Below are 56,692 nucleotides of genomic sequence, written 5' to 3'. Positions count from 1 at the left end.
GCAGAACCCCGGCCTCGCCAAGCTGCTGTTCGGCGCGGTCTTTCCGGTCGGCTTCATTGCCGTGGTACTGACCGGCGCCGATCTGTTCACCTCCAACTGCGCCACGCAAATGGTGCCGTGGTTCAGGCGGCGCATCGCCGGGCGGGAGGTCTTGCGCGTGTGGGCGCTATCCTACGCCGGCAACTTGCTTGGCGCGCTGTTTACGGCGTATTGCTTTGCCCACCTCACCGGGCTGCTCGACGCCAGCCAGCCCGCAGCCGTTTTTGTGCAAAAGCTGGCGGCACACAAGCTGGATCAGCCCTTCATGGTGGTTTTCATGAAGGGCGTGCTGGCCAATATGCTGGTCTGCATCGCCGCCTGGCAGGGCTATTCGGCCAAGGACACACTGGGACGCATGGCGGGCATCTGGCTGCCAGTGATGGCCTTCGTCGCACTGGGCATGGAGCACAGTATCGCCAACCTGTTCTTCGTGCCTGCGGCCATGCTGGCCGGCCTTGATGTAACAACTGGCGACTTCATCATCCACAACCTCATTCCAGCCACCTTGGGCAATATTGTCGGCGGTGCAATCATGGTTGGCCTGCCGTATGCTTGGCTGTACAGCGCACCTGCAGCGGTGGCCACGGTTAACGTGGATCGCGCCACCAACCGGCAGGACAAGCAATTTGCACATCAACCAGAGACGCTGCGCGAAAGCAACCCTTTGCAGGAGGAGATTCTTGGGTGTGAATTTGATGGTGATTCTGGATCACGGGCTATCAGATGATGAGCTCCTGCGACTAGACGCACTGCTGAATAGAGACATCAGTGCGCCGCCCAGGCTTGCAATCAGCGATTTGCCCTCCCCACACAAGCAAGAGGCCACTGCGGAGATCACTTCTACAACCTGGACCTTTGCAGTTGGTGGCAATCGGAACGAGGGACTGCTGATCCTGCAGGGCGCAGATGAAGCACATCCGAATCTGGAATTAGACGCGTCAACAGCTGGCTGGCCTACTCTGTATTCACTTCACGCAAACCGTGGCGCCTTGATGATAGGTACGCCGGTTCGGCTTCAATGGGCTGCAGAGCGGCCGGCAGTGCATCGCCAGCTTCGACAGTGGCTGCTGCAGCTAGCTCCTCTTGCTCGCTCCACGACTGCGATCTATCTCGGCGACAATGCCACGCGAGCCTCTGGGGCAACTGAAATGATCTGGGAGGGTGAAAGCTACCAAACGGTATGCCAATACCTGAGTGAATATTGTGGACCACCGTGGATTACGTTCAGCAATCTGTCCCGCATTATCACCGAGGTTCAACGGCGGGCAGAGATTGAGGCTCTGCCGTCGCAAGGCCGTGCACGTGCGCTTGAGTATGAATCTCGTTGGCGTACGAACTATCCGCCGGAGATGGAATTTTCCAGTTGCGAAGGCTATTTCGTCGAGAGACTTATTCAGTAATTTGGTGTTGAGTATTCGCCACAAGCGTGCCGCATGTGGCCCATGCGCTTGACGCCATCGCCTCCGGCCCCCGACGATGGCACGATTCCCCTGTTGCCCCGCCACGGTATTGCCATGAAGCCCATCCTGACCGCCACCCTGCTTGCCCTCGCCTTCTGTAGCAGCGGCTATGCCCAGACCGCCAAGCCACCGGCGATCAAGGTGCAGTGCAAGACCACCAAGGGCGATCTCGACATCACCATCGAGCCGACCTGGGCGCCACTGGGTGCCGCGCGCTTCGCGCAGATGGTCGATGACGGATTCTTCAAGGATGTGCCGCTGTTCCGCTGTGTGAACGGCTTCCTGTGCCAGTTCGGCACCGTACCGCCGAGCAAGGACGCCAAGAGCTACGTGCCGCTGGCCGACGACCCGCTGCAGCCGGCACGGCGCAGCTTCAAGCGCGGTTATATCAGCTTTGCCGGCAGTGGCCCCGGCAGTCGCACCAATCACCTGTTCTTCACACTGGGCGAAAAAGTCGATTCACTCGGCACCCAGCCGTGGGAAGCACCGATCGGCTATGTGAGCGGCCCGTCGCTGGACAAGGTCTTGGGCCAGTTCAACACCGGCTATGGCGACATGCCGCCTTGGGGCCACGGGCCGGACCCGCAGAAAATCGCTGCAGCCGATGGTGCAGCCTATCTGCAGAAAAACTTTCCGCAACTGGATTATCTGCGTAGCTGCAAACGCAAATAGCCTGCCGGTACCGGGCTGCGGCGGGTTGCTTGGCGACAAAAGCGGTCGTTGTCCCTGTCACGCAGCCGGGTGCAGTCCAAGGCGACTCCCACCCCACACAGCCCCCTGACCAAGCCAGCCACCGCGCCAGCCCAAAAAACCTTGATGATCAAGCAGGTAGCGGCATGCTGGGGTGGCTACCATCACGCGGGTACGCGTCCGGGATTGGTTTATCGCGGCACTCGACAGGCAACGCAATGGCCCGGCCGGCATGATACGGGCCGTTTGTCGCAAAAAGACAAATTTGTCCGCACTAAAACTATCCATTCCATCAGCATTTCCTTACAATCGCCCGCACAGCCCGCACCACCATAAAAACCGGGCGACAATACCAAACCAAGGAAGATGGACGAGATGAAGCATTATCTGAGCGTGGCCCTGCTGGCCACGGCGGCAAGCCATGCCTATGCCGCCTATCCCGCCTGGCAGGAAGGCAGCACCTACACCGCTGGGACGATCGTTTCCTATCTGGGTCACGACTACAAGTGCCAGGCAACACACACCGCCTACACCGGCGCGGGCTGGTATCCGAGCACCACGCCGACGCTGTGGCAGGATCTGGGCGCCAGCGCCGGCGCCACACCGGCCCCGACAGCAACGCCAAAGCCGACCGCCACACCAGCACCCACAGCAACACCGACTGCGACGCTTGCCCCTGCCGCTACGCCGACCCCCAAGCCAACAGCGACGCCTATACCCGCAGCAACCGCCACACCGCTGCCGACGGCAACACCGACCAGCGCGCCGACCGCGACCGCAACACCCGGCACCACCGGCTGCAGCGCGGCAGAATGGAATGCCGCGACCGCCTACCTGAGCGGCAGCAAGGTCAGCCGGAATGGACACACTTATCAGGCCAACTGGTGGACGCAGGGCAACGACCCGGCCACCAATTCAGGCCCTACCGGCAGCGGCAAACCGTGGACCGATCTGGGCGCCTGCTCGGCGACTACATCTGCGCCGACACCGACCGCGACCGTTGCCCCTAGCGCAACACCCAAGCCAACAGCCACGCCTGCGCCAACGGCAACACCACTACCCAGTGCTACGCCGACACCAGTAGCCACGGCAACGCCCAAGCCCACCGCAACACCCCAGCCGACAGCAACGCCTGCGCCGATGGCCACACCTACGCCTGCGGCAACCGCTACGCCCAAACCTACAGCCACCCCGGTGCCAACAGCGACACCGACCGCCACACCTGCACCGGCTGCGACGCCAGTCCCTACTGCAACACCGACACCGGCACCAAGCAGCGGTACGCTGTGGATCAACGAGGTCTCCAGCGACCCGAGCGGTACCGGCAGCTGGTTCGAAATCTACAACCCCACCGATGCAGCGGTATCGCTCAGCGGCGTGAATGCACGCGTGCGTACATCCAGCAGCAGCACGCCGAGCGACTTTGCGCTGAGCGGCAGCGTACCGGCCAAGGGCTTCATGGTGGTCGCAGCCAAATCGAGCAGCGGCACCGGCCAAGCCAATACCAGCCAGATTCAATACGTGACCGGCAGCAGCGGTGCGCCGTACTGGACCAGCAGCGCCGGTGCAATCGAGTTGACCCGCAACGGCCAGACCGTCGATTTCGTGCGCTTCGGCAGCAGCAGCGCCGCCCCGCTGACCACCGGCGCCTGGACCGGCAACAGCGCCAGCGCCATTCCGGCCGTCTATGGCAAGTCGCTGGTACGCTACTACACGCAAGCCAGCAACACGCACAGCGCGGCAGACTGGATCGTCGCACCGTTCTCGACCCCGGGTGGCCGCAACGACGTGCCAGCCGATGCGCGCGATGACGACGACGACGGCATTCCCGACACCGCCGAAGTAGCAGGCGGTACCTATGGCGGCCTCGATTTGTACAGCATCGGCGTGCGTGCCGGCCACCCGGACATCCTGATCCAGGTGGATTACATGCAAAGCACCGATGAAGGCATCAAGCCACAGCGCGAAGCGCTGCAGGCTGTGACGGCTGCGTTTGCCAAGCGCGGCTACGGCGTGTTCTTCGACGTGGGCAATCTGTACAGCAGCAGCTTCAGTCCGGCCGACTTCAACCTCGGTGGCGGCAAGCAGGTGACCTACGCCAGCTGCGTCGACCTCAGCCCGCCCAGCGGTTGTGTGGCATTGGCCGACTACAAGGCCAGCAGCATGGATATCCGCCGCCGGCAGATTTTCCACTACCTGCTGGTGGGCAGCAGCCGCAATGCCGATGGCAGCGCCGGTTCGTCCGGCGTGGCGGAAATCGGCGGCAATGACGTGCTTGTGGCCTTGGGAAAATGGGGCCTGAACAGCTCGACCAGCAGCAGCCGCTACAAGCTGATCAACTATCAGGCCGGCACCATCATGCACGAGCTGGGCCACAACCTTGGCCTGCGCCACGGCGGCAACGAGAACACCAACTACAAGCCCAACTACTACAGCATCATGAACTACCTGTATCAGTTACAGGGCCTGGGCAGTGATCCGACCTCGGAGAGCGCGATTCAGCGTTACTACTACAACAAGGGCTACCACAACCTGAGCAGTTGCGGCCTGGAAGGTGGTCCGTGCGGTGCCAGCTATCGCATCGACTACTCGGACGGCAGTGGCAAGGCGTTGAACGAAAATGCCCTGCTGGAGTCCGACCTGATCGGGCGTGGCGCGCAAAGCGGCGTGTATGCCGACTGGAACAACAGCCTTTCGCTGAACGCCGGCAGCTATGCGCTGGACCTGAATGCAGACAGCACTTTGGGTACGCTGAACGACTTCAATGATTGGGCCAACCTGCAGCTGAGCTTTGCCGATACGGCCTCCGGCTCGACCGGTGACAGCCAGTTGCGCAGCCTGCGTCAGTGGCGCAACAAGGGCGACATGAAGACGGTGCGTACGCGCTCCTTCATGCACGACAAGCACGAGGAATCGGATGAAGACGTACCGCACAAGCACTTCTTCGACGAACTGCGCCGCGATAACCCGCGTGCCCAGCAAGACGACTAAACGGCTTGGACTGGCGCTGCTGCTGACCGCAGCGCCGGTTTTTGCCGGGCCGCTGCAACTGGATGGCGACATCGCCAGCCCGTTCAGCGCCGCGCTCAGCTCGGCACAGTTGCAGGCTGGCAGCCTGCAACTGCAGGCAGAGGGACGCACCATCCACATTGCACCATGGGCAAGCGGCCCTGTGCCGGCCGGCAGTGTGATGACGCTGCAACGGCTGGATCACCCCGCCGGGCCGGCAACCCGGCTGGACATCAAGCAGAATGGCCGTCTCTGGGCCGCAGCCATCAAGGCAGCGAAACCCGAGATGCTGTTGCTGCCCGGCGTGCGCTTTGTCTGGCGCGATGGGGCAAAACTGGACGTCGGCAAGGGCCGGCTGCTGGCGCCGCTGGTCGCACAAGCGCTGCGATTGCCCGGCACCGCGCTCTGCGTGCAGCTGGTGGATGTACGCACACCGCGCCCTGCCAGCCCGGACGTAGCCGATGAAGACGTACCGCAAGCAGACTGGCTGATCGGGCAACTGCGGCACGGCCGTTGCCCGGTATCGCCTTAGGTTCAGGCCAGCGCGCGCTGCAGATTGGCGCGCGCTGTCGCCTCCAGCCTGGAAAAGAAATAATCGGTGCTGAAAATGCGCGGGCGGCTGGCAAACGAGGCTAGCACTTCGCGCCGCTTGAGCCGGTACAACAGCCCCGGCACCCAGCGGTATTCACGGCGGATTTGCTGCTCGTACTCGGCAAAGCGCGCCTCATCTGCCCCCAGAATGGCCAGATCGATATCAACCAGCAATTGCGCATCCGGCGCTTGCGGCGTGGCGCGATGGCAAGTGGCCATGATCAGCGCATGGATACGCTCCGCTGCGGCAGCATCCACACCGGCAGCCAGGACCACCGCCCGCGCCCAATCGGCACTTTGCTGCTCGTTGTCCTGCCCGCGTACCGCATAGACCGCATCGTGAAACCAGAGCGCCAGCGCCACCTCACCCGGTCGTTGCGCCAGATCACGTGTGGCGGCGAAATGGCTCAGGCATTCGGCCAGATGTTGTTGCGTGTGGTAGTGGCGCTGCGGTTCGGCATAACGCTGTAATAGCGTGTCGCGCAGCGCAGCATCAGGCGTAGGCACACTCAGGTCGGCCCAGGCCTGCTGCCATGCACCTTGCCAGTCTAACCCTGCGCTTGCATCGTTCATCATCCCGCCCTGCCTCAACCTGCGGCGTGATCCCCATCCGGCCGGTGCCACGGATCGACATGGGTCATCAGGTTGAGCACTCTATGCCGTGCCATCACTCGTCGCCTCGCCTCCACGGCGATATCGTGCCCGGCTTCGACACTGATGGTGGCGTCGACCTCGATATGCGCATCCACCACGATCATGTCGCCCATCTTGCGCGTGCGTACATCGTGCACACCCTGCACGCCGGGCGTTTCGCACAGCGTGGCGTGGATGGCAGCCACTTCTTCATCGTCGGCAGCGCGATCCATCAGGTCGTTCAACGCATCCCACGCAAACGACCAGCCCATTTTGCCGACCATGCCGCCAACCACCAGCGCGGCAATCGGGTCGAGGATGGGGTAGCCGGCCAGATTGCCCACCAGCCCTGCACCGACCACCAGTGACGACAAGGCATCAGAGCGGGCATGCCAGGCATTGGCAACGAGCATGCTGGATTTGACCCGCCGCGCCACCGCCAGCATGTAGCGGAACAGCGATTCCTTGGCGACCAGCGCCGCGCCGGCCACCCACAGCGCCACCGGGTGCACTTGCTGCACCAGCTCCGGGTACTCCAGCTTGCGCACCGCCGTCCACACCATGCCCACGCCAACGGCAAGCAGCAAGCCACCCAGCGCCAGCGACGCCGCGTTCTCGAAGCGCTGATGGCCATACGGGTGATCTTGATCGGCATCCTTGCGCGCATGGTGGCTGGCCAGCAGCACCACAAAATCCGAAATCAGGTCAGACAGCGAGTGGATGCCATCGGCCACCAGACCCTGTGACTTGGCCAACAGGCCGACCACGATCTGCGCGATGGTCAGCACCACGTTGACGATCACACTCACCCATGTGCTGCGCGATGCAGCGGCAGCGCGCTCGGCCAGCGACAGCGGGCTGTCTTCCGGGTCATCGTCAGAAACAAAGTTCACATCAGCTCCTCAAATCAGGCTTGCGTCGGCGTGCAGTGCCAACATCTTTGCGTAGGCATCCTCAAGCTGGCGGGTAAAGCGCACGCTGTCGAACAAGGGCGCCGATGTACGCGCAGCGGCCAGCTGCCCGCGCAAGGCCAGCCTGCGGGCCGGATCACGCGCCAGATCGAGCGCCAGCGCCTGATACCCAGCCAGTGTGGTGGTGGCCAGCTCGGGCACACCCATGGCACGCAGCAGGCTGCCCGCCACGCGCGAGGCAAAGGCCGCACCGCTGCAGCTCACTACCGGCACGCCCACCCACAGCGCGTCGCTGCAGCTCGTGTGCGCGTTGACCGGCAGGGAATCCAGAAACAGATCAGCGCATTGCAGCCGCGCCAGATGCTCGGCATGCGGCAAGGCGGGGGCAAAAATCAGGCGGCCAGCGTCAACACCAAGCTTCTCTGCCTCGCGCTGCAGATTGGCAACAGCTGCATCATTACTGGCCAGCAGCCACAGCACGCTGCCCGGTACCTCGCGCAACAGTCCACACCAGATATCGAAAATACCGGGGGTGATCTTGTAGGTGTGGTTGAAACTGCAGAACACCACGCCATCATCGGGCAGACCGCAATCGCTGCGTTGCCGCGCTTGCGGCAAGGCACGCTGCCTGTCATTGGGCTGGTAGCAAGCCGGCAGGCGGATGACCTGCTCGCTGTACAGCGCATCCGCATCCGGTGGAACGATGTATTCGTCAGCCAGCAGATAGTCGATGAAGGGTGCGCCCATGGTGCCGGGATAGGCCAGATAGTTGACCTGTATCGGCGCCGGCCTATGGGCCAGGATGGCCGGCCGGCCGTTTTCGGTATAGCCCTTGAGGTCGATCAGGATGTCGATGCCGCGCTCGCGTATCTTGCGCGCGGCATCGACAAAGGCATCGTCGCGGACATCGGTAAACGTATCGAAGGCACGCTGCAGGCGCTGGCGCATCGCATCGCTGGTATCCGGCCCGCAGGAAAACGCATGCACCTCGAAGCGCTCGCGGTCGTGCAGCTCGAATACCTCGGCCATCAGTTGCGCCGTGGCGTGATCGTGGAAATCGGCCGACAGATAGCCCAAGCGTATCTTGCTGCCGGCAACCCGGGCAGGCGCGGCAGACAACGGGGCAATTCCGGCATAGCGATTGTGCGCCCAGCGCTCGGCACAAAGGCGGTGCTCGGCGGCCGTCGTTTCCGGCAGCACCAGAAACGAAAACGGCGAGAACAGATTGCGCGGGGTCACCGGCTGCGTGAGCGATTGGCGCAGCGGTGCGATATGCGTCGCCAGCTCGTCCCATTGACAGCGTTGCTGCAGCAAATGCGCCAGCTGCATGCGTGCATCGGCGTCAGCAGGGTCCAGCGCGATGGCCTTGCGCCAGCAGTCGAGCGCCTCGTCCGGTTTTTTCAGCGCTTGCAGCACACCGCCCAGACTGCTCCAAACCACGGCATCGGCCATGCCCAGTTCAAGCGTGCGGCGGTATGCCGTTTCGGCCTCGGCCAGCTCGCCCAGCTCCCAGCACACATTGGCCAGATTGAACTGGAATACCGGTTGCGACGGTTCGTTGGCCGCGGCGGCACGGCAGCAAGGCAGTGCTGCACGCACATTGCCGGCATCCTTGTACAGGCTGCCCAGATTGTTATGCACTGCTGCCATGTCGGGCCGCAGCACCAGAATATGCTGATAGGCGTCAATCAGCTCATCGTGCCGACCTAAAGCAGCCAGCAGCTGGCTTAACTCAAGCCAGGCATCCAAAAGATCCGGTTGCAACTGCAGGGCAGTGCGATAGGCAGCAATCGCAGCCTCATGCTGCCCCAGCTGCACCTGTGCCTCCCCCAGCAAGGCATACAGCATCGAACCCGCAGTCATGGCAGCAATTGTGCGTTGGGCCAACCGTACCGCCTCGCCAGGCTGGCCGCATTGCAGCGCCAGACGGCCAAGCAGATAGTTCGCGTCGGGGTGATGAGGCAGCACGGCAAGAATCTGCCGGTAAATGGCTTCGGCCTGGGCTAGTTGGCCATTGCGATGGTGATGCAGTGCAATTTGCAATGCATCGGGTTGCTGCTGGTTGATTATGGACATGCTGTTGTGAACCGGGCGGTCAACTGGAACCAGATGCTATCACGGCACCGCGGCGGCCAAGCTGCGCAAGCGATATCAACCCGCGGTATACAACCTGAAGCGCTCGTTCTGGTCGCCAATACGTGTCCCGCTCCAGATCGGCAACCAGCTGCCATCCGGGGTCTGGATCGGATCACGGTAAGTATCCTCGATCAGCAGGTAGCGACATTCACCCAAGGCATCATGTTGCAGCTCCACCCTTTTGGTGATCGTGCGGCCAAAATAGTGCAGCATGGAACGCTCGGATTCACCCAGGCCAAGACTGGCCACGCAACCGGGATTGTCAGCCATTGCGGTCCGGATATCCACCATCACCTGGCGATAACTCTTGGCTTCATCCAGCCAAGGCAACCATAGCGTCATGGCCAGCGTCCACAAAAGCATCAAACCGGCTGTCCAGCTCATCAGACCGCTGGCAAAGCAACCACGAGTAAACACTGCCGCAGCAACCCACAATGCGGCAGCAACCAGCGCTACAACGCAAGCCAGCGGCTGCAGTGGTGGCTGGTGACTGGAGGGCAGCATACGTACCAGCCACTCCCATTCCGGCATATGGCCAACAAGCAACCCATAACCCCAAACAACCGCAACAAAAATCGCCAGTGCACCAAACAGTATCAGGCTCAGATAGCGGATGATGCGGTCAACACGGCCGCCGTGATCAATCACGGCCGGAAAGGCCAGCATGGCCAGCGGAGCCAACAGCGGCAATGCATACAGCGCCCGGGCTGATGCCGACATCGACAAGGTAAAGAAAATCACCGAGGCAAACAGACCCGGCACAAGGATACGCGGGGTGTTCCATTGCCTGCGCGACACCCACAGCGACCACAACGCCAGCGGTAAAACCGGAAAAGCAAAGCTGGGCACCGAACGCAGGAAATAAGCGGGCTCGGTTGCCGCACCGAGGATGGGTACGGCAAAACCCAGGAAGCGGCCGATGTTGTTCAGCCAGAACCAGTCATAAAAAAGTTGCGGCGAGCGCAGATACAGCAGGGTCGGCCAGATGGCCCCCAAGGGGATAGCAATGGCCAGCGCCATGAGCCAGTGGCGCAGATATTGTTTGTTGCGCCATTGGCGGGACAGTGCAGCCAGGCCCATGCCGGTAATCACGGTCACCCCTGGGATCAACAACCCCTTGGTTAGCAGGGTTACAAGCAAACCCAGTCCCAGTAAAGCGCCTTGCACCCTGCCCGGCTCATGCGCGCGCAGCAGGCCGGCCAGTACCAGCGTGGTACCGAAGAACTGTGCCGTATCGGTAATCATGCAATGACCATGCAGCATCAGCGACGGGCACGCGGCGAGTGCAAGACAGCAGACCACCGCCCCCTGCCGCCCCCAGGCGCGCCACATCGATTCACCCAGCACGGCAAATGCGGCCACCATATAGGCACCACTGGTCAGCCGGGCCGCATCATGCAAGGGCAAGACGCCGGAAAGCAGCTTGGCCAGCAAGGCCGCACTCCAGTAATACAGGGGCGGTTTTTCCATGAAGGGCTCGCCGGCCACGTGCATGACCACCCAGTCACGCCCCTGCAGCAGGTTCAGTATCATACTGAACGTGTAAGTTTCATCCTGCTTCCAGGGGTCGCGCCCCACCAGCCCGGGCATGAAATAGTAGAGCGCCCCCAGCAGGAGCAAGCCCAAGGTCCAGTGCATCTGTGCACTGTTTTTAAAAGAGAATCCCAATAATTCCGGTTGTTTGATATGCATGAAAAAGCAAGGCTGCAGCAGAGCTGCCGGTGTTGGGAAGGCGGCAAAGTGTAGCTTGTTTTTTACAAATTACAATAAACATGCTTACCAAAAAAGGTGCATATCCTTATGCCAATTGGAAATTTGAATAAGATTTCCGCAAAGATAATTGTACTTCCGGATTGTTGCAGGACCTTTACACAATTCGTACATTCCCGCGCACTCGGCCGCTGCGGTATGCGCTAGGCTGGCGCATCTTTACCCGACGAGTGGCGCAATGGAACACCATTCCTTCGCTTTTTCCTTTTTCGTCATGCTGCTGCTGGCAGGCGCCGTGATTGGCGTTTCCGTCGCGATGGCGTGGCTGATCATTCGTCACCTGCACCGCAACCATGGCTAGCCCGCCGCACACCCTGCAGGGCAAGCTGCGAACCATCCTCAGGCAGCATCGCTGGCTATGGCTTGCCGCGTGTTGTGGCCTGATCGGGATCGGGCTGTCGCCGGGGCCATTGCTGACACGCAGCCTGCTGGGCTGGAATATCGGCGCCTGGCTGTACCTGGCACTGGAATGGCATACGATGCTGGGCGCGAGCGTGGAGCGCATCCGCCAGGTTGCGCACGAACAGGATGAAAGTGCCGGAACGGTGCTGGCAGTCGTCACGCTGGGCTGTCTGGCCTGCCTGCTGGCGATCTGTTTCGAGCTGGCGGGCAACAAGGGCCACGCGTTGACCGCAGGTTCATTGGCACTGACCGGGGCGACGCTGCTGAGCACCTGGCTGCTGCTGCCTACCGTCTTTGCCGTGCACTACGCCCACCTGTTTTACCAGCACAACGCGCAGGCACGCCCGCTACAGTTTCCCGATACCGGGTGCGAGCCGGTTTACTGGGACTTCCTCTACGTCAGCTTCACGATTGCCCTGGCGGCGCAAACCGCCGACGTAGCCATCACGTCCACCCGTGCCAGACGGCTGGTGCTGGCCCAGTCCATGCTCGCCTTCGTATTCAACATGAGCATACTGGGCTTGTCGATCAATGTCGGCGCCAGCCTGCTGGCCTGAACCGACATCCGCCAGGCATTGCGTCATACCGTCCGGACCGCCGGCAAAAACCATGACGCAATGCAGGCAAGGCTTACGGCGAGTGAGGTTGCTCAGCGGGGCCGTGTGGCCCGCTCAATAGCCTACCCACGGCCCGTTGCCTTGCAGCGAGCTGCGCTGTTCAAAGCCGTACCACACTCGTTTACCCAGGAAAAACGGCAGCCCCCAGTCAAATGCGCCACTGGCAAAAGAGATCGGGGCGCCGATGTTGCCGTAGACAAAGCTGCTGCTGTTCAGCGTCGACCAGTTTGCCACCGAAAAGGGGGTTGGCCAGGCACGGTTGTCACCCCCCACGTTGGTTGCTGACGTATTAAGCACGCCCGCTGATGGCGCATACTCCCCGTTGCCGTCCACCGGCAGACTGCCATCCCGAAAATAGTATTCCTGGGAGCCCGTATCGAAAAAGCTGCGGACGTAGCTGCTCCCGCCATACACCGTGGTGAAGAAACCGGTTCCCTCCGATACACGCACCAGCTGCGTGGCCGCGCTGCTTGCGTTGTTGGCCTGAGTGTCCAGCCCGAAGACAAGCTGCCCCCCGATGCTGGATGCCCCCGCATAAGGCGGTGCATCCAGCTTCAGGATCAGCCCGTTGTTATCAGTGGCAAAGGCAAACACCGGGTTTTGCAGCTGGCTGGCAAGCGCCATGCTGGTTGCGGTGCAGGAACTGGCGCCCGATGGACACTGGTAATACGTGGCGGGATAAGCCGTATTGGCACACAGGCTGCCACAGTCGTAGGGCGAGTTGGCCACCCCGAGTATTCCGTTACCCCCCAGCGCCGCCACTGTGCCGCTATTGCTGCCGCCTTGCGCGCAGGTACTGGGCACCGTGGCATAGGCGGGATCACTCATTAGCTGTACGGTCTGGTTGCCGGCCAGCTCCCCGGCCATGCGGATATCCAGCTTGCGGGCCGAGCCATAGGTATAAGACGTCACGAACTGCTGGCAGACCGTTACCGGTGCCCCGTTTGCGCTCGTGAGCTGGGGCACACCCGCCAGCGTCAGCGCACTGCTCAACAGCCGCAAGCCGGATGAGCCGGTATCGACCACGACATGGTCTATGGTCTGGCAACTGGCGGTGCCGGGCTTGCATACGGTGACCGATGTGTAGAGGCGGTTGATGGTGTTGAAGGTGCCGTCGACGACCAAGGCCTGCGTGTTGGCGGTGTTGCTGGGCACGGGTGTGGGAATTGGTATGGGTGTCGGCGCAGGTACAGGGGTGGGTACGGACGTTGGCGATGCCGTTGGCACAGGGCCAGGTGTGGGGGTAGTGGGTGGTTGCGGTGTCGGGCTCACCCCCGGTGCAAGCGTCGGCACGGCGGTAGGCAACGGGATCGGCGCCTGCGTGGGCGATGAACTGCCTCCCCCGCCACCACCACCGCATGCAGACATAAGCAAGCAGCCTGAACAGATCAGCACGCGCCACGCGATGTTCATGGCAACCTCCACTCAGCGCAGCAACACGGCAGGGTCAAATCCCGCCGGCAGCAGTGACGCCAGGTAGGCATAGCCAAAGAAGGCCTTGGGGTGCCCGCCAGCATGAATGACCAGATCGCCATCCTGTCCCTGGGCGGGTGCGTTCAGGCCGCGCGGCAAGGCGCGGGATGCCATGGCCTGATAGTGGCTGGCGTGGCTGCCCAGCAATGCAGGCAGATCAGGCCTGAACGGCCCCTGCCAGCTCACCGCGAAAACCTGCCCTTGTGCATTGACATACTCGCTGACACTCACGCCCGCAGCATCAACCGCAGCATGGATGGTATAGCTTGGCAGGCCACCGGCGCTCAAGGCGGCAACCGGACGCACCGGCAAATCCGGGGCGGCCCCCAGCGCACCCCATGCGCCGGGCGCAGCCAGCAGCAGAAAAATCGTTCCGGTCCTGAATCCCTTACCCATCACGGTCTCCAGCGCGTCCAATCCGCCCGGCGACTGCGGCACTTGCCCCAGTCCGCAGCCGGCATGCCTGGCTACAGCATAGCTGGAACCGGCATGAAAAAGCCCCCGCAGTATGGCGAGGGCTGCTTCATCGATAAACGTTTGCGATCAGGACTGGCTGACAAAAAAATAACCGTTTTGTCCGCCATCCGTAGTCAGGATGTTGAAGCGACTGGTCTGCGGATCAACGAACGCAATGCCTTTGACGGTGCTGCCACTCAATTTGCAGCTGCTTGCAGCAAATGTAAATGACACGTCATACAGGTTGCCGCGCGCATGGGGGGCGATCTTGCCAGTGAAAGTACAACCCGTTGTTCCCAAGGTGCCTTTGACCACACCCGTGGTATCGATCAGCACGGTGCTGGTATCACTGGACGCCAGCAGCGAGCCAGTACCGGTATAACTGCCCACGATGGCGCTCAATGCAGGGATAGTGTTGTAGGTAACATTGAAATTGCTGGTAAAGGTTGAGATCGTACTTGTCGACAGATACTGCAACTTGCCATTGAAACGGATGCGCGGCACATAGTAGGCCGAAGCCAGCACTGCATCGGTGTAGGTATTGCTCTCGACGTTGTATTCACGGGCAACCATGCCGGCGAAATTGTTGTCGGACGCAGCACTGCCAGCCCCCGCCACCACTGCAGCCAGCACATTTGCGTCGGTTTTCTTGGAGTAAGTGATCCAGAACGAGCTGTCGTCCAGCACCAGCGCCCTGAATGCCCGGCCATCGGCCATCGTGCCCTGCCAGTACCCCTCAGCTGTTGTTGATGGCGCCGGCGTGGGTGTCGGGCTGACTGTCGGGGTCGGGGTCGGCGTTACCGAGCCACCATCGGGCGTTTCGGCACTGCAGGCAAACAGGGTGGCAACGGCAGCACACAGGCCCAGCCGGCAAAGGGTCGAATCAAGTATGGTCATGAAACAAGTGGTCCAGGGTGATCGGGGGTATCTTACCGCAGCGGCACGCTCGCGGCGCTGCAAGGCGGCATTACACGCATGTCAGCCCAAGCGGCACGCAGTTGCAAACACACTGCGTGCATGACTGGAAAAACACGCTTGTCTGTCGCCAGACCTACACCAGACCCGCCCGTTCGCAAAAAATTCCCTGCCCACATGAATTTCAGGCTGGAGTCACCCAGGCCCGGCGCGATCAACCCGCTGGCGCACGCGCCGGATCATGCCCGTTGCGCCACAGTGGCCTCGCCATCGGATTGTATGGTGCGCCGTGCCAGTAACGCGTTTCGCTGGTTGCCACAAAGCCGTGCCGGGCATAGAAGCGAATGGCATTGTTGGCTGAAAACACGGTGAGCTGAGCGGCATCGCCCGCGCCGGCCACCCAGGCAGCAGCCTCTTCGAGCAAGGCACTGCCTATCCCCCTGCCCTGGCGTTCGGGCACGACGAAAAGCTGGTGGATGTGCGCCTGCGGGGATATCGAGATGAAACCGGCAAAGACAGCCTCATGCCATGCAGCCAGATAACGGTAGCCGCTGGCAATATTGCCGCGTGCGTTGGCAAGCGTGTTTTCGCGGAGAAATACGGCTTGCGCGGCCTCATCCATTTCATGAAAGAAGAAGCGCACGGCCGATTGCTGCAGCAAGGCAATGGCCCGCACCAGATCATGCTCGTTGCAATCCGCAATATGCAGCTTCTCCATCACCTTCATCTCCGGCAAGCACTCGCCCTGCCCCGGACCGGGCAAAGCATGACCTCATCGCACCCAAAGCCTGCGTTCTGTCACACAGCCAGCATAGCAAGCTGTGCGCTGCAACAGATGGCAGTTTAGAGTCGCCAGCAAAACCCGGTATAGCAGTGCTGGCAAGGCAGGCGAAACGCAGACAACACAAGCTAAACAGCAAGTGCGCGAACGCTGCCAGCGGGTTGCGTTGGCTGCGCCTAATGCAGCACGACCTCGGCCATTTTCGGCAGGCGTATTTCGGTCACGGTGCCGCTGTCGTCCAGATAAAGATACAGCCCCAGCAGGCGCTGGCCTTCGGCCCTCAGTGCATCACTGGCACCGGCAAGGTCCTCGGCATGCAGCCAGCGTGCGCCAGCCAGGCTGGGCGCCTGGGGGCGCGCAACCAGCAGTTCAACCAGTTCATTGGAAATCCGCAACACGTGCTTGCGGATTGCAGCGGATTCGGAAAAGCGAAAACGGGGTGCAGTAGCCACGGCCAGACTCCATATAGAACAATCGTTCTATATGCTATGCCATTACCATCCTGTGTGCAAGCATCTTTTGGCCGGCTTGCCCCCGGTGCAAACTCGCCTGCCCGGCGCTTTGGCTATTGAGCCTGGCCGCTGCCCATATAGGCATCAAGCTTGGGTTTGATGCGCTCGTAGTGCTGCTCCATCAAGCTGGAGCAGATTTGCGCCTGCTTGCCTGCATTTTCGAAATAGGCAGTCGGATCGCCGTTCTTGATGTTCTTCCGGGCATTGGCCATGGCTTTGTCGGTGCTGGCCTGCATGCGTGCCTTGGCGGTTTTTTCATCCGACAAGGCAATCCCGGCCATCAGATACATGCCCACCATGGTTTGCGTCTGCATGCTTTGTTCCGGCGTGAAAATTTTGTACTGGTCACCCGCCTGCTTGAGGATGGATACCTGTGCCGAGCAATCGATAAAGCGCTCGGCCAGTGCCGCATCCGGATTACCCTTGGCCAGAGCGATACAGGACAGCACGGGCAGCAATAGCGCCGGGATCAAACGAAGGGAAAACATGGCAACTCCGGCACGGTCATCGTCAGGATCAACCGGGTGACATCCACCCGGTCATCGGTAGCCGTACAGTGTGGCGCAAAGCAGCCATCAGGGCCAGCACCGGCCTTCCCCCGGGCAACCGCGCATTGCGCGCATGCAACGTTGTGCCGCCGGCCTGTCGATCACTGGCCATGATTCAGGAAATTGACTGGCTGGAACTTGCTGCGCAAATAGTCGCCATGCGCAGCCAGCTTGCTGGCATCTTCGCTGAAGATGTCCTCGCCGATTTCGGCAACCTCGCGGTCCAGCAGCACCAGTTGCTCTTGCAGCAATTGCTTCGCAGTCTTGCCGTCGCGTATCGGGTGCAGCGCGGCAAAACTGGCTGGCAACGCCGCATAATTGGCAATGGTGCCGGCCAGATCACGGCGCACCACATTGTCCAGCTCCATGCGCGCCGGCAACGGCAGGCTTGCGCTCTCCAGACGCGGCAAAAGCTCGACCACCCGGGCGCGTATGCCGGTGAGCTGCTGTTGTGCCTCGGCCGGCAATACGCGGCGCGCGCTGTCGATCAGGGCATCCAGCATGTCCAGCAAGGGCATCTGCGGCGGCAGTTCGCTGGCCAGCTGTGCACTGCGCGGGCTGACCAGCCAGCCGAATGCATAGGCCGCCACGGTCATGGCAAACCACCACGCGTCAATGACACCAAACAAGTAGAGGCCAAGCACGGACAGCGCGCACAAACAGCCCACAATATTGCCTGTGCCATAGAAAAACAGCGCCAGACGGGTCGACAAGGGCATTACTGGTATCCCCGGATTTCCTTGAACGCCGCCTGCAGCCCGGCTTTGCTGCCATCGAATACGCGGCCGCCGCTGGGGCCGGTCAGCGCTTCCAGCTCATCGCGGCTGGCCTCGCCAAACTGCACGGCAAAGATACGGATGCGGCGTTGCTCAGGCCGCAGGCTGGCAAACCACTGCACAAACTGCTGCGATGTCAGCCCGTTGTTGTTTTCGCCGTCGGTCATCAGCACCAGCGTATAGACGCGATCCGGGTTGCGTGCCTGCCGTGCCAGCGCATTCTGGTAGGCCGTTTGTGCGGCGCTGTAGATGGCGGTACCGCCGCCTGGCTGCAACTGCAGGGCAAAGTCACTGATCTGGTCCAGTTCTGCGGTGTTGTCCTTGGCCTGCTCTGCCAGCGTCCAGGTGTGTTGCTCATGCACCACGTCCGAGAAGGTCAGTACCGAGATGCTCTCGCGGGCGCGGAAGCGGCTGAAGCGCCCGCTCAGGCTGGCGTCGCTACCGGCCAGGCCGGCAATGGCGCCGCGCAACTGCTCAATCCGCCCGCCCTTGCCCATCGAACCACTGATGTCGATCACGAAGGTAGAGTCGGCCGGGCGGCGGAATTCGTTCTGATAGCCGTCCAGCAACGCATCCACCACCGCCAGCTTGGCGGGAAAGGCCAGCTCGAAGTATTCGCGGCGCGGCATGGCCGCATCCATGGTGGGATCGAGCGGCTGCCGGTAGGTCTGCGCCGTCATCGCTTTCTGGAACTCCGCCCCCTTGAGGTAAGCCACCAGCTTGTCATAGTCGGCCCGCTTGGCCGGGTTGATCAGCATCAGCGGGTAATCGGCGGTAATCACGCCGTCCTTGGGATAGACCAGCACCAACTGCTCGTGCAGCTTGCCGCCCTGGTTGAGCGCATGCAGCGACGACGCATAGTTGACGATGCCATCCAGCCTGTCCTGCTCGCCGACATAGGCATCCAGCAGCCAGCCGGACGAGCCCGCCGTCAACGACTGGGCACGGGCAAAGGCCGTCAGCGCCGTCTTGTTGATGTCCTGGGTTTCCAGCGCATCGCCCTTGCCGGCCACGGCCGCAGCCAGGCCCAGCACGGCAGAGAATCCCGAATTGGAGCTGGCCGGATTGGTCATGGCAAAGCGGAACTGCCCGGCCCCCGCCACTTTGGCGATATCGGCCCACGTGGGCTGCCGATCGGGTTTATCCCAGCCCAGCGCCTTGGCCTTGCTGGCTTTCACCCCCAGCACCACCGGGGAAATCATGGTGCGCTCGCTGGCCTTTACGCGCTCACGCACGGCGGGATCAAGCAATGCGTATTTGTTGTTGGCGATCCAGGCCAGATCGAAGGACGCCCCCGCCTGCAACTGTTCGATCACGTCGAGCGAGCCTGCATATTTGAGCTGCAGATGCAGGCCGGTGGCCTGCTCGATCTGCGGCAGCAGCGGTTCGATGTCCTTCAGTTCGGACCCCGCCAGCACCGTCAAGCCAGGCTTGGCCGAAGCACCGGCCTTGTCGCCCGCCGGTGCCGATTTGTCACCGCAGCCCGCCAGCAGCAGCACCGCCAGCAAGCCCAGCAAATAGCAACGCAATTTCATGCTTTCCCCCGCGCCATACGCGCGTTTCAGAGCTTGACCGGGCCGCCGAGCGCGACGTTGGACACGGTTTCGCGCAGCGTTTCGCCACGCGCACGGTCCACATAGACTTGCGCGCGCTCCACTTGCTGCCGGATCAGCTCGTTGTTCTTGCCCATCACGCCAATGGCTTCGGAGCGGAACTTGTCCATGGTGTCGATGGCGGCAAATGTCTGGTCGAACATTACCTGCAAGCGCTCGACGCCAATCAGCGGGTTGCTGGCGAACTCGCCGGTCTTTTGTACGTGTGTATTGAGCGCCTTGCCGGATTGCTCGATCAGGTCACCCACGGTTTCGGACACGCCCTGCAGCATGTTCATCACCTCGATCTGGTTGCCGGTGGCACGCGCCACGGTTGTGGCCACGGCCAGCGCCGACATGCCGGTGGTGGCCACGCGGCTGCAACCGTTGGACATTTCACGTGCGGTTTTCTTCAGCACATCCATGGCCAGATAGCCGTTCACACAGACTGCCATTTGCGTCTGCATGTCGGTCAGGTTCTGGCGGGCATAGAACAGCACTTCCTGCTCCAGCGCGCGGGCGCGATTGGGGTCGGTCGCCTTCAGGCTTTCCACCTGGCTGGCCAGACGGCCATCCAGTTCGCGTGCAAAGTGGATGGCGCCGTTGAGCTTCTGCATGCCATCCCACAGTCGCTGCTTCACGCTTTCGATCTCGACCGCGTCACGGCTCATGTCGTCGCGCGCTGCGTAGACCTGCTGCAGCGCGGTGTTGAGCTGGCTGCCGGCCGATTGGAACTTGCGGAAATAGGCCTTGAGCTTGTTGCCGAACGGGATGATGCCCAGGATGCGGTTCTGCGACAGCAGATCACCCTGCTTGCCGGGATTCAACTCGTCCAGCTGATTGCGCAAGCTGCTGATGGCCTTGAACGCGGCCGAATCTTCCATGCCGACGAAATTGCGCTCCATGAAGCGCCCGCTCATCAAGCCAGCCGCCACCGAGATTTCCTCGCGGCCCAGATTGAAGGCGGAATCGAGCTTCTGCTTGAAGCCGTCGCTGTTGACGTCTTCGGCCAGCAAGGCGGTCATGAAGCGACCAACCTGATCGTCGATGCTGGTCTTCAGCTCCGGCGTCAGCGGCGCCATTTCCGGCGCTTGCGCCGGTGTTACCGGTTGCACCGGCTCGGGCGGGGTCAACACCAGCGGCTCGGGGGCAGTCAGGGTCTGGGTCATGCGGGCTACTCCTGCGTGTTGATGAGTGATGGCGGGGCTGGCCCGCTCACTGGAATTTCTGGCCAATGGCCACGATCATTTTTTCCAGCACGGCATAGGTGGGCGGGTCGATCACATCGACCAGCTCGGCCGGTGCAAACAGCTTTTTCTGCTGCAAGAAGGTCTTGAAGTGCGAGGCATCAGCGCCGCGATAGCCGTATTCGGCCGCGAGCGACTGCAACTCCTTGTCGGTGGTCAGCGCCTCGCCCACGCGCGCACCATTGGCGCTCAGCGGCACCAGCACGTGTTTGGTAAAGACGGTGGGTTGCGGATAGAGCAGCACCATGTCCGGGTTGGGCTGTGGCTGCTTGGACTGGTATTCAAGGAACTGCGCCTCGTACACCATCACCAGCGGCGCCTTGCCCATGCCCATGCCGACATAGTCATCGAACGGCCCGGCCGAGCTGGACTCCTGGAACCCCTGCTTCAGGAAGAGGCTGCCGGCCACCGGCAAGATGCGGTCGATCTCGTCATCTGCCTGCACGATGTTGTTGCCGTTGAGGATGTAGGACGCCAGCGCCAGATACATGGCGGCAGAATTGGATTTGCGCACATCGGTGCTGGAAATCAGCACCGCGCGGCTGGTGTCGTAGACGCTATTGTTCTTCAGCTCGCGCCAGCGCGTGCCATCGGCCACCATCTGCAGCAGGCGGCTCATGTCGATGATGTAATAGGCGCCATCGCGCTGCTTGACGAGGCCATTGCCCTCCAGCACCGGCAGCAGCTTGCGCCACGATGCCACAGCCATGGGTGTGTAGAAGGGGGTATAGATGCGGCTGGCCTTGCTCACCTGCTGCAGCTTGAGCGCTGCCGGCGCACCAGCCGGGTGGGCAAAGTCGAAATCCTTGAGGTCGGTGCGGGCAGCAATCTCGCGCGAGCCGGCCTTTTGTACCTCGATCACCAGCCCTAGCCGCTTGAAGGCTGCCGCCACACGCGGGTCGCGGTAGAACGCCTCTTTCTCCGAACCGACCAGGCCGCGCACAGTCACCACACTGGCGGCTTGCGCATCGGCCTGATCACGCTGATGCTTGCCAAACGCCGATGTAATCAGCGCAACCAGCAGCCCCAAGCCCAGCAATGCCACCAGTGCCGGGGCGACGAACTTGCGAAATCCCAAGTACTACTCCTCAATAGGCCTGTTTGCAGCGTGCAAACGTTTTTTAGCCTAGAGCGGATTTATTGCATTTTGATTAAATATTAATTACAAGTCTTCAATCAAAGTCAGCCTGTATAGAAAAACAAGGGCGGCCGTCGTCAGGAAAACCCTCTACTTCTTGACGACAAACGCATCCTCCAAGGGTACCGACTGGTGCGTAACGTTGTCAGTCACCACGGCATCCACGACATAGCGGCCGTGCGGCTCCTTCGGCGCCACTACCACCTTCAGAAAATTGCTGCCCATGATCATGCTGGATGGACCTGGGCCCGCCGGTCCCTTCCACAGCAGCACCTTGTCCAGCTTGGCATATTCATCCGCGTCCGGTGTGAGGATGCGATAGTTGACCGTCACATCACACTTGCCTGTCGCATCGGCATTGCAACCGGCAAACACGATGCCGATAGACAACGGTTTACCCACTTTGATTTCGCGGGTTTCCAGCATGTCTACCGGTTCTTTGGGGCTTTTCCATGCATCCCGTGTCGCCGCCTCATCAGCAGTCATGATGATCTGAGCGCCCAGTGGCCACGCGGATCGCTCCTCAGCATGCGCCTCGGTCGGCGTCAACACCGGCGCATCGACATTGACCTCTGCCCAAGACTGCGGCACCACCACACCACCCAACAGCGCCAGCAGCGCTGCAATCGATTGCCTGGAAAACACGTGTCACCCTTACTTTTGAATTGAACCAATCCCACCAGGCCATCAGCCGCAAGCGGCATCAACCCGGCTGTTGCCAACTTGACCACTTTACACCCGCAGCCTCAGCGCCAAAGCGTTACTTTGTTACTGACGCCGCCTGCGATGCGCGGCAGCCGTAGTGCCGATTTCGCGGGGCGCCAACGCCAGCTCGCGCAGCACGTCGCCCGGCCCGGTACCGAAATGGCGACTGAAACGGCGCGAGAAACTGGCGATCTCCTCATATCCGACCGCCTCTGCCACCTCGCCCACATTGCCAAAGCCCGCCAGCAGCAATTCGCGCGCCCGTGCCATGCGCTGGTTGATGATCATCTGCTGCGGCGCCACGCCCAGGTAGCGCAGGCACAAGCGCTGGAAATGAGCACGGCTCAGCCCGTAGCGCGCAGCCAGTTCGTCCACCCGCCATGGCTGCGCCGGGTCACGTTTGACTGCCGCGAACAGCGCCAGCAGCGCACGCGTAATTTCATCACCCGCTGCGGTGCTGGCCAGCATGCGCTTGAGCAAATCCACCATCAGCAGCATGGCTGCACCGGTAAACGCCTCGTGCTGCTGCTGGGCTTCCAGACAGGTTAACGCAGTAGCGTGGAAAAGGTTGTCAGCCGCCGTTACCGCACGAATGCTGGCCTGATTGCCTTGCAACGCAGCCCAGCACGGCGCGTCATTGAGCAGGAACCACGCCATGCGCCAGTACTGCCCGATATCCCGAAAGCCGCTGTGCCCATAGGCGGGCAGCACGGCCATCTGGCCGGCCGCGAGCGGGTGATAAGCCCCCGCGTCGATCACCTGCCCCTCGCCCTCCACGCACACCAGCACCACATGAAACGGCGCGCCAATGCGCTCGACATGTAGCGGGGCGTGCACATAGGACACCCCGGCCAGCAAGACGTCGTGGTCACTCAGCGCCCGCAGATGCGGGTGATGAAAAATGCGCGAGCCTATGCTGGGCTGCCGGTTTGCCGGCGAGACATCGAACAGTTCCTGGTAAATGGTGGACATGGCGCGCAATTTGAACAAACTGATTTGTCATATTCAGACATTCCACCTTTTCAATCAATATCTTAATTTTCTTCCACGCCGTGACACAACACGACGAACCGACAACTACTCTTGGAGGAAGATTGCATGTGGCGTTCGCGCACCACCCTTACCGCCCTGTTCTGTGCTGCTGTCTGCAGCGCTGCGCAGGCCGCACCACTGGTCATTTCCTACCTGCCGACCTGGCAATCCGAACAGGACATGAAACAAGCGAGCGAAGTGCTGCACAAGCTCGATATCGGCGTGCTGTCCTTTCTGGAAATCCAGCCTGACGGCACCGCTTTCATCGCCCCGAGCGCTGCCCCCGCAGTGGCGTACTGGCACCAGGCCTTCATCGATGCCCGCAAGCTGAATCCTGCATTGCGCTGCCAGTGGGCCATCGCCGGCTGGGAAGGCTCGCGCAACCTTGCCAAGGTGGCGCAGAGCGAGGTCAGTCGCACCCGGCTGGCCATCACTGCCACAGCCATCATGAAGGCGTATCAGTGCAGCGGGCTGGACCTGGACTGGGAACATCCGGTCACCGGCGGCAACTATGCCGACGATGCATCGCCCGCCGACAAGGAAAACTACGTGCTGTTGCTGCAGGCGCTGCGTGCCGAGCTGACCCGTCAGGGCAAGCACGACCAGCAGAAATACGTACTCACCGCGGCACTGCCGGTCACCAATGGCGGCTGGTCGCTGTCGGGTTATGACATCCCGCGCACCGTCAAGGAGCTCGATTGGGTGAACATGATGCTGTACGACTTCTACGGCGCATGGGCATCACGTGCCGGTCTGCTGGCACCGCTGTACGGCCTGCCGGAAGACCCGGACGGCAAGGTGCTCTCCATCGACCTGGGCGTGAAGTACATGCTGGCCAAGGGGGCGCGCAAGGATCAACTGGTGTTCGGCGTGCCGTTCTACTTCCGTGCCCAGGGCAATGTGGAACCGGGCCCGAATGGCGATGGCCTGAACCAGCCCTCCAAGGGGCCGGGCCTCAAGCAGTACAAGGAACCGGGGGCTGGCCAGTATTACCTGGTGAAGCAGGATCTGCTGGGCAAGCCGGGCTGGAAGTCGTTCCGCAACAAGGAAACCGGCGGCTCGCCGTATCTGTACAACGCCGATACGCGTGAGTTCGTCAGCTATGACGATGCGCAGTCACTCAAGACCAAGGTCGAGTACATCAAGGCCAACGGCCTGGCCGGCGTGATGATCTGGGAACTGACGCAGGACGACGCCCAGCACACGCTGCTGAATGCCCTCACCCAATCGCTGAAATAAGCAATGAATCGGCGCAGCCCGGCTGCGCCGCCTTCCATCCGACCAAGTGTATCCATCATCAACATGACCGCAGCCCTCCCTCCCCACGCGCACGCTCCCTATGATCTGCACGGCGGCCAACCAGTCCCTTTCCGGCAAACCTCTGGCAAGGTGGTGGCCGTGTATGTGCCCAACTGGCATGGCAGCGCCGTGCTCGACGACTTGCCGGGCCATAACGTCACGCACTTGTTGTATGCATTTCTGCGCATCTGCGGGCCGGGCCAGCTGGTGCGGGACGGCGATGTCTGTAGCGGCAAGGCACCATTCTCGCTGACCAGCGGGCCGCTCGAAGCGGATTTCGATACCGCCTTCACTCGCCTGAAACAGCGCGCCCCTCATGTACAGGTGCTCGCGTCGGTCGGTGGCTGGGCGGGTTCCGATCCGTTTTTCCACCTTGCCAACGATGCAGCCAGCCGCGCGGTGTTTGCAGAATCGGTCGTGGATTTCCTGCGCAACCACCCCAGCTTCGACGGCATCGACATCGACTGGGAACACCCCACCACCAACTGGGCAGCCAACGGTGTGCAACTGGGCAATCCGGCCGACGGCCAGGGCTTTGCCGACCTGATGCGCGATTTGCGCCTGGCGTTGGACAAGCTGGGCAAGGAAACCGGCCGGTACTATGCCGTGACCGCCGCCATCAACACCGTGGGCAGTCTGGTGGAAAAGATCAACTATCGCGAGGCGCAGCGATGGATGGATTACATCTTCATGATGACCTACGACTTTTACGGTCCCTGGTCGGATCATGTCGGCAACCATACCGCGTTGCATCCTCATCCCCACAACGGCACCGATCTGAACATCGATGGGGCCGTCAACAACCTGCTGGCGGCTGGCGTACCAGCCGACAAGCTGGTGATCGGTGCAGCCATGTATGGCCGCGGCTTTACCGGGGTCAGCCCGACGATTGAGGCCAGCCCCATCGGCGGTGGGCGCAGCGGCACCTATGCCGAGCCGGAAGGCGCCGAAATCTACCGTACGCTGCACCGCGACTACCTGGGCGCGGCCGGCAGCGGCATCAACGGTTACCAAGTGCTCTACGACCCGCAGGGCCACAGCTACAACCTGTGGCACCCCGCCAGCCAACTGTTCATGGGCTACGACGACCCACGCGCGGTGGCTGCCAAGGGCCGCTATCTGTTGGCCAAACAACTGGCAGGCATCTTTGCCTGGGAATACACGCAGGATAACGGCGACATCCTCAATGCCATGAACCACGGCGTGGGCAACCAGTACATCGGCCAATAATCCGTAAACCCCAAATGCCCCACCGAGGGCATCCCTGTTTCATCAGGAAGGAGTGAATCATGCGCGCTTTACATGCTGTAAGTACCCTGGCGGTCATTCCGCTGCAACTGATGCTGATCGGTCAGGTTCTGGCGGCCGATCCCACCCCGACACCCGCCCCTGCAGCCAAAGTGCTGCACTGGTCGGGCTTCGACTGGTCGGTCCGCGCTGGCGGTGGTGGCCCCGGCCCCAACAACTGGGATGACCGCAACGCCTGGGTGGATGCCCAAGGCTATTTGCACCTGAAAATCGCCAACCGCGATGGGGTGTGGTCGTCCACCGAAATCCAGCTGGGCACCAATATGGACCGGCTTGGCTTCGGCACCTTCCAGACCCACATGATCGGCCGGCCGGACCAGCTCGACCCGAACGTGGTATTCGGCTTCTACACCTACCCACCGCGTGATGTCGGTGCCGATGCAACCAACGAGATCGATATCGAGTTCTCCAAGTGGGGCAATCAGTTTGCACCGATCGGCAACTACACCGTATGGCCGGCCGTAAACGCCGCCAACCGGAGCTGGAGTGGCTTTGATCTGGCGCTGGACGGTGACAAATCCACCCACCGCTTCAACTGGCAGTCCGACAAGGTCACCTTCCAGTCCCTCAACGGCCACGTGGGCGTGAATGACAATACCGGCCTGGCGGCCAGCTGGGTGTTTGATCCCAAGTTCCCGCCGGCGGTTACCGACAACCGCCTGATCCAGTGGTACTGCAGCTCGCACGATCCGCTGCAATGCATCAGCCAGAAGCCGCAGTACTTCCTGATCAACCTGTGGCAGGTTGGCGGCCGCGCTCCGAGCGACAACAAGGAAGTCGAAATCATCCTGACCGACTTCACTTATGTCCCCGCCGGCGCTACACCGACGCCTCAACCTACCACACCGCCGACGCCCACCCCGGTTGGCAACGTCACCCCGACGCCGACCGTGGTGCCAACCCCGGCGCCAAGCACCGTGCCCACTGTCGCGCCGACTATTGCGCCGCAACCTACAGCCACGCCGGTACCCGCCAGCGGCTGTTATGCCGCATGGAACAACGACAGCGTGTACCTGACCGGCCAGCGCATCACCCGCAACGGGCGCAACTACGAAGCCAAGTGGTGGACGCAGGGCAACGACCCGACCGTCTCGGGCCAATGGGGTCCATGGGCCGACCTGGGCCCGTGCACCGGCAACGCCACCCCAACCGCAACGCCCAAGCCAACTGCAACGCCAACGGTGACCCCCAAGCCGACGGCAACGCCCACCGCAGCGCCGACAGCCACCCCGCAGCCGACCAGCGCACCGCAACCAACCCCGGCCCCGGGCTGCCCGGCCTGGCAGGAAGGCGTGCCCTACGCGGTCGGCAACTGCGTCAGCTATCAAGGCAAGCAGTACACCGCCTTGATCGCCCACACGGCACCGATAGGCGGCGGCTGGACGCCACCGGCCGTACCGACGCTGTGGCAGGCCAAGTAAGCAAGCAAGGAGTCTCCATCTGACCTTGACGGCGCCTGCGGGCGCCGTTTTTTTATCGCCCCCGGTAAATTGCCCTGCCGCAGCCAAACACCATCAGCAAGGACGCCGATGGCACGCCATATCTTTACAACGCCGGCACGCGCGAGTTTGTGAGTTACACCGAAGGCCCGTCACTGGAAACGAGGGTTGAATACGTCAAGGCCAGCAGTCTTTTCTGCCTACTGATCCGGGAACTGAAACAGGGCGACACGAATCACAGACTGCTTAATGCCCAGCACTCGCTGAATTAAGCGACTGGCAATGCCCCAAGCGCATCAGTAGCTGTTAATATTTCATACAAAGAAAGGCAAATTAGGGATTTTGCACATGCATGCTTTGCAAAAGCTTGGTTTCACCATTGTGTTGCCGCTGCATCTTTTGTTGATCGGCTGCCTTGCTCATGCAGCCGCCCCCGCCCCTACCCCGGCATCCGCCGCCAAAGTGCTGCGTTGGTCTGGCTTTGACTGGACGGTGCGCGCCGGTAGTGGCGGCCCCGGCCCCAACAACTGGGACGAACGCAACGCTTGGGTGGATGGCCAAGGCTATCTGCACCTGAAGATCGCCAATCGCGACGGAGTATGGTCGTCCGCCGAAATCCAGCTGGGCACCAGCATGGACAGACTGGGCTTCGGCACTTTCCAGGCTCATATGATCGGCCGGCCTGATCAGCTCGACCCCAATGTGGTGTTCGGCCTCTATAGCTATCCGCCACGCGATGTGGGTGGTGATGCCACCAACGAAATCGATATCGAGTACTCCAAATGGGGTAATGCCTACGCCCCCAACGGCAACTACACCGTATGGCCGGCCGTGAAAACGGCCAACCGCAGCTGGAACGGTTTCGATCTGGCACTGAGTGGTGATAAATCCACGCATCGCTTCAACTGGCAGTCGGACAAGGTCACTTTCCAGACCCTCAACGGCCACGTGGGCGCGAACGACAGCACCGGTCTGGCCGCCAGCTGGGTATTCGACCCCGGGTTTCCACCTGCGGTGACGGGGGGCCGGCTGATTCAGTGGTATTGCAGCTCGCACGATCCACTGCAGTGCATCAGCCAGAAGCCGCAGTACTTCCTGATCAACCTGTGGCAGGTTGGCGGCCGCGCGCCGAGCGACAACAAGGAAGTCGAAATCATCCTGACCGACTTCAGCTACACCCCTGCTGGCGCCACGCCAACGCCCAAGCCCGCTACGCCACCGACGCCGGTCGCTAGCGTTACGCCCGCTCCAACCGTGGCGCCGACCCCGGCACCAAGCGCTGCGCCGACACCCCTGCCCACCGTAGCGCCCACCATTGCACCGCAACCTGCGGCCACACCAGTGCCCACCAGCAGCTGTTACGCGGCATGGAACAATGACAGCGTGTATTTGGGCGGCCAGCGAATCGCCCGCAATGGTCGCAACTATGAAGCCAAGTGGTGGACTCAAAGCAACGACCCGATCATTTCCGGCCAATGGGGGCCATGGGCCGATCTGGGCCCGTGCAGCGGCAATGCCGCCCCGGTCGCAACGCCGACTGTCACACCGCAAGCGACTCTGGCCACTGGCTGCCCGGCCTGGCAAGAAGGTGTGAGTTACACGGTGAGCAGCTGTGTTACTTATGCCGGCAAGCAATACGCCGCGCTGATCGCCCACACCGCCCCGCCGGGCAGTGACTGGACGCCCCTGGTCGTGCCCACACTGTGGCAGGCCAGGTAGGCAGGCAATCCCCACCTGATCTTGTCGGCGCCCGTGGGCGCCGTTTTTTATCGTCCCCAGGCAAACCAGCCCAGCCCGGCAAGCAGCAGCAGGAAAATCAACGCCAACAAGCCAACCAGGATTAGCCGGGCTTGATTGCGACTCGAAATGGGAAAATGGCGCTGATGACCTCTCCCAGCACATCAGCCGCCTTGCTGCCAAGCAACAACCCGAGGAAAAAGAACGCACCAGCACCGATCTGCAGCCAATGCCACAACGCCAGATCAATGCCGCGGCCATCGTATTGCATTGAAAACTCGAGGCCATACAACCACCAACAAGCCACGCCCAGCAGCGCACCGAGCATGGCGCTGAATAGTGCGGTGATCAGGCGATCAGGCGATCAGGCGATCAGGCGATCAGGCGATCAGTCATTAGCATTCCATTCAAAACCAGGATTAGCCATCAGGAAACTGGCGCATATTCAGCCAAAAGCTTCTTGATCAAAAAAACCAACTCAATTTCTCTTCCTTGCACCTTGAGCTCGCACCAAGCTGCAGTCTGAGCGCGAATGTATGCCTCAAACGAAGGGTAAAGCACATCTTCTCCAAACCCTGGATACCAGTAGCGAATTGCATACTCGCCAGTCTGGGCATCATAGAGATTGAGATCAAAACAGTCACAATCCTCGTCAAAGCCCAAATTAAACATGACCAGATGACTAGGTATGCGGCTTTTCCTTGGTAAGTTACGCCAAAGTCGATTCATTCGGACCAGATGTCTTTCTGCTTCATAATCTTCGCCAACTCCGGTCAACCACTTGTTTGCCTCGCGACTCCGCCCGACGAATTCCTGATATGAAATCGGCAGCTTCAAGCCATAGAGCCAATTGACACGCTCAACAGATTTTTCAGTTGCTTTTGAAACACCCCTGTCCTGCCCATCCAGCACTTGCCAGCTAATACTCAGATCAAACAATTCAGGCAGTCGCTCCCATGGCACCGCTGCTACCTGTGACGCCATACTCGAATTTTCAAATGACTGAAAACTCATACAGCTTGCTCACGAACGGGCCAAGCAGCCTCAACCCTCACCTCAGTCCGCACCGAATTGGCAATGAAACACGCCTCATGCGCGTCGTGGTGCAGGCGCAGCAAGGTGTCCCGATCCGGGCGGGTTTCGGGGCTGAATTCGACCTGCGGGCGCAGCGTCACCACGGTCATGGCCAGTTGGCCAGCCTCGTTGCGCGCCATCACGCCGTCGGCATCATCCACATACAGCTCGACGCAATGCCCGGCCTTGGCCGCCAGTGCCAGAAACCACAGCATATGGCAGCTCGAGAGTGATGCGACGAACATTTCTTCCGGATCGACCGCGTGCTCATCCGAATAGGGCAGCGGCACCACGTGGGGCGATGATGAGCCGGCCACCGCCACGCCACCATCAAAGCGCACGGTATGGCGGCGGCTGTAGCGTTGCCCCAGAAAATCCTGCCCATCACGGGACCAGCTGATTTGTGCGGTGTAATGCGCCATGCGTGTTAATCCTGGCAGTCCCAATGGTCATGGCGCTCGCGCCGCTCTTGCCGGTAGTTGGTCACTTCCAGCCGGATGCCATCGGGGTCGGTGAAAAAAGTCGCCGCGTAATCAGCGGCATATTCGGGGTATTGCGTTGCCGCGCTGGCTGCAATGCCGGCTGCCTGCAATTGTGCGGCTGCAGTTTCGACATCGGCCACGCTGTCCACGCGCAAGCACAGGTGGTGCAAGCCGGGCGCATACGAATTGTGCTTTGAGTGGCCACGTGCCGGCCGCAGCACAATGCCGAAATGGCGGTTGTAATACTGCACATGTGCGTCGCCATGCAGCGCAAAGCTGTTCTTGCGAAAGCCCAGCACATCGCGCAGGGCGATATCGTAAAACGCCTCGGCACGCGGCAGGTCGCTAACGGTCAGATAGATGTGGTCGATACCGATCACTTCGGGCATGTCTGGTCCTTGGCAGGTCGCATCCCTCCGGGCAACGCCGCGCGGCGCTAAAACAGGAAGGCGTAAATCACCATTGCAGCAAAGTAGATCAGCATGATCCAGCGCAGATAGCGCAAGCGGCGAAAAATCAGCTGGCATTGCGCAGGCAGCACATCGTGCGGTGCGCGTGAATCAAGGAATTCATGCACCGTGCTCACGCCCTGGATCGGATTGCTCCCGTTTGCGAACCGATCCAGTCGCCCCAATTGCGGGGTCGGGTCAAATTCGGGATAAGCCTTGCGGATCATGGCGCTGGCACGCAGGCACTGGTCACAGTAATACACCCACAGCAAGCCAAGCCCAAACCAGATCGTCAGCGTCCACATCATCAACCCTCATTACTGCGCAAGATAGGCTACAGTGCCATGACATGTTTTGCACTGCAATGACGCCACCATGCACCACCGTCACCTGATAAGCCCGCTGCTCGCACTGTTGCTCGTTACTGCACCGGTCGCGCGTGCCGAACCCGCATCGCTGCAATCACACCCGCTGGGGATCTGGGCGCTGCCGCCACAGGGCAAGCTGCTGCGCTGGGTATTGATTTACGATCTGCCAGCCAGTGCCAAATCCGGCATCTATCACATCGAGGTGGTAGCCCGGCAGCGCGATAAACCGGTGTGGACGGTGTATCACCTGGCCCACCATATTGCGATCACCGAGGCTGCGCTGCAGCGCAGCGTGGTCAAGCCCTTGCAGCGTGGCGGCGTCTACCCGGAAAACTTCGAGCACGCCTACGCGGCCTGGCAGGCCGAAAACGGCGGCAAGGGTGGCGAAGTGTGCCAGACCGACGTGCTGCAATGCCTGCCTGCAAAGCTGCCCTGATCGTCACGCACGTACCACAGCGGCAATAGCCCGCCGGCTGCTAGAATGGCGGTCTTTCGTGCACTGCAACGTGCACCCTGCCCGACCCGCTTCAAGAGATCGTCATGCCCCTGCTCCTCGTAGAAAACGCCAGCCTTGCCTTCGGCCACTGGCCACTGCTCGACCACGCCAACCTGTCGGTCGAACCCGGCGAGCGCGTAGGGCTGATCGGCCGCAATGGTCAGGGCAAGTCGTCACTGCTCAAGGCAGTGGCCGGCCAGATCAAGCTGGACGACGGCGATATCCGCATCGCGCAGGACGCGCGCATGGCCTTCGTCGCGCAGGAACCCGAATTCAAGGCCAATGCCACCGTCTTCCAGGCCGTGGCCGAAGGGCTGGGCCAGCTGTCGCAACTGCTGGACGAATATCACCATGTCGCCGCGCAGCAGGATGGCTCGCAAGCCGCGCTGGACAAGCTGATGGCGCTGCAGCACGAGATCGAGGCGCGCGATGGCTGGCGCTTCGACGCGCTGATTGCCGCCACACTCAGCCAGCTCAACCTGCCGGCCGATACAAAAATCGCCGAGTTGTCGGGTGGCTGGAAAAAACGCGTGGCGCTGGCACGCGCGCTGGTGCTGGAGCCGCAATTGCTGCTGCTGGACGAACCGACCAACCACCTGGACGTCTCGGCCATCGAGTGGCTGGAAGGGCTGCTCAACAACTTTGCCGGCAGCGTGCTGTTCATCACCCACGACCGGCGCTTTCTGGACAACGTGGCCACGCGCATCATCGAGCTGGATCGCGGCATTGTCACCAGCTTCCCCGGCAACTTCTCCACCTATGAAACGCGCAAGGCCGATCTGCTCGCGCAGGAAGAAGTGGTCAACAAGAAGTTCGACAAGGTGCTGGCGCAGGAAGAAGTCTGGATCCGCAAGGGCATCGAGGCCCGCCGCACCCGCAACGAAGGGCGCGTGCGCCGGCTGGAGCAACTGCGCCGCGACCGCTCGGCCCGGCGCGAGCGCGTCGGCAATGTGAGCTTCACGCTGGACGCCGGCGAGCGTACCGGCAAGCTGGTGGCCGAGTTCGAAGACGTACGCAAAGCATTCAGCGATGCGGCTGGCAATGAAAAAGTGCTGGTCAACGGGTTTACCACCCGCATCCTGCGTGGCGACCGCATCGGTCTGATTGGTGCTAACGGCGCCGGCAAGACCACCTTCCTCAAGCTGGTGCTGGGCGAACTGCAGCCCGACAGCGGCCAGGTAAAAACCGGCACCAATCTGCAGGTGGCCTACTTCGACCAGTTCCGTACCCAGCTCGACGAAGAAGCCGCGATTGTCGACGTGATCGGCCAAGGCAAGGATTACGTCGAGATCGGTGGCGCACGCAAACACGTGATGGGCTATCTGGAAGAGTTTTTGTTTGCGCCGGAACGTGCACGCAGCCCGGTCAAATCGTTGTCCGGCGGCGAGCGCAACCGCCTGCTGCTGGCCATGCTGTTCACCAAGCCGGCCAACGTGCTGGTGCTGGACGAACCCACCAACGACCTCGATATCGACACGCTGGAACTGCTGGAAGGACTGCTGGCCGATTACCCCGGCACCTTGTTCCTGGTCAGCCATGACCGGGCCTTCCTCGACAACGTGGTGACACAGACCGTAGCCTTTGAAGGCGGCGGCAAGCTGGTGGAAAACGTCGGCGGTTACCAGGACTATGTAGCAGCACGCGCCCGTGCGGCAGCTGCTGCACCGGTTGCAGCCAAGCCGGCCGAAGCCGCCAAACCCGCGGCGGAACGCACGCGCAACCGCGACGTGAAGCTCAGCTTCAAGGAACAGCGCGAGCTGGAGCAGCTGCCGCAAGAAATCGCCGCGCTGGAAGCAGAACAGGCAGATTTGCAACAGGCATTGCTCGATCCCGAGCTGTATCGGCAAACGCCCGCCAAGGCAGGCGAAATGCAGGCTAGAATCGAAGCCATCGAACTCGCTCTGCTCGAAAAACTCGAACGCTGGGAAGCCCTCGAAGCCAAGCGCCCATGATCCGGAAGCCGTCCAGCCCTCCGTTAGCCCTTGCCCACGCCGGCGCAGGCCAGACGCTCAAGCCGCTGCGCTTCGGCCTCTACCTGTTCTATTCGGTGCTGGTCCTGCTTGGCCTGCTGATGCTGGTGTGGCTGACCGTACGCGACTACGACAACGCCATTGCCGATGCCGAGCGGCAGAACCTGTCGCTGGCGCGCTCGCTGGATGAACACACCACGCGCACGCTGATCTCGGTCGAGCAGGCGATGCAGAACATCATCGAGATGCTGGAAGCGGCCGGCGGCATCGACAATGCCGACGAATACAAAACACACATCCTGATGAAAAACCGCATCAGCCTGACGCCACAGGTGCGCGGCATCATCGCCATCGACAGCCAGGGCAAGCTGCAAAGCCACGGGCTGGAGTTTCCCACCCGGCGGGTCGAACTGGGTGACCGTGCCTATTTCAAGTACCACCGCAGCACGCAAGACAATCGCCCGCTGATCGATCTGCCAGTGATCAGCCGCACCGACGGGCAATGGCTGATACCGATCACGCGCCGCATCAACAAACCCGACGGCAATTTTGGCGGCGTGGTACTGGCCGGCGTAGAGCCGAACTACTTCCTCAAATTCTATTCCGCACTCAAGCTGGACCCCACCACGCGCATCCAGGTCTTGCGCAGCGATGGCGTGGTACTGCTCAATTACCCGTTCGAGGCCGCCTATATCGGCCAGAACCTGCGTGATCGCGACTCACTGAGTTTCGAGCAGCGCCGCCTCAAGCACGCCAGCAGCTATATCGAGCAAGACCCCATCACCGGCCAACGCCGCATCTACGCATTTCACGCCAGCGAAGGCGAGCTGCCCATCGTCATCATCACCTCGGTGGATGAACGCGCTGTGCTGTCCAAGTTCAGCGATGCGCTGGTCACACGTGCCATTATCGCGGTAGCCCTGTGGCTGATCGTGTCGGTGTTGCTCTATTTGTTGCTGCGCCAGATCAAGCGTGTCGAGCAGATCGAATCACGTCTGCACCTGACGCAATTCACCGTCGACGAAGCACCCGACCTGATCCTGTGGGCAGATCGGCAAGGCACGCTGCGCTATGCCAATCGCAGCGCCAGCGGGCAGACCCACTACGAGCCGGGCGAGCTGTTGCGGCTGCGCTTTGGCGAGCTGTATCCGCAATTCGACGAGCGCCGCTGGGAATCGTTGTGGGAGCAGTTGCGCCAGCATCGTCAACTGACCGATAGCGCTTTCCAGCGAGACCGGCACGGCAGGCAACAGCCGGTGGAAATCACCTTCAACCTGATCGAATTCGAGCAGGATGCCTATCTGTGCGCCACCGTGCGCGATGTCAGCGAACGGCAGAATGCCGAGCGCGAGCTGCGCCGCCACCGTGACCACCTGCAAGACCTGGTGCTGGAGCGCACCGCCGAAATCCGCACCGTGCTTGATGCCAGCCCGCTGGCCATCATGCTGGTGGTCAAGCAAAGCATACGACTGGTCAACCCGGCGTTTGAAACGTTGTTCGGCCATCAATCCACCGATGTGATCGGTGAGGCCGCCAACCAGATTTTCGCCAGCCCCAATCGCGGTGACGAAACGCTGGAGGCCATCTGGGCACGCATCGATACCGGCGGCGTTTATCGCGGCGAGCTGGAGCTGTACCGGCGCGATCACTCCGGCTTCTGGGCCATGATCTATGCCAAGGCGCTGGTGCCGGGTGATCGCGGCAAGGGCATGATTTGCGTGATCGAGGAAGTCACCGCCCAGCGTATCGCCGCGCAGGCATTGCGCCAGTCCGAACGCCTGAAGCGCACCATCATCGACACCACCGCCGACGGCTTTTTGCTGATCGACGCCGCGCAGCACATCGTCGATGTCAACCAGTCGTTCTGCCGCATGCTGGGCTACCGGCGTGAAGACCTGATCGGCCAGCGGCCCGAGGCCTTGTGGCACGACACGGCACGCCAGCTCTTCCCGGCCGAGCTTTACGAGAGCGGCGGTGCGCCCAACCATGTGGGCGAAATCACGCTGACCTCGGCGCAGAACGAAGCGCTACCCTTCCTCGTCAGTTCTGCCGCCATCAACGACGAAAACCACCGGCTGGAATACGCGTTCGCCTTCCTGACCAATATCTCGCGGCAAAAGGAAATCGAGCGCAATCTGGTCGATGCCAAGGAAGTGGCCGAATCGGCCAACCTGGCCAAATCGGCCTTCCTCGCCAATATGTCGCACGAGCTGCGCACGCCCATGCACGCCATCCTGAGCTTCTCGGAAATGGGGCTGGCCAAGCTAGGCAAGGGTGAAAGCGGCCCGGCACTGGGGCGCTATCTCGACCGCATCCATTCCAGCGGCAACCGCCTGCTGGTGCTGCTGAATGACCTGCTGGACATGTCGCGACTGGAGGCCAACAAGATGGCTTACAACAAGTCGCGCCAGGGCCTGCAACTGGTGGCGCAGCAAGCCGCCACCGAAATCGGCTCGCTGCTGGCCAGCAAGCAGCTGCGCCTGCGCACCGACGACAGCACGCCCACCCTGTACGGGCTGTTCGACAAGGCGCGCATCACGCAGGTGGTGGTCAACCTGCTGTCCAATGCCATCAAGTTCAGCCCGGAAAACGGCCTGATCGAGATCGAGTTCGTCTCGCTCGGCCAGTTGCCCGATGGCCGGACTGCCATTGGCCTGACCGTGCGCGATCATGGCCCCGGGGTGCCGGAAGACGAGCTGGACGTGATTTTCGACAAATTCATCCAGAGCACCCGTGTACGCACCGCTGGTGGCACCGGGCTGGGCCTCGCCATCAGCCGCCAGATCATGGAAGACCACGGCGGCAGCATTGAAGCGGCCAACCACCCGGAAGGCGGTGCGATCTTCACCATCCTGCTGCCTGCTGACCGCGTGCCCGGCTAAAGTCCGCGCATCATGCCGGGCTGGGTGGCCGCCGGTGAATACGGTACAATCGCGCGTTTTTCGCCTTCGATTTCAAGACCATGCCCGATATTGCCAGCGAAGTATTGCGCCGCCGCACCTTCGCCATCATCTCCCACCCGGACGCCGGTAAAACCACGCTGACCGAAAAGCTGCTGTTCTTCTCGGGCGCGATCCAGATGGCCGGCACCGTCAAGGGCAAGAAGGGCGGCAAGTTTGCCACCTCCGACTGGATGGAAATCGAAAAGCAGCGCGGCATTTCGGTCGCCTCGTCGGTGATGCAGTTCGACTATCGCGAGCATGTGGTCAACCTGCTCGACACCCCGGGCCACCAGGACTTCTCGGAAGACACCTATCGCGTACTGACCGCGGTGGACTCGGCGCTGATGGTGATCGACGCTGCCAAGGGCGTGGAAGAACAGACCATCAAGCTGCTCAACGTCTGTCGCATGCGTCACACGCCCATCGTCACCTTCATGAACAAGTACGACCGTGAAGTGCGCGATTCGCTGGAGCTGCTGGACGAAGTCGAAAGCGTACTCAAGATCCGCTGCGCGCCGGTCACCTGGCCGGTGGGCATGGGCAAGACCTTCCGTGGCGTGTATCACATCCTGCTCGACCAGGTGATCCTGTTCCGTGCCGGCCAAGGCCCGCTGGACGACGTGGAAATCATTGACGGCATCGACAACCCCCGCCTGGATGAACTGTTCCCGCTGGAAATCGAAAACACCCGCATGGAGCTGGAACTGGTCCGCGGCGCTTCGCACCCCTTCGTGCTGGAAGAGTTCCTCGCCGGTACACTCACCCCGGTGTTCTTCGGCTCGGCCATCAACAACTTCGGCGTGCGCGAGATTCTGGATGCGCTGGTCGATTGGGCACCCGCCCCGGCACCGCGCGACGCCACCGTGCGCAGCGTGGCCCCGCAGGAAGAAAAATTCTCGGCCTTCGTGTTCAAGATCCAGGCCAATATGGACCCCAAGCACCGTGACCGCATCGCCTTCATGCGCGTGTGCTCGGGCGAATTCACCCGTGGCATGAAGTTCAAGCATCTGCGGCTGAACCGCGACATCGCCGCCAACTCGGTGGTGACCTTCATGGCTCAGGGCCGCGAGCAGGTCGAGGAGGCCTACGCCGGCGACATCATCGGCGTGCCCAACCACGGCAATATCCAGATTGGCGACTCGTTCTCGGAAGGCGAAGCACTGGCCTTTACCGGCATCCCCTACTTCGCGCCCGAGCTGTTCCGCATCGTGCGCATCAAGAACCCGCTCAAGCTCAAGCAACTGCAAAAAGGCCTGCAACAGCTGGGCGAAGAAGGCGCGGTACAGGTGTTCAAGCCACTCAACGGCTCGGACCTGATTCTGGGTGCAGTCGGCGTGCTGCAGTTTGAAGTGGTCGCCAGCCGCCTGCTGAACGAATACGGCGTGGAAGCCATCTTTGAATCGACCAGCACCTATACCGCACGCTGGGTCAGCTGCGACGATGCGAAAAAGCTGGCCGACTTCGAGAAAAACCTCGGCAACAACCTCGCCCGCGATGCAGCCGACAGCCTGGCTTACCTCGCCACCAGCCGCGTGAACCTGGAACTGACGCAGGAACGCTGGCCGGACATCGTCTTCCATGCCACACGCGAGCATGCGGTCACGCTCTGATCCCGCACCGTGCTCGCCCATACAGCCCGCCACGCGCGGGCTGTTTTTTTGCATGGCACAAGAAATATTTACAACAAATTGACAACAAATTGGCGAAAGGTAGTGCTACGCTGATAAATGAAAATTCATTAATTCGCATGCATCCGGTTTCTCCGGCACCACATACCAGGAACAACACCATGCAGCTTGCAGGCAAGAAGGTCTTCATTACCGGCGGCACCGCCGGGATAGGTCTGGCACTGGCGGAGCAACTACTGGCGCAAGGTTGTCAGGTACTGGTCTGCGGGCGGGATCAACAGGTGCTGGACAAGCTGGCTGAGCGCTCCGGCCTGCACGCCTATCACTGCGACCTGGGCTGCCCAACACAGACCGCACAGCTCGCCGGGCGTTTGATGCAGGAGCATCCCGACCTTGCCGCCATTTTCAACAATGCCGGGGTGCAGCACGACTTCCAGCTGGCGCAAGGCCCGGCAGATCAGGTCGTTGCGCTGGCCGACAAGGAAACACGCATCAACTTTCTCGCTCCCGTGCAGCTCAATGCCTTGCTGATGGGCACGCTGATCGCGCAACCTGCGGCCCTGATCGTCAATATCACCTCACCGCTGGCCCTGGCACCCAAAAAATCGTCACCGCTCTACGGTGCCAGCAAGGCTGCGCTGCGCAGCTATACCAAATCACTGCGCTATCAGCTGGCCGAGTCACACCCGCACATTCGCGTGGTGGAGGTGCAACCGCCACTGGTCGATACCCGCATGGCACAGGGGCGTCGCGTGGGCAAAATCAGCCCCGAACAGGCCGCAACCGCCATGCTGCGTGCCATTGCGCGCGGTCAATCCGATATCTATGTCGGCAAGGCGCAGTTGATGCGCGCCATGTATCGCTGGCTGCCGGGGTTGACGGAAAAAATCGCCAGCACGTGGTGATGCGGCCACTGCAGCGCAAACGGTGACTATTCGCCTGACAAAGCCCTTGGCAGCCGGTAAAATCGCCGGTTTGAAATGCGGTAAAGCGAACCGGAACCGGATGCGCATCGTACGCGGCGTGCACGCCGCACAACTCCCCCCTACAGCACTGACTATCGGCAACTTTGATGGTCTGCATCTTGGCCACCGCGCCATGCTGGCTGAACTGCGCCGCGCCGCTGCTGCGCGCGGCCTTTGCACGGCCGTGCTTACCTTCGAGCCGCACCCGCGCGAGCTGTTCACCCCTGACACCGCCCCCACCCGCCTGACCAGCCTGCGCGAAAAGCTGGAACTGCTGGCAGCCGAGGGCATTGATTACCTGATCATTCAGCGCTTCAACCGCGCTTTTGCCGGCTGTGATGCGCTGACCTTCCGCGACGAAGTCGTCGCCAAACAGCTCAACGCCCGCTTTGTGCTGGTGGGTGATGACTTTCGCTTTGGCGCCAAGCGCGCCGGTGACTTTGCCCTGCTGTCGCAAGCCAGCAGCTTCGAGGTTGCCAGTCTGGACTCCATCCAGCTCGACGGCGAACGCATCTCTTCCACCGCCGTGCGCAAGGCACTGGCCGACGGCGACATGGAACGTGCGGCCCACCTGCTGGGCCGGCCGTATTCGATATCCGGCCAGGTCATCGACGGCGACAAGCTGGGCCGCGAGCTGGGCTTCCCGACCGCCAATATCCGCATGCGCCACAACCGCCCGCCCATGCTGGGCATTTACGTGGTGCGCGCGCACGGGCTGGAAGCCCCGGTCAATGGCGTAGCCAGCCTGGGCGTACGGCCCACCGTCAAGGGCGCGGGCGCCGCGCCGGTGCTGGAAGTGCATTTGTTCGACTTCAATCGGCAGATTTACCGCGAACACCTGCACGTCGATTTTCTGCACAAGCTGCGCGATGAAGCCAAGTTCGCCGGCCTGCCCGAGCTGATCACCCAGATCGGCCGCGATTGCGACGATGCGCGCGCCTGGTTTGCGCAGGAAACTGCTTGATGAAGTGGCTGCTCACACTGACGATGCTGGCAACCTTGGCCAGCCATGCTTGGGCCGATACCGTCACACTTGACGTGCCGGCAGGCGCCAAGCTGCAATGGAACGAAGCGCAAGCCCGCATCGGCAAGACCAGGCTTTACCAACCGGAGGAAAAGAGCGACGAGTGCGAAAGCGAAAACAGCCGCCAGCTCAAATCTGCAGTCGGCCCGGTGGTGAGCTTTATGGCCGTGGGCAATGGCTACTGCAAGGGCGCAGCACATCCGTGGGCCTCGCAAAGCTTTGAAGCCTATGACTCCCGCACCGGCAAGTTGCTGCCGATCACCGCCCTGTTTGATGAAGCCACCGTGCTGACCGCACTCAAGCAGGACAAGCTGGTGCGCAAGGCGCTGGCCGGCCAGAACGTCACCAGCCTGAAAGAACTGGCAGAAAAAGCTAATGGCGAGTGCGAGTTCACGCTTTACGGCATCGGAACCAGCTACGCCTTCCATCACATCAAGGACGGCAAAGTGGCCGTCCGCTTCGGCCTGTCGCACGGTTGCGAAGCCATGCGCGGCAATTTCACCCAGCTGGGTGTCTACCTGCCGATACCCCCACAGCTCAAACCCTGGCTGGATAGCGCGGAAAAACGCGGCTTGTTGATGAACAAGCTGGACAAATAAGCGCCCCGCCCTGAGATAATCCCTAAATATTCAGCGTTTTAACCCGAGTTCACCCATGGCCGACAACAAATACCCCGTCAATTTGCTCGATACACCGTTCCCCATGCGCGGCGACCTCGCCAAGCGCGAACCCGGTTTCCTCAAGCAATGGCAGGACATTCAGCTCTACAAGAAGCTGCGCGAAACGGCCAAGGCACAGAACCGCCCCAAGTTCGTGCTGCACGACGGCCCGCCCTATGCCAACGGTGAAATCCACCTGGGCCATGCGGTCAACAAGATCCTGAAAGACATCATCGTCAAATCCAAGAGCCTGTCCGGTTTTGACGCGCCCTACGTGCCAGGCTGGGATTGCCATGGCCTGCCGATCGAACACCAGATCGAAAAGATCACCAAGCTCGATAGCAAGGCCATCAAAGCCAACCCGGATATCCACGCCCGCATCGTTGAATACCGCAAGGCCAATGGCCTCGATCCGAAATCGACCGACCTGACCCCGGCCTTCATCCGCGAGCTGTGCCGTGATTACGCTGCCAAGCAGATCGATATCCAGCGCAAGGACTTCATCCGCCTCGGCATCATCGGTGACTGGGAAAATCCCTACCGCACCATGGACTTCAAGACCGAAGCCGATATCGTGCGCACGCTCGGCAAAATCCACGCCAACGGCTATATGGTGAAGGGCCAGAAGCCGGTGCACTGGTGCGTCGATTGCGGCTCGTCGCTGGCCGAAGCCGAAGTGGAATACGAGGACAAGGTATCGCCGGCCATCGACGTCGGTTTCCGCGTGGTGGATACCGCTGCGCTGTCCAAGGCCTTTGGTGGCGTCAATCTGCAAGACCAACCGGCCTACGCGGTGATCTGGACCACCACGCCGTGGACCCTGCCGGCCAACCAGGCCGTCACCGTGCACGCCGAGTTGGTCTATGACCTGATCGCCACGCCCAAGGGCCTGCTGATTCTGGCGCGCGATCTGGCAGAAGCCGCGCTCAAGCGCTACGACATCGACGCCAACGAAGTGATCGCCCAAGCCAAGGGCGCCGCGCTGGAAGGCCTGCAACTGCAGCACCCGTTCTACGAGCGCGTAGTGCCGGTCATCCTTGGCGACCACGTCACCACCGACGCCGGTACCGGCCTGGTACATACCGCTCCGGCACACGGTCTGGAAGACTATGTGGTGGGCCTGAAGTACAAGCTGCCGACTGACAACCCGGTTGCCAACAATGGTCGTTTCATCTCGACCACGCCGCTGTTCGCCGGCCAGAGCGTGTGGGAAGCCAACCCCAACGTACTCGCCACGCTGGAAGAACGTGGCGTGCTGCTGGCCAACAAGAAGCTGGAACACAGCTATCCGCATTGCTGGCGTCACCACACCCCGCTGATCTTCCGCGCGACCGCGCAATGGTTCATTGCGATGGAAAAGCCGGTCGACGGCAAGAGCATCCGCGATATCGCCAATCAGGCTGTAGCTGACACCGAATTCTTCCCGGCCTGGGGCCGGGCGCGGCTGGAAGCCATGATCGGCAACCGCCCGGACTGGTGCATCTCGCGCCAGCGCAACTGGGGCGTACCGATGACCTTCTTCATCCACAAGGAAAGCGGCGAACTGCACCCGCGCTCGGCCGAATTGCTGGAGCAAGTCGCCAAGCTGATCGAAAAAGACGGCATCGAAGCCTGGTTCAAGCTGGATGCTGCCGAATTGCTGGGCGCCGAAGCCGCCGACTACGACAAGCTGAAAGACACGCTGGACGTGTGGTTCGACTCCGGCGCCACCCATTACGCGGTGCTCAAGCAACGCGCCGAGCTGGCGTGGCCGGCCGACCTGTATCTGGAAGGCTCGGACCAGCATCGCGGCTGGTTCCAGTCGTCCCTGCTCACCGGCTGCGCCACCGAAGGCCGCGCGCCGTACAAACAATTGCTGACCCACGGCTTCACCGTCGATGAGAAGGGTCACAAGATGTCCAAGTCCAAGGGCAACGGCATCGAACCGCAGGAAATCTTCAACAGCATTGGCGCCGACATGCTGCGCCTGTGGGTGGCCAGCGCGGACTATTCGGGCGAAATGTCGCTGTCGCAGGAAATCCTCAAGCGCACCACCGATGCGTATCGCCGCATCCGCAATACCGTGCGCTTTCTGCTGTCCAACATCTCGGACTTCTCGGCGGCGCAAACGCTGCCGGTTGATCAGCTACTGACGCTGGACCGCTACGCACTGGTCGAGCTGGCCGCATTCCAGCAGCGCGTTACCGCGCTGTACGAGCGCTATGAATTCCACTCGGCAGTACAGGAAATCCACGCCTACTGCTCGGAAGAACTGGGTTCGTTCTACCTCGACATCATCAAGGACCGGCTGTACACCACCGGCGCCGATTCATCGGTACGCCGTTCGGCCCAGACTGCGCTGTGGCATATCACGCTGGCACTGACCAAGCTGCTGGCCCCGATCCTGTCGTTCACCGCGCATGAAGTGTGGGATGTACTGCTGCCGGCCAATCCGGGTGCGGAAGAAAACATCCAGCTGTCGACCTGGCATGCCGTACCGGCGGTGGCTGATGCCGCAACGCTCGCCAGCCAGTTTGCGCTGGTGCGCGAAGTGCGCACGCAAGTGCAGAAGGATATCGAAGTGCTGCGCGCCGACGGCAAGCTGGGCTCCAGCCTGCAGGCCGAGATCGCACTGACCGCCGCTGGCGACACTCTGGCTGCATTGCAAGCGCTGGGCGACGAGCTGAAATTCGTGCTGATCACCTCCAAGGCCGACGTGGCCGCCGGTGCCGATACAACCGTGGCCGTCACCCCGTCGGAAGCAGCCAAGTGCGAACGTTGCTGGCATTACACTCCAACGGTGGGCAGCCATGCCGATCATGCGGGCCTGTGCAGCCGCTGCTATGGCAACCTGTTCGGCCAAGGTGAGGCACGCCAGCATGCCTAAGCGTTTTCTGGCGTGGCTGGGTCTGGCGCTGGCGGTGATCGTACTCGATCAGGCCAGCAAGCATGCCATTGAGGCTGCGCTGCACCTTGGCGAAGCCCATTCCATCATTCCCGGCCTGTTCAACCTGACCCTGGCCTATAACCCCGGCGCGGCCTTTTCCTTCCTCGCCAACGCCGGCGGCTGGCAAAAGCACTTCTTTACCGTGCTGGCGCTGGGTGTATCGGTGTTCCTGGTGCTGCAGCTCAAAAAGCACCCGGAGCAGACTCGCTCCTCGCTGGCGTTCTCGCTCATCCTCGGTGGTGCGCTGGGCAACGTGATTGACCGCGTGCTGCTGGGTCATGTGATCGACTTCATCCAGGTCTACTATGGCCGCTGGTATTACCCGGCCTTCAACATTGCCGACTCGGCCATATGCGTAGGTGCCGCGCTGATGGTGTGGGAGAGCTTTGCCAGCCGCAAAAAGGACGCCGCATGAGCCATATGCAAATCATCCTCGCCCAGCCGCGCGGCTTCTGTGCCGGCGTGGATCGCGCCATTGCCATCGTCGAAACGGCGCTGACCCGCTTTGGCGCGCCGATCTACGTGCGGCATGAAGTAGTGCACAACAAGTTCGTCATTGAAGACCTCAAGGCCAAGGGCGCGATCTTTGTAGAAGAGCTGGCCGACGTGCCGGCCGGCAACACGGTGATTTTCTCGGCCCATGGCGTATCGCAAGCCGTGCGCGCCGAAGCCGCCGAGCGCGGCCTGACGGTGTACGACGCCACCTGCCCGCTGGTAACCAAGGTGCATCTGGAAGTAAAGCGGCTGCGCCAGCAAAGCTTCGAGATCGTGATGATCGGCCACAAAGGCCACCCGGAAGTCGAAGGCACCATGGGCCAGTCGGACGGCAACAACGGCATGTATCTGGTCGAGGATGCCGACGATGTGGCCGCCCTCAAGGTTACAGACCCGGACAAGCTGGCCTACGTGACGCAGACCACGCTATCGGTAGACGATGCACAAACCGTAATCGACGCGTTGCGCGCGCACTTCCCCAATATCGTCGGCCCCAAGAAAGACGACATCTGCTACGCCACGCAAAACCGCCAGGATGCTGTCAAGCAACTGGCGCGCGAGGTTGATCTGCTCATCGTGGTCGGCTCGCCCAACAGCTCCAACTCCAACCGCTTGCGCGAAGTCGGCGCCAATCTGGGCATTGCGTCCTATATGGTCGACAACGAAAGCGAACTGCAGGCCGAGTGGTTTGCCAACCATGTCAAAGTCGGGATAACCGCCGGCGCCTCGGCACCGGATATCCTGGTGCAGCGGGTGATCGAACGCATCAAGGAATATGGTGCGGAATCGGTAACACCGATGAGCGGCATCGAGGAAAACGTGGTGTTCTCTCTACCCAAAGGGCTGGCCTGAGCACGTAAAACCAGAACCGGGTGGAGCAGCAGATTGATGCCGGTGTACCCACTACAACCGCCACGAAGAAAGATGGCTGCTTCTTCACCATGCCACGTACAGCGCCCTATTGGACATCAAGTGCTTCAACCAGCTCGCTGAAGGCAAGTGCTGCAGCCGGGGAAACCAGCGCAGCACGCACCTGCAGATCACGTGAGAGTGCACGCATCTGCCAGCGAATTTCATTCTGGATGGCATCAACCTCATATAACAGACTCGCAGGCGCCTGATTGAGGCCCACACTGCAATCGCCATCCGCGCTGCAATACATGCCGACACCGGTACTCATCAATGCCTGCTGAATATGGGTAAAGCGACGCTTGACCCGATCCAGCATCGCTCGCGTTTCACCGGCATCCTGCCCGGATGTGCGCTGGCATGCATTGATCAGATGCCGGACCGACTCGATACGCTCAAACAGGGTGCTCAGCATCATGCTGGTCAGCTCAACCGGCACCGGGGTCTCTTCCCCGAGCATGTCCAGCTCCAGCCCTGCAGATAATGCTGCAATCAGCTCGGGGCCATATTCACCTGGCACCAGCTTGACCACCAGCGCCATGCGTTCCAGCGGTCGATCGTAGTGCTCCGAAAGCGCCGCGATCATTTCTGCAATCGATATGATCTGACCCGGTAACGAAAGCTGTCCCGCGGTCAGACCGCGCGGGTAGCCACCGCCGCTGGCCCGCTCGTGATGCTCGAGTATGGCAATACCGACGGCCTGGGGCATGCCGCACACATCACACGCCAGCTTCTGGCCGATGACTGGATGCGCAGCGATCTTGCGCCAGTCGCTCTCTGCCAACTCGCTGTCTTCATCTTCAAGATAGCGCCGTTCAATATACAATTCGCCGATATCGTGCAGCAAGCTTGCCATCGCAACAGTGCGCATGATTTCCGCACCGCATTTCATCCTCCGTGCAATGGCCAGGCTAATCAGCATCACCAGTAAATAGTGCTTTAACCCGTGCCTGTCCTGCGCAGCCGCCACATCGAGCAAGCCCAGTGTTGCAGGACGCAGCGGTATTTCCTGCACCACACTAAGTACGCTGGAATGATCAAACAGTGCCTTGAGCTTGCTGTTTTCCTCGAACAAGGCACGGGCATCATCATGCAAGCGTTGTGAATCCGTCCCGTTTTGCACACGGATACAGCTTTCAAGCGGTTTTTTCAGCTTGTGGACAATCAGCCGGTCATGCATGTCGGCACCGATGCGGGCACCTTTGGCAACCAGCTTGATGCCGCTGGCACTGTAAATATCCTCGCTCGCCTCCACCCCCTGCGTTTCGGACACGCGTACAACGCGATCCAGATAATGCGGATTTACCGGATTTAAGACGATATCGTCTTCCATACCATATCCTGAACAGCAGCCCGCAGGCCTTCCTGTCTAGTTATAGTATGAACTTGAGCATCGCCCCAGTCGTACTAATCAGCAGACGGTAAGGCTGAAGGAACCACCGTTTCACCTTCCAGCCGCACCTGCTCGATTTCATTGAAGCGGCGCGAAATCTTCTCGCTGGTGATCGATACCTGCTGCGCATCGTCGTGCGCCTGGCGGATGTGCATGGCGAGCTTCTTCATGCGTTCGTCGAAACGGCCAAACTCCTGCCCCAAGCGGCCCAGCGCCTCCTTGATGATGTGCACCTGCTTGCGCGTTTCCACATCCTTGATCACCGCACGCGCGGTATTGAGCACGGCCATCAAGGTGGTGGGTGACACGATCCACACCCGTTTGCTCATCGCCAGCTCGACCAGATCGGGATGATAGGCGTGGATTTCAGCGAACACCGCCTCGGCCGGGACGAACATCACCGCGCCATCCGCCGTCACATTGGGGATGATGTATTTGCTGGAAATGTCGTCGATATGCTTCTTGATGTCGGCCTTGAACGCGCGCGTGGCCACCGTGCGGTCGCCACCCGGTTCGAACATGCGGTGGTAGTTCTCCAGCGGGAACTTGGCATCGACCGCCACAGTGCCGGTCGGCTCGGGCAGCTTGAGCAGGCAATCGACACGCGTGCCGTTGGGCAATACCGACTGCAGCTCGTACACCTGATTGGGCAGCACATTGCTGACCAGATGCTCCAGCTGTACCTCGCCAAAGGCGCCGCGCGAGCGCTTGTCGCCCAGCAGTTCCTGCAGGCTGACCACATTGCTGGTCAGGCCGTCGATCTTCTTTTGCGCTTCGTCGATGGTGGCCAGGCGTGCCATGACGCTGGCAAATGTTTCGTTGGTTTTCTTGAAGCCCTCGTCCAGCCGCTCGGTCACCTTGCCGGAGATTTCCGCCAACCGGCCATCGGCCGTCTTGGTCAGCTCACCCACCGACTGGGTGAGCTGCTGTGCCGAGTTGGTCAACATGGTCTGGATCATTTCCATTTCACGCTTCGATTGCTCGGCCAGCATCTGGCCCAGCTTGAGCAGTACATCCTCGCGCAGCTGGTCCTGCTTGCTTTGCAGCGCTTCGGAGATTTGCCCCAGCTGCTGTGTGGTGCTCTCGCGGCTTTCGCTCAGCGCGGTGGTCAGCGCCAGCCGCAAGGTGGACAGCGATTCGGTCTGCGCGGTCTGCAGCCTTGCCATGGCCTCGCGGGTGGCGTTCAGCTCACGCCCCACCCCGTCGCGCAGGCGATCAAAACTCTCGTTGACGGCGTCACGCATTCGCTCGCTGGAACGGTTGACCGTATCGGTCAGCAGGCTGCCATGCTGAGCCAGCGCAGCGTGTTGCGCCTCGCTCTGACGGCTCAGGCCCTCGTGCAGATTGCCCAGCATTTCACGGTGACGCGCTTCCAGCTCCTGGCCCAGCAACTCCAGCGCGGCCTGCTGGCCCCGGGTCAGTTGCTGCAAACGTACGGCGACCAGTACCCCGGCCAGCAGCACGACCAGGGTGGTAATTCCAAACAACGATTCGAGCATAAAAGCGCCTTTCCGGATTCAGCATGGAATTTTAAGCCAATTGCAATGCCAAGGTGTCGTCGCCGCAAACAACTTCGCTCGTTTAGAATGGCGCAAGTGAGATCAAGGAGCATCGCCATGACGCAGGCCCGTATCGCCCCCAGCATTCTGTCCGCTGATTTTGCCCGGCTGGGCGAGGAAGTGAAGAACGTGATCGCCGCCGGTGCGGACCTGATCCACTTCGACGTGATGGACAACCATTACGTGCCCAACCTCACCATCGGCCCGCTGGTGTGCGAGGCCATCAAGCCTTATGCCACCGTGCCCATCGACGTCCACCTGATGGTCAGCCCGGTGGACCGCATCGTGCCGGACTTTGCCAAGGCCGGCGCCGACATCATCACCTTCCATCCAGAAGCCTCGTCGCATATCGACCGCACCCTGGGCCTGATCAAGCACCACGGCTGCCAGGCCGGCCTGGTATTCAACCCGGCCACCCCGCTGGATTACCTCGACTACGTGCTCGACAAGGTAGACATGGTGCTGCTGATGTCGGTCAACCCCGGCTTCGGCGGCCAGTCCTTCATCCCGGCCATGCTGGACAAGGCCCGCGCCTGCCGCGCCAGGCTGGATGCCTACAAGGCACGCAGCGGCCGGCATATCCATCTGGAAATCGATGGCGGCGTGAAGATCGACAATATCGGCGACATTGCTTCGGCCGGGGTGGATACCTTTGTTGCCGGATCGGCCATTTTCGGCCACGCCAACTATGCGCAGATCATCGGCGACATGAAAGCCGAGATCGAGCGCGCCACCCGCTAAGAGCCGCCAACAAAACCCTGCCGGCGGCGTTACGCTCACTGGCCGTACGGTTTGTACTGTCTGCGTTTCGCGTGCCTTGCCAGCACCGCTACACTGGGTTTTGTTAGCGGCTCTCAACACCTGTTCACCCGCAGCCAGCCATGCTGGCTGCCCTCTACCCCTGCCCTGCCATGCCCATACAAGCAATCGCTTTTGACCTCGACGGCACCCTGATCGATTCGGTGCACGACCTTGCCCGCGCGGCCAACCTTGCACGCGCCGACGCCGGCCTCGCCCCGTTGGAGGTGGATGCCGTTGCCAGCTACGTTGGCGATGGCGCCGCCAGCCTGGTTGCCCGTACCTTGGCCGATGACCACCACGCCGAGTTCACCGGCAGCGAGCTGCAGCGCGCCGCCATGGGCAACTTCGACCGCCACTACAAGGCCGGGCTGAAGATCGCCACCGAGTTCTATCCGCAGGTGCAGCACACGCTGGCCGAGCTGCACGCTGCCGGCTATCCGCTCGCCATCGTCACCAACAAACCCGAGCGCTATACCCTGCCGCTACTGGAACTACTGGGCATCCACGAGCGTTTTGACTGCGTGGTGGCAGGCGACACGCTACCGCAAAAGAAACCGGCCGCCGAGCCGCTGCTGCACGCCGCAGCCGCGTTGAACGTGCCGGCTCAAGCGCTGCTGATGGTCGGTGACTCCAAGAACGACCTGCTGGCCGCACGCGCTGCAGGCAGCCCGGTGGTCATGGTCGATTATGGCTATGGCGAGAATGTGGCCGCACTGGGGGCAGATGCGCTGATTTCGGCGTTCGATGAGCTGCCAGCGGTACTGGCAGCCTTGAATACGACGGTCTGAAGCCACCGCACGCCGCTGGCCTTGATCAGATCTTCAAAGACTCGATCAGGGCCAGCTCATCATCGGTAAACCCCGCCTCCAGCCGTGCGGGATAGTTGAGTGCACCACGAAATGCCGGCGCGTCATAGTCGCGTAGCAGTTGCACGAAGGTGGCTACCGGTTCCAGCCCGCGCTGCGCGCAGCACCAGTGGAACCATCGGTTGCCGATCTGCACGTGGCCGATTTCATCACGCAGGATGATGTCGAGGATTTCACAGGCGCGTTTGTCACCGGCACCGGCAAACTTGCCCCGGATCGGCGGCGTGGCATCCAGCCCGCGCGCTTCCAGAATGCGCGGCACCAGCGCCATGCGCACCAGCACGTCATCGGCGGTTTTGACCGCCATGTCCCACAGTCCGTCGTGCGCCGGGAAATCACCATAGTCATAACCCAGCGTGCGCAGATGCTCGCGCAGCAGGCTGAAATGCAGTGCCTCTTCACGCGCCACCTGCAGCCAGTCGGCTACGTAGTCGGCCGGCATGTCGCGAAAGCGGTGCACGGCATCCAGCGCGAGATTGATGGCGTTGAATTCGATGTGCGCAATGGCGTGCAGCAGTGCCGCGCGCCCTTCCTTGCTGCTGACCTTGCGCTGCACCAGCTCGGCCGGCGGCACCAGCTGCGGGCGTTCCGGCCGGCCTGGACAGGTGACCCGCATATAGGGTACCGGCTCGGCATCTGCCAGCAGATCGGGGTAAATCCCGCGCGCCAGCGCGGCTTTGCGCAGCGGGTCAGTCTCTTGCAGCGCCGTCAACACCGCGCCATGCAACGATTTCAAATCAGTTCCCATACGACATTGTAATTATTGCACTTCATGACGGTCGAATAGTTACGGGCTTGTGCCGCGCGTGAATTTTAAGATGACGATTCCACCCGCCGTCTCTGCCTGTTGCGCACGGCGTTTTTTCAGGAGCAATACGATGCCAGCAACCACCGTCAATCCGCGTGAAATCCGCCTCAAACTCGGCATGAACCAGCAGGAATTCTGGGGCAGGATCGGCGTTACGCAAAGCGGCGGCTCGCGTTACGAGAGTGGCCGTGCCATGCCCAAGCCGGTGCAGGAGCTGCTGCGCGTGGTGCACGTCGAGCGCATCGACCTGGCCCAGATCGGCAAGGATGATGTCGCCGTGCTGCGCTACCTCAAGCAACACCGCCCCGAGCTCTATACCCTGCTGCTGGAAGCGGCCAGCGCCGAACCAGCCAGCAACGATGCAGCGCGCCCTGCGGCGCATTGAGCCGGTGTGCGCCGCGCCACTGACGAGGCGTCCTTTCTCGCAGTGGCCGGAATCCCGTGCCTCAAAGGCACTCAGGTACTGAGCTTGACCACATAGCCCAGCGCCTCAATCCGCTGTGCCAGCGCCTGCATCCAGTCTGCGGGCGCTGCCTGCAGCCGTGCGGCTTCCGGCTGCATGGACGGGCGTGCCAACCCGTATAGCAACACCCCCCGCAGCAGGATGCCTTGCTCGCGTAGCTCACGCAGGTAATCGCAGTAGGCATCCAGCTCCGCGTCCGTCGGCAGCGCGCCATCCAGTGCGAACATGCAGGTCTGCAGCCAGGTCGGACAGGCGGCACAGGCGGCGGCAAGATGGCGGGTGACCGCATCGCGCTTGAGGTTGATCTGGTTGGTGATGCTGAAGCCATCGACCGGCGCCCGATCAACCTTGAACCACACCTCCCCGCCCAAGGTTGCCATCAGACGCGCAGCCGCCTGCACCGGTTCACGATAGAACTGGCTGCCGTTGCTGATCAGCACCAGCTTGATCTTGCCTGCCAGCTGGTAGCGCGTTATCGCACGCTCGACGATCGCCAGTGCCTCGGGGAAAGCGTCGCTCATGGTCGGCTCACCGTTGCCGGAGAACGCGATGTCGTTCAGGCGGCGTGTCCCTTCCGGCACGCGGCGGGTCATGAAGTCGCCCAGCACGATATCGTCCAGCATCTGCGTCAGCTCGGCTTCGAGCTGCGCCAGATCGATAGCCGGCGGGCCACCGCGCTGCAAATCGGGCACCTGGCAATACAGGCAGCGCCAGTTGCAAGCGTTATTGGGGTTCAGGTTGATACCGACCGAAACACCACCGGCTCGGCGCGAAATCACCGGGTAAACGTAAACAAAGCCGGCGCTGTCGCGGTCGTGGTTATCCACGCGCAGCGGCTGCACCGTTTTTCCTTCAACTTGCATTGGCTCTCTTGGCCCGGATCAGCAACACGGGCAATGTAGTCTGGTGCATCACACCTTCGGCCACGCTGCCCAGCAGCAGGTGGGTCAAGCCGCCGTAACCGTGTGTGCCCATGACGATGACTTCCGCGCCCCATTTGAGCGCGTCTTCAACAATGGTTTTGGCCAGATTGCCGCCCCAGGCTTCCAGCAGTTCGCCTTCCACCGTCACCCCGGCTTGCTGCATGCGTTCGGTCTGCGTCGCCAGCGTGCGCTTGCCGGCACTGCGCAGCGCCTCCTGCAATTGCGGTACGTCGAGGAACTCGTTGGCGCTCCAGGCAAATTGCGCCAGATCAATCACGTGCACCAGGCGCACTTTGGCCTGTTGATCCTTGGCAAAACGCGCGGCTTCCTGCAAGGCAGCGGCGCAGGTTTCGCTATCGTCTACCGGCACCAGAATTTTCTGATACATCGCACTCTCCTTGGGGTTTGTGCCTGTTTTCAGTCTAGCAGAAGGGGCGCGGCACGGGTTGCGGCGGTACCTTTCACACTTTACACTCCGCTTACCCCGTTATCTGCTGCCGCCATGTCCCGCCTCAAACTCGATCTGCCCGCACACTGCGATCATGCAACGTGCATCGCCGTGCGCATTACCGATCTCAACTATGGCGGCCACCTTGCCAACCAGGCTCTACTGGCCCTGATGCAGGAGGCGCGCGTCGGTTTTCTTGCAGCATTAGGGTTTTCCGAGCTGGGCAGTGATACCCTTCCCGGGATTATTCTGGCGGACGTGGCCGTGGTATATCGCAGTGAAGCGTTTGCCGGAGAACAGTTGACGTTTGAACTGGCAGCCGATGAAATGGGGCGTAGCAGCTTCGATCTGTACTACCGCATCCGCGCAGCAGAACGCGAAGTTGCCCAAGCCAAAACCAGTATCGTTTTTTTTGATTACGCCAAACGCAAAAGCGTGGCCATACCGGCAGCCTTTATTGAGGCGCTACAGGGATTAAGGGAAGCAAAATCATGAAGAAATATGCCAATAACAGCCCGGAAGCCCTGGCACGCATCCTGGTGATGCAAATGAGTTGCGACGGCAACTTCGACCCGGCTGAGCTGGATGAGCTGGAACACCTGCACATGTATGAAGCACTGGGCATCAGCCGCAAGGACTTCATCACCGTACTGCAGGATTACCTGAACGATCTGTCCGACGAAGCCGACGATGCCGGCCAGATCAAGCTGATTGACCGCGAGCGCATCGATCTGCTGCTTGATGCCGTCGATGACCCCAAAAAGCGCCTGCTGGTTGCTGCGCTGGCGTTGGACCTCTCCAAGGCCGATGACGATTTCAGCGAAGCCGAGCTGGCCGTGTTCCGCCACATGCTGGGCCGCTGGCACATCAGCCTGGAGCAGCTGCAAGCCGCTTTTGCCGCAAATTAAGCCACTGCGCCCCCGCCCTGTTCGATCCGGTTTGGCCGTTCTTACGGCCAAACCTATAACGACATCATCAGCAGCCCCAAGGAACAGGCATGACCTGGCTTGACCAATTCCATACCAGCATGGAGCGCACCTTGCTCCCCACGCTTGGGCGCAAGTTTGCCTTCATCTACCTGTTCGCGCTGTTTCCGCTGGCCATCCTGGTATCGACTTACGTCGCCGGGGGCGAGCTGACCGCACTGGCAGCCCGCCTGAAACTGGACGCTGCCGCCACGCGCGAGCTGGTCGCCGCGCTGGACGGCATCCAGCTGCTGGCTTGGGTGGCACTCGTGCTGACCGCGGTGCTGGTGACCATACAGTGCGTGTATTTCAATTACTGGATCACCCGCCCCATCCGCAACATCACCACCGTGCTGGAAGGTGTGGCGCGCGGCGACGGGGATCTGTCGACCGATGTACCGGTCATTACCAGCGATGAAATCGCCCGGCTGGGCCAGACCTGCAATGCCTTCCTGGCCAAGCAGCGCGAAATCATTTCCAGCGTGCAGACCATGACGGTCGGCATTGCACTGGAAGCCGCCAAGTCGATGAAGAACATCAAGGATTCGGCCAGCTCCACCCAGCAGCAGGATAGTCTGGCGCAAAAGGTGGTCGGCGCCAGCAATGAAACGACCCACGGCATCAATGCCGTTACGCAGCGCACGCAGAATATTTCCGAAACCACCGCTGGCAATCTGGAGCTGGCGCGTGAATCCTATGCCGAACTGCAGGACGTCACCCAGCGCATCAATGCCATCACCGGCAAGATCGCCAACTTCAATACCACCGTGCACGGGCTGAACCGCAGTTCGTCCAACATCAAGTCCATTGTTGATCTGATCAAGGAAATCTCCGGCCAGACCAATCTGCTGGCACTCAACGCCGCCATCGAGGCAGCCCGCGCCGGCGAAGCCGGCCGAGGCTTTGCCGTGGTGGCCGACGAGGTGCGCAAACTGGCCGACAAGGTAGGCCTCGCCACCGACGACATCTCGCACAATATCGACAGCATGCTGAACCAGGTGGCCGAGACGCTCACCGAAACCGAGCAGATCAATCACGATGCGCGCCTGACGCACGAAGTAGTGGGCAAGGCATCGGCACAGTTCGCCAAGATGATGAGCGACTTCGAAACCACCAATGACGCGCTGCACGGCATTGCCGGCACGCTGGAGGAGTTCTCGCAGGCCAACAATCTGGTCAACGCCAATGTGTCGGAAATCCATCAGCTGTCGCTGGCGGTCAACGAGCGCATGACGCGCTCGGCGCAATCGTCGCAAGACCTGGCCAGTGCCGCCGAGCGCGTGCAGGAAATGATAGGCCGCTTTGTGGTTGGCCAGGGCGAGCTGGATGCAGCCATCCAGCGTTGTGGCCGTTTCCGCGACCAGGTTGCGGCACGCATCGAGGAGTTCCGCCGCCGTGGTGTGAACGTGTTCGACCAGAATTACCAGGCCATTGCCGGCAGCAACCCCGCCAAATACCGCACCAGCTACGACCAGTTGTTCGAGAAGGAAATCCAGCCGCTGTACGACCAGCTGGTGAAGGAAACCAACGGTGGCAAGTTCTCGCTCGCGGTTGATGCCAACGGCTATGGCCCCACGCACAACAGCTGGTATTCCAAACCGCAAACCGGCGACAAGGCCACCGACCTCGTCAACAGCCGCGACAAGCGCATCTTCAACGATCCGGCCGGCCTGCGTGCCGCGCGCAATACGCAGCGCTTCCTGCTGCAGACCTATGTGCGCGATACCGGCGAGATCATGACCGAGCTGGATGTGCCCATTGTCGTCGATGGCCGTCACTGGGGCGGCCTGCGGCTTGGCCTCGACGGCAGCGTATTCACGCAAACCGGCAAGTGAGCAACGCTCCGCACGACGCGGCCGTGGCCGGCGACCTGCTCTGCAGCATGGCACCGGTGATCAACGAAGAAGTAAGCGTGCTGGTGCTGGGCAGCCTGCCCGGCACCGCCTCGCTGGCCGCACAGGCGTACTATGCGCACCCGCGCAATGCCTTCTGGCCCATCATGGCCGAACTCACCGGCCAGCCGCTGCCCGCCCTGCCTTATGCCGAGCGCCTGCCCTTGCTGTTGCAACATGGGGTCGGCCTGTGGGACGTGGTCGGCCAGGCGCAGCGCAAGGGCAGCCTCGACGGCAATCTGCGCGACGTTGCCACCAACCCGCTGGCAGCCCTGATTGCCACCCTGCCCCGACTGCAAGCGGTCGCCTTCAACGGCCAGACCGCCTGGAAGCTGGGCCACCGGCAGCTGCCAGCCGGGTTGGCCCACTACGCATTGCCATCGACCAGCCCGGCGTTGACCTCTGCATTCAGCGAGAAACTGCAGGCCTGGTCGGTACTGCTGCCTCATCTGGCCACCTCCAAGGCCCGTTGAAGCGGTGCCGGCAAGGCGCGCTGAACGCAAACAGCACTCGGTCTGCATCACCACTTACCAGAACTGCCCGAACGGCTGAACGTTCACCCCATGCTGCAGGCCGCTACGTGCAGCAGCAAAAAGCCCCGCCTGAGCGGGGCTTTTTTGTTTGCCCTGACCCGTCCTGAAATACGTTGACACTTTTCCCCTCACACAAGGACAAGTGTCATGGAATCAAAGATCAAGCGCACACAACGGGACTACACCCTCGCCTTCAAACTGGCTGTCGTTGAACAGGTCGAAAAAGGCCAGCTTACCTATAAACAGGCCCAAGCCTGCTACGGCATCCAAGGCCGCTCCACCGTCCTGACCTGGTTACGCAAGCATGGGCGACAAGACTGGCGAACTGCGGCATCCTTGGCGGTGATGACCATCGACCAAGACCCCAAACCGCTCACGCCGGAGCAACAGATCAAGGCGCTGCAAGTCCAGCTGGCAGAAGCACAAGAGAAAGCCAAG

The 56,692-nt window shown here is 61.4% G+C and carries 54 protein-coding genes and 1 pseudogene (1 of these 55 cut by a window edge); 29 read left to right on the top strand and 26 right to left on the bottom strand.

Annotated elements, in window-relative coordinates; genetic code table 11:
- The 5 genes from B9A19_RS15940 to B9A19_RS15920 all read left to right on the top strand — a co-directional run.
- Window positions 1–766, top strand: the 3' portion of a protein-coding gene (locus tag B9A19_RS15940) for a formate/nitrite transporter family protein (RefSeq protein ID WP_176216971.1). The gene continues 176 nt to the left of window position 1, outside the view; the window shows 766 of its 942 coding nt (coding positions 177–942); the start codon falls outside the window, past its left edge; its stop codon occupies window positions 764–766.
- Complete coding sequence (locus B9A19_RS15935) at window positions 720–1,439, top strand: hypothetical protein (RefSeq protein WP_139798908.1); 720 nt, start codon at window positions 720–722, stop codon at window positions 1,437–1,439. The genes B9A19_RS15940 and B9A19_RS15935 overlap by 47 nt, the downstream gene beginning before the upstream one ends.
- A 114-nt stretch (window positions 1,440–1,553) precedes the next feature.
- Window positions 1,554–2,171, top strand: a complete 618-nt coding sequence (locus B9A19_RS15930; RefSeq protein WP_176216970.1) for a peptidylprolyl isomerase — start codon at window positions 1,554–1,556, stop codon at window positions 2,169–2,171.
- Window positions 2,172–2,564: 393 nt separating this feature from the next.
- Window positions 2,565–5,180: a carbohydrate-binding protein gene (locus B9A19_RS15925; RefSeq protein WP_139798907.1), complete on the top strand. Its 2,616-nt coding sequence runs from the start codon at window positions 2,565–2,567 to the stop codon at window positions 5,178–5,180.
- Window positions 5,161–5,730, top strand: a complete 570-nt coding sequence (locus B9A19_RS15920; protein ID WP_084091993.1) for a hypothetical protein — start codon at window positions 5,161–5,163, stop codon at window positions 5,728–5,730. The genes B9A19_RS15925 and B9A19_RS15920 overlap by 20 nt, the downstream gene beginning before the upstream one ends.
- Before the next feature lie 2 nt (window positions 5,731–5,732).
- On the opposite strand, the gene B9A19_RS15915 is transcribed toward B9A19_RS15920, so the two are convergent.
- The 4 genes from B9A19_RS15915 to B9A19_RS15900 form a co-directional block, all read right to left on the bottom strand.
- Window positions 5,733–6,365: an HD domain-containing protein gene (locus tag B9A19_RS15915; protein WP_084091991.1), complete on the bottom strand. Its 633-nt coding sequence runs from the start codon at window positions 6,363–6,365 to the stop codon at window positions 5,733–5,735.
- Between the two features lie 11 nt (window positions 6,366–6,376).
- Complete coding sequence (locus B9A19_RS15910) at window positions 6,377–7,315, bottom strand: cation diffusion facilitator family transporter (RefSeq protein ID WP_084091989.1); 939 nt, start codon at window positions 7,313–7,315, stop codon at window positions 6,377–6,379.
- A gap of 9 nt (window positions 7,316–7,324) precedes the next feature.
- The gene (locus B9A19_RS15905; protein ID WP_084091987.1) at window positions 7,325–9,409 is read right to left on the bottom strand and encodes an O-linked N-acetylglucosamine transferase, SPINDLY family protein; all 2,085 of its coding nucleotides are present in this window, start codon (window positions 9,407–9,409) and stop codon (window positions 7,325–7,327) included.
- Between the two features lie 75 nt (window positions 9,410–9,484).
- Window positions 9,485–11,107: an ArnT family glycosyltransferase gene (locus B9A19_RS15900; RefSeq protein ID WP_084091985.1), complete on the bottom strand. Its 1,623-nt coding sequence runs from the start codon at window positions 11,105–11,107 to the stop codon at window positions 9,485–9,487.
- Between the two features lie 310 nt (window positions 11,108–11,417).
- Between B9A19_RS15900 and B9A19_RS23360 the strand changes: the two genes are divergently transcribed.
- Window positions 11,418–11,540, top strand: a complete 123-nt coding sequence (locus B9A19_RS23360; protein WP_281249578.1) for a hypothetical protein — start codon at window positions 11,418–11,420, stop codon at window positions 11,538–11,540.
- Window positions 11,533–12,198 (top strand): DUF1345 domain-containing protein, encoded by a 666-nt coding sequence (locus B9A19_RS15895; protein WP_084091983.1) that lies wholly within the window; start codon window positions 11,533–11,535, stop codon window positions 12,196–12,198. Before B9A19_RS23360 ends, B9A19_RS15895 begins: the two co-directional genes overlap by 8 nt.
- A 114-nt stretch (window positions 12,199–12,312) precedes the next feature.
- Here B9A19_RS15895 and B9A19_RS15890 read toward each other — a convergent pair whose 3' ends face one another.
- The 12 genes from B9A19_RS15890 to B9A19_RS15835 form a co-directional block, all read right to left on the bottom strand.
- A complete protein-coding gene (locus tag B9A19_RS15890; RefSeq protein ID WP_176216969.1) occupies window positions 12,313–13,413 on the bottom strand; it encodes a DUF3443 family protein in 1,101 nt (366 codons plus the stop codon).
- Window positions 13,414–13,683: 270 nt separating this feature from the next.
- Entirely contained in the window at window positions 13,684–14,127 is a 444-nt protein-coding gene (locus B9A19_RS15885) for a DUF2844 domain-containing protein (RefSeq protein WP_084091979.1), read from the bottom strand.
- A gap of 147 nt (window positions 14,128–14,274) precedes the next feature.
- A complete protein-coding gene (locus B9A19_RS15880; RefSeq protein ID WP_139798906.1) occupies window positions 14,275–15,084 on the bottom strand; it encodes a hypothetical protein in 810 nt (269 codons plus the stop codon).
- Window positions 15,085–15,316: 232 nt separating this feature from the next.
- Window positions 15,317–15,820: a GNAT family N-acetyltransferase gene (locus B9A19_RS15875; protein ID WP_176216968.1), complete on the bottom strand. Its 504-nt coding sequence runs from the start codon at window positions 15,818–15,820 to the stop codon at window positions 15,317–15,319.
- Window positions 15,821–16,059: 239 nt separating this feature from the next.
- Window positions 16,060–16,335, bottom strand: a complete 276-nt coding sequence (locus B9A19_RS15870; RefSeq protein WP_084091973.1) for a hypothetical protein — start codon at window positions 16,333–16,335, stop codon at window positions 16,060–16,062.
- Between the two features lie 113 nt (window positions 16,336–16,448).
- Window positions 16,449–16,883: a hypothetical protein gene (locus tag B9A19_RS15865; RefSeq protein ID WP_139798904.1), complete on the bottom strand. Its 435-nt coding sequence runs from the start codon at window positions 16,881–16,883 to the stop codon at window positions 16,449–16,451.
- Window positions 16,884–17,044: 161 nt separating this feature from the next.
- Window positions 17,045–17,662, bottom strand: coding sequence for a hypothetical protein (locus B9A19_RS15860; RefSeq protein WP_084091969.1), 618 nt, complete (start codon window positions 17,660–17,662; stop codon window positions 17,045–17,047).
- On the bottom strand, window positions 17,662–19,254 hold the full coding sequence (locus tag B9A19_RS15855; RefSeq protein WP_084091967.1) for a substrate-binding and vWA domain-containing protein: 1,593 nt from the start codon (window positions 19,252–19,254) through the stop codon (window positions 17,662–17,664). Before B9A19_RS15855 ends, B9A19_RS15860 begins: the two co-directional genes overlap by 1 nt.
- Before the next feature lie 26 nt (window positions 19,255–19,280).
- Window positions 19,281–20,480, bottom strand: a complete 1,200-nt coding sequence (locus B9A19_RS15850; protein WP_217807092.1) for a toxic anion resistance protein — start codon at window positions 20,478–20,480, stop codon at window positions 19,281–19,283.
- A gap of 46 nt (window positions 20,481–20,526) precedes the next feature.
- A complete protein-coding gene (locus tag B9A19_RS15845; protein ID WP_217807091.1) occupies window positions 20,527–21,636 on the bottom strand; it encodes a hypothetical protein in 1,110 nt (369 codons plus the stop codon).
- A gap of 150 nt (window positions 21,637–21,786) precedes the next feature.
- Window positions 21,787–22,341: a hypothetical protein gene (locus B9A19_RS15840; RefSeq protein ID WP_084091965.1), complete on the bottom strand. Its 555-nt coding sequence runs from the start codon at window positions 22,339–22,341 to the stop codon at window positions 21,787–21,789.
- 123 nt (window positions 22,342–22,464) lie between these two features.
- Window positions 22,465–23,373, bottom strand: a complete 909-nt coding sequence (locus tag B9A19_RS15835; protein ID WP_139798903.1) for a helix-turn-helix transcriptional regulator — start codon at window positions 23,371–23,373, stop codon at window positions 22,465–22,467.
- Between the two features lie 126 nt (window positions 23,374–23,499).
- Between B9A19_RS15835 and B9A19_RS15830 the strand changes: the two genes are divergently transcribed.
- The 4 genes from B9A19_RS15830 (at window position 23,500) to B9A19_RS23355 (ending at window position 29,198) form a co-directional block, all read left to right on the top strand.
- Complete coding sequence (locus tag B9A19_RS15830; RefSeq protein ID WP_084091961.1) at window positions 23,500–24,672, top strand: glycoside hydrolase family 18 protein; 1,173 nt, start codon at window positions 23,500–23,502, stop codon at window positions 24,670–24,672.
- Window positions 24,673–24,735: 63 nt separating this feature from the next.
- A complete protein-coding gene (locus B9A19_RS15825) occupies window positions 24,736–25,962 on the top strand; it encodes a glycoside hydrolase family 18 protein (RefSeq protein WP_176216967.1) in 1,227 nt (408 codons plus the stop codon).
- Between the two features lie 59 nt (window positions 25,963–26,021).
- Window positions 26,022–27,461, top strand: a complete 1,440-nt coding sequence (locus B9A19_RS15820) for a carbohydrate-binding protein (RefSeq protein ID WP_245804359.1) — start codon at window positions 26,022–26,024, stop codon at window positions 27,459–27,461.
- Window positions 27,462–27,827: 366 nt separating this feature from the next.
- The gene (locus B9A19_RS23355) at window positions 27,828–29,198 is read left to right on the top strand and encodes a carbohydrate-binding protein (RefSeq protein WP_084091957.1); all 1,371 of its coding nucleotides are present in this window, start codon (window positions 27,828–27,830) and stop codon (window positions 29,196–29,198) included.
- Between the two features lie 121 nt (window positions 29,199–29,319).
- Here the strand turns inward: B9A19_RS23355 and B9A19_RS15810 are convergent, their stop codons facing one another.
- From B9A19_RS15810 to B9A19_RS15790, 5 genes are all read right to left on the bottom strand, one after another.
- Window positions 29,320–29,544, bottom strand: coding sequence for a hypothetical protein (locus B9A19_RS15810; protein ID WP_084091955.1), 225 nt, complete (start codon window positions 29,542–29,544; stop codon window positions 29,320–29,322).
- Window positions 29,545–29,642: 98 nt separating this feature from the next.
- Complete coding sequence (locus B9A19_RS22220; protein WP_139798902.1) at window positions 29,643–30,230, bottom strand: SMI1/KNR4 family protein; 588 nt, start codon at window positions 30,228–30,230, stop codon at window positions 29,643–29,645.
- On the bottom strand, window positions 30,227–30,712 hold the full coding sequence (locus B9A19_RS15800; RefSeq protein WP_084091951.1) for an OsmC family protein: 486 nt from the start codon (window positions 30,710–30,712) through the stop codon (window positions 30,227–30,229). Before B9A19_RS15800 ends, B9A19_RS22220 begins: the two co-directional genes overlap by 4 nt.
- A 5-nt stretch (window positions 30,713–30,717) precedes the next feature.
- Window positions 30,718–31,161 carry a VOC family protein gene (locus tag B9A19_RS15795; RefSeq protein ID WP_084091950.1) on the bottom strand — a complete coding sequence of 148 codons (444 nt, stop codon included), beginning with the start codon at window positions 31,159–31,161 and terminating at the stop codon, window positions 30,718–30,720.
- Window positions 31,162–31,208: 47 nt separating this feature from the next.
- A complete protein-coding gene (locus B9A19_RS15790; protein ID WP_084091949.1) occupies window positions 31,209–31,529 on the bottom strand; it encodes a hypothetical protein in 321 nt (106 codons plus the stop codon).
- 67 nt (window positions 31,530–31,596) lie between these two features.
- Here B9A19_RS15790 and B9A19_RS15785 point away from each other — a divergent pair, with 67 nt between their 5' ends.
- The 10 genes from B9A19_RS15785 to ispH all read left to right on the top strand — a co-directional run bounded on the left by B9A19_RS15785 (window position 31,597) and on the right by ispH (window position 45,546).
- Window positions 31,597–32,025 (top strand): DUF5086 family protein, encoded by a 429-nt coding sequence (locus tag B9A19_RS15785; RefSeq protein ID WP_084091948.1) that lies wholly within the window; start codon window positions 31,597–31,599, stop codon window positions 32,023–32,025.
- Window positions 32,026–32,129: 104 nt separating this feature from the next.
- Window positions 32,130–34,037, top strand: coding sequence for an ATP-binding cassette domain-containing protein (locus tag B9A19_RS15780; protein ID WP_084091945.1), 1,908 nt, complete (start codon window positions 32,130–32,132; stop codon window positions 34,035–34,037).
- Window positions 34,034–36,937 (top strand): PAS domain S-box protein, encoded by a 2,904-nt coding sequence (locus B9A19_RS15775; RefSeq protein WP_084091944.1) that lies wholly within the window; start codon window positions 34,034–34,036, stop codon window positions 36,935–36,937. Before B9A19_RS15780 ends, B9A19_RS15775 begins: the two co-directional genes overlap by 4 nt.
- Before the next feature lie 80 nt (window positions 36,938–37,017).
- Window positions 37,018–38,607, top strand: coding sequence for a peptide chain release factor 3 (locus tag B9A19_RS15770; protein ID WP_084091942.1), 1,590 nt, complete (start codon window positions 37,018–37,020; stop codon window positions 38,605–38,607).
- A 179-nt stretch (window positions 38,608–38,786) separates the two neighbouring features.
- Window positions 38,787–39,530, top strand: a complete 744-nt coding sequence (locus B9A19_RS15765; RefSeq protein WP_176216966.1) for an SDR family oxidoreductase — start codon at window positions 38,787–38,789, stop codon at window positions 39,528–39,530.
- Between the two features lie 100 nt (window positions 39,531–39,630).
- Window positions 39,631–40,554, top strand: a complete 924-nt coding sequence (locus B9A19_RS15760) for a bifunctional riboflavin kinase/FAD synthetase (protein WP_084091938.1) — start codon at window positions 39,631–39,633, stop codon at window positions 40,552–40,554.
- Window positions 40,554–41,213, top strand: coding sequence for a hypothetical protein (locus B9A19_RS15755; protein ID WP_084091937.1), 660 nt, complete (start codon window positions 40,554–40,556; stop codon window positions 41,211–41,213). Before B9A19_RS15760 ends, B9A19_RS15755 begins: the two co-directional genes overlap by 1 nt.
- Window positions 41,214–41,268: 55 nt before the next feature.
- Complete coding sequence (gene ileS, locus B9A19_RS15750; RefSeq protein ID WP_084091936.1) at window positions 41,269–44,139, top strand: isoleucine--tRNA ligase; 2,871 nt, start codon at window positions 41,269–41,271, stop codon at window positions 44,137–44,139.
- Window positions 44,132–44,614, top strand: coding sequence for a signal peptidase II (gene lspA / locus B9A19_RS15745; RefSeq protein WP_217807090.1), 483 nt, complete (start codon window positions 44,132–44,134; stop codon window positions 44,612–44,614). Before ileS ends, lspA begins: the two co-directional genes overlap by 8 nt.
- Complete coding sequence (gene ispH / locus B9A19_RS15740) at window positions 44,611–45,546, top strand: 4-hydroxy-3-methylbut-2-enyl diphosphate reductase (RefSeq protein ID WP_217807089.1); 936 nt, start codon at window positions 44,611–44,613, stop codon at window positions 45,544–45,546. Before lspA ends, ispH begins: the two co-directional genes overlap by 4 nt.
- Window positions 45,547–45,652: 106 nt before the next feature.
- On the opposite strand, the gene B9A19_RS15735 is transcribed toward ispH, so the two are convergent.
- The gene (locus B9A19_RS15735) at window positions 45,653–46,936 is read right to left on the bottom strand and encodes an HD-GYP domain-containing protein (RefSeq protein WP_084091934.1); all 1,284 of its coding nucleotides are present in this window, start codon (window positions 46,934–46,936) and stop codon (window positions 45,653–45,655) included.
- Window positions 46,937–47,010: 74 nt separating this feature from the next.
- Window positions 47,011–48,495 carry a DNA recombination protein RmuC gene (locus tag B9A19_RS15730; protein WP_084091933.1) on the bottom strand — a complete coding sequence of 495 codons (1,485 nt, stop codon included), beginning with the start codon at window positions 48,493–48,495 and terminating at the stop codon, window positions 47,011–47,013.
- Between the two features lie 117 nt (window positions 48,496–48,612).
- Here B9A19_RS15730 and rpe point away from each other — a divergent pair, with 117 nt between their 5' ends.
- Window positions 48,613–49,296, top strand: coding sequence for a ribulose-phosphate 3-epimerase (gene rpe, locus B9A19_RS15725; RefSeq protein ID WP_084091932.1), 684 nt, complete (start codon window positions 48,613–48,615; stop codon window positions 49,294–49,296).
- A 170-nt stretch (window positions 49,297–49,466) separates the two neighbouring features.
- Entirely contained in the window at window positions 49,467–50,144 is a 678-nt protein-coding gene (locus B9A19_RS15720; protein WP_176216965.1) for a phosphoglycolate phosphatase, read from the top strand.
- A gap of 25 nt (window positions 50,145–50,169) precedes the next feature.
- Here the strand turns inward: B9A19_RS15720 and B9A19_RS15715 are convergent, their stop codons facing one another.
- Entirely contained in the window at window positions 50,170–50,958 is a 789-nt protein-coding gene (locus tag B9A19_RS15715; protein WP_245804358.1) for a ferritin-like domain-containing protein, read from the bottom strand.
- A gap of 142 nt (window positions 50,959–51,100) precedes the next feature.
- Between B9A19_RS15715 and B9A19_RS15710 the strand changes: the two genes are divergently transcribed.
- The gene (locus B9A19_RS15710) at window positions 51,101–51,415 is read left to right on the top strand and encodes a helix-turn-helix domain-containing protein (RefSeq protein ID WP_084091929.1); all 315 of its coding nucleotides are present in this window, start codon (window positions 51,101–51,103) and stop codon (window positions 51,413–51,415) included.
- A gap of 71 nt (window positions 51,416–51,486) precedes the next feature.
- Here the strand turns inward: B9A19_RS15710 and B9A19_RS15705 are convergent, their stop codons facing one another.
- Entirely contained in the window at window positions 51,487–52,356 is an 870-nt protein-coding gene (locus B9A19_RS15705; RefSeq protein WP_084091928.1) for a radical SAM protein, read from the bottom strand.
- A complete protein-coding gene (locus tag B9A19_RS15700; protein WP_084091927.1) occupies window positions 52,346–52,804 on the bottom strand; it encodes a universal stress protein in 459 nt (152 codons plus the stop codon). Before B9A19_RS15700 ends, B9A19_RS15705 begins: the two co-directional genes overlap by 11 nt.
- Before the next feature lie 114 nt (window positions 52,805–52,918).
- Here B9A19_RS15700 and B9A19_RS15695 point away from each other — a divergent pair, with 114 nt between their 5' ends.
- The 5 genes and pseudogenes from B9A19_RS15695 to B9A19_RS15675 all read left to right on the top strand — a co-directional run.
- The gene (locus tag B9A19_RS15695) at window positions 52,919–53,359 is read left to right on the top strand and encodes an acyl-CoA thioesterase (RefSeq protein ID WP_084091925.1); all 441 of its coding nucleotides are present in this window, start codon (window positions 52,919–52,921) and stop codon (window positions 53,357–53,359) included.
- Window positions 53,356–53,772, top strand: coding sequence for a hypothetical protein (locus tag B9A19_RS15690; RefSeq protein WP_084091923.1), 417 nt, complete (start codon window positions 53,356–53,358; stop codon window positions 53,770–53,772). Before B9A19_RS15695 ends, B9A19_RS15690 begins: the two co-directional genes overlap by 4 nt.
- An 89-nt stretch (window positions 53,773–53,861) precedes the next feature.
- Complete coding sequence (locus B9A19_RS15685) at window positions 53,862–55,664, top strand: methyl-accepting chemotaxis protein (protein WP_084091921.1); 1,803 nt, start codon at window positions 53,862–53,864, stop codon at window positions 55,662–55,664.
- Window positions 55,661–56,194 carry a DNA-deoxyinosine glycosylase gene (locus B9A19_RS15680; protein WP_245804357.1) on the top strand — a complete coding sequence of 178 codons (534 nt, stop codon included), beginning with the start codon at window positions 55,661–55,663 and terminating at the stop codon, window positions 56,192–56,194. Before B9A19_RS15685 ends, B9A19_RS15680 begins: the two co-directional genes overlap by 4 nt.
- A gap of 207 nt (window positions 56,195–56,401) precedes the next feature.
- A pseudogene (locus B9A19_RS15675) lies at window positions 56,402–56,692 on the top strand (IS3 family transposase); the annotation flags it as partial.

Origin of the sequence: Andreprevotia lacus DSM 23236, from assembly GCF_900176275.1 — a bacterium.
Lineage (GTDB): Bacteria > Pseudomonadota > Gammaproteobacteria > Burkholderiales > Chitinibacteraceae > Andreprevotia > Andreprevotia lacus.
This window is presented reverse-complemented; position numbering and strand designations above follow the sequence as displayed.

What these genes read in the sequence shown, in the direction of transcription:
- B9A19_RS15885 (WP_084091979.1), bottom strand. Translation starts at nt 14,127, where the DNA reads ATGGGTAAGGGATTCAGGACCGGAACGATTTTTCTGCTGCTGGCTGCG.
- B9A19_RS15755 (WP_084091937.1), top strand. Translation starts at nt 40,554, where the DNA reads ATGAAGTGGCTGCTCACACTGACGATGCTGGCAACCTTGGCCAGCCAT.
- B9A19_RS15780 (WP_084091945.1), top strand. Translation starts at nt 32,130, where the DNA reads ATGCCCCTGCTCCTCGTAGAAAACGCCAGCCTTGCCTTCGGCCACTGG.
- B9A19_RS15790 (WP_084091949.1), bottom strand. Translation starts at nt 31,529, where the DNA reads ATGATGTGGACGCTGACGATCTGGTTTGGGCTTGGCTTGCTGTGGGTG.
- B9A19_RS15895 (WP_084091983.1), top strand. Translation starts at nt 11,533, where the DNA reads ATGGCTAGCCCGCCGCACACCCTGCAGGGCAAGCTGCGAACCATCCTC.
- B9A19_RS15825 (WP_176216967.1), top strand. Translation starts at nt 24,736, where the DNA reads ATGACCGCAGCCCTCCCTCCCCACGCGCACGCTCCCTATGATCTGCAC.
- B9A19_RS15705 (WP_084091928.1), bottom strand. Translation starts at nt 52,356, where the DNA reads ATGCAAGTTGAAGGAAAAACGGTGCAGCCGCTGCGCGTGGATAACCAC.
- B9A19_RS15835 (WP_139798903.1), bottom strand. Translation starts at nt 23,373, where the DNA reads ATGTCCACCATTTACCAGGAACTGTTCGATGTCTCGCCGGCAAACCGG.
- B9A19_RS15900 (WP_084091985.1), bottom strand. Translation starts at nt 11,107, where the DNA reads ATGCACTGGACCTTGGGCTTGCTCCTGCTGGGGGCGCTCTACTATTTC.
- B9A19_RS15710 (WP_084091929.1), top strand. Translation starts at nt 51,101, where the DNA reads ATGCCAGCAACCACCGTCAATCCGCGTGAAATCCGCCTCAAACTCGGC.
- B9A19_RS15875 (WP_176216968.1), bottom strand. Translation starts at nt 15,820, where the DNA reads ATGGAGAAGCTGCATATTGCGGATTGCAACGAGCATGATCTGGTGCGG.
- B9A19_RS15760 (WP_084091938.1), top strand. Translation starts at nt 39,631, where the DNA reads ATGCGCATCGTACGCGGCGTGCACGCCGCACAACTCCCCCCTACAGCA.
- B9A19_RS15850 (WP_217807092.1), bottom strand. Translation starts at nt 20,480, where the DNA reads ATGACCCAGACCCTGACTGCCCCCGAGCCGCTGGTGTTGACCCCGCCC.
- B9A19_RS15905 (WP_084091987.1), bottom strand. Translation starts at nt 9,409, where the DNA reads ATGTCCATAATCAACCAGCAGCAACCCGATGCATTGCAAATTGCACTG.
- B9A19_RS15865 (WP_139798904.1), bottom strand. Translation starts at nt 16,883, where the DNA reads ATGTTTTCCCTTCGTTTGATCCCGGCGCTATTGCTGCCCGTGCTGTCC.
- B9A19_RS22220 (WP_139798902.1), bottom strand. Translation starts at nt 30,230, where the DNA reads ATGAGTTTTCAGTCATTTGAAAATTCGAGTATGGCGTCACAGGTAGCA.
- B9A19_RS15810 (WP_084091955.1), bottom strand. Translation starts at nt 29,544, where the DNA reads ATGCTCGGTGCGCTGCTGGGCGTGGCTTGTTGGTGGTTGTATGGCCTC.
- B9A19_RS15695 (WP_084091925.1), top strand. Translation starts at nt 52,919, where the DNA reads ATGTCCCGCCTCAAACTCGATCTGCCCGCACACTGCGATCATGCAACG.
- B9A19_RS15880 (WP_139798906.1), bottom strand. Translation starts at nt 15,084, where the DNA reads ATGACCATACTTGATTCGACCCTTTGCCGGCTGGGCCTGTGTGCTGCC.
- B9A19_RS15830 (WP_084091961.1), top strand. Translation starts at nt 23,500, where the DNA reads ATGTGGCGTTCGCGCACCACCCTTACCGCCCTGTTCTGTGCTGCTGTC.
- rpe (WP_084091932.1), top strand. Translation starts at nt 48,613, where the DNA reads ATGACGCAGGCCCGTATCGCCCCCAGCATTCTGTCCGCTGATTTTGCC.
- B9A19_RS23355 (WP_084091957.1), top strand. Translation starts at nt 27,828, where the DNA reads ATGCATGCTTTGCAAAAGCTTGGTTTCACCATTGTGTTGCCGCTGCAT.
- lspA (WP_217807090.1), top strand. Translation starts at nt 44,132, where the DNA reads ATGCCTAAGCGTTTTCTGGCGTGGCTGGGTCTGGCGCTGGCGGTGATC.
- ileS (WP_084091936.1), top strand. Translation starts at nt 41,269, where the DNA reads ATGGCCGACAACAAATACCCCGTCAATTTGCTCGATACACCGTTCCCC.
- B9A19_RS15690 (WP_084091923.1), top strand. Translation starts at nt 53,356, where the DNA reads ATGAAGAAATATGCCAATAACAGCCCGGAAGCCCTGGCACGCATCCTG.
- B9A19_RS15800 (WP_084091951.1), bottom strand. Translation starts at nt 30,712, where the DNA reads ATGGCGCATTACACCGCACAAATCAGCTGGTCCCGTGATGGGCAGGAT.
- B9A19_RS15855 (WP_084091967.1), bottom strand. Translation starts at nt 19,254, where the DNA reads ATGAAATTGCGTTGCTATTTGCTGGGCTTGCTGGCGGTGCTGCTGCTG.
- B9A19_RS15720 (WP_176216965.1), top strand. Translation starts at nt 49,467, where the DNA reads ATGCCCATACAAGCAATCGCTTTTGACCTCGACGGCACCCTGATCGAT.
- B9A19_RS15770 (WP_084091942.1), top strand. Translation starts at nt 37,018, where the DNA reads ATGCCCGATATTGCCAGCGAAGTATTGCGCCGCCGCACCTTCGCCATC.
- B9A19_RS23360 (WP_281249578.1), top strand. Translation starts at nt 11,418, where the DNA reads ATGGAACACCATTCCTTCGCTTTTTCCTTTTTCGTCATGCTGCTGCTG.
- B9A19_RS15730 (WP_084091933.1), bottom strand. Translation starts at nt 48,495, where the DNA reads ATGCTCGAATCGTTGTTTGGAATTACCACCCTGGTCGTGCTGCTGGCC.
- B9A19_RS15735 (WP_084091934.1), bottom strand. Translation starts at nt 46,936, where the DNA reads ATGGAAGACGATATCGTCTTAAATCCGGTAAATCCGCATTATCTGGAT.
- B9A19_RS15795 (WP_084091950.1), bottom strand. Translation starts at nt 31,161, where the DNA reads ATGCCCGAAGTGATCGGTATCGACCACATCTATCTGACCGTTAGCGAC.
- B9A19_RS15700 (WP_084091927.1), bottom strand. Translation starts at nt 52,804, where the DNA reads ATGTATCAGAAAATTCTGGTGCCGGTAGACGATAGCGAAACCTGCGCC.
- B9A19_RS15930 (WP_176216970.1), top strand. Translation starts at nt 1,554, where the DNA reads ATGAAGCCCATCCTGACCGCCACCCTGCTTGCCCTCGCCTTCTGTAGC.
- B9A19_RS15860 (WP_084091969.1), bottom strand. Translation starts at nt 17,662, where the DNA reads ATGCCCTTGTCGACCCGTCTGGCGCTGTTTTTCTATGGCACAGGCAAT.
- B9A19_RS15775 (WP_084091944.1), top strand. Translation starts at nt 34,034, where the DNA reads ATGATCCGGAAGCCGTCCAGCCCTCCGTTAGCCCTTGCCCACGCCGGC.
- B9A19_RS15785 (WP_084091948.1), top strand. Translation starts at nt 31,597, where the DNA reads ATGCACCACCGTCACCTGATAAGCCCGCTGCTCGCACTGTTGCTCGTT.
- ispH (WP_217807089.1), top strand. Translation starts at nt 44,611, where the DNA reads ATGAGCCATATGCAAATCATCCTCGCCCAGCCGCGCGGCTTCTGTGCC.
- B9A19_RS15820 (WP_245804359.1), top strand. Translation starts at nt 26,022, where the DNA reads ATGCGCGCTTTACATGCTGTAAGTACCCTGGCGGTCATTCCGCTGCAA.
- B9A19_RS15685 (WP_084091921.1), top strand. Translation starts at nt 53,862, where the DNA reads ATGACCTGGCTTGACCAATTCCATACCAGCATGGAGCGCACCTTGCTC.
- B9A19_RS15765 (WP_176216966.1), top strand. Translation starts at nt 38,787, where the DNA reads ATGCAGCTTGCAGGCAAGAAGGTCTTCATTACCGGCGGCACCGCCGGG.
- B9A19_RS15915 (WP_084091991.1), bottom strand. Translation starts at nt 6,365, where the DNA reads ATGATGAACGATGCAAGCGCAGGGTTAGACTGGCAAGGTGCATGGCAG.
- B9A19_RS15925 (WP_139798907.1), top strand. Translation starts at nt 2,565, where the DNA reads ATGAAGCATTATCTGAGCGTGGCCCTGCTGGCCACGGCGGCAAGCCAT.